Source organism: Bacteroides sp. 1001302B_160321_D4, from assembly GCF_015667765.1.
Classification (GTDB): domain Bacteria; phylum Bacteroidota; class Bacteroidia; order Bacteroidales; family Bacteroidaceae; genus Bacteroides; species Bacteroides xylanisolvens.
This window is the reverse complement of the sequence record NZ_JADPLO010000005.1, coordinates 115343-164337: the sequence shown is the minus strand read 5'-3', so window position 1 is coordinate 164337 and position 48995 is coordinate 115343. Positions and strand designations below refer to the sequence as shown.

The 48995-nt window shown below is 39.7% G+C and carries 48 protein-coding genes, 1 tRNA gene and 2 pseudogenes (1 of these 51 cut by a window edge); 28 read left to right on the top strand and 23 right to left on the bottom strand.

Annotation, left to right across the window (positions count from 1 at the left end; all coding sequences use genetic code 11):
* Window positions 1-1493, top strand: a 1493-nt coding sequence (locus tag KFO40_RS03675; RefSeq protein WP_211146077.1) for an ATP-binding protein, incomplete at its 5' end; no start/stop codon positions are given.
* Between the two features lie 43 nt (window positions 1494-1536).
* Here the strand turns inward: KFO40_RS03675 and bioD are convergent.
* From bioD to KFO40_RS03645, 6 genes are all read right to left on the bottom strand, one after another.
* The gene (gene bioD, locus KFO40_RS03670; protein WP_004316902.1) at window positions 1537-2184 is read right to left on the bottom strand and encodes a dethiobiotin synthase; all 648 of its coding nucleotides are present in this window, start codon (window positions 2182-2184) and stop codon (window positions 1537-1539) included.
* A complete protein-coding gene (gene bioC, locus KFO40_RS03665; RefSeq protein WP_087318331.1) occupies window positions 2181-2948 on the bottom strand; it encodes a malonyl-ACP O-methyltransferase BioC in 768 nt (255 codons plus the stop codon). Before bioC ends, bioD begins: the two co-directional genes overlap by 4 nt.
* A gap of 10 nt (window positions 2949-2958) precedes the next feature.
* Window positions 2959-3618, bottom strand: a complete 660-nt coding sequence (locus KFO40_RS03660; protein WP_004316904.1) for a DUF452 family protein — start codon at window positions 3616-3618, stop codon at window positions 2959-2961.
* On the bottom strand, window positions 3615-4769 hold the full coding sequence (locus tag KFO40_RS03655) for an 8-amino-7-oxononanoate synthase (RefSeq protein ID WP_117684171.1): 1155 nt from the start codon (window positions 4767-4769) through the stop codon (window positions 3615-3617). Before KFO40_RS03655 ends, KFO40_RS03660 begins: the two co-directional genes overlap by 4 nt.
* A gap of 221 nt (window positions 4770-4990) precedes the next feature.
* A complete protein-coding gene (gene bioA, locus KFO40_RS03650; RefSeq protein WP_211146076.1) occupies window positions 4991-7405 on the bottom strand; it encodes an adenosylmethionine--8-amino-7-oxononanoate transaminase in 2415 nt (804 codons plus the stop codon).
* 91 nt (window positions 7406-7496) lie between these two features.
* On the bottom strand, window positions 7497-8606 hold the full coding sequence (locus KFO40_RS03645; RefSeq protein WP_049702473.1) for a DUF4421 domain-containing protein: 1110 nt from the start codon (window positions 8604-8606) through the stop codon (window positions 7497-7499).
* 157 nt (window positions 8607-8763) lie between these two features.
* On the opposite strand from KFO40_RS03645, the gene KFO40_RS03640 reads away from it, so the two are divergent.
* Complete coding sequence (locus KFO40_RS03640; protein WP_211146075.1) at window positions 8764-11892, top strand: SusC/RagA family TonB-linked outer membrane protein; 3129 nt, start codon at window positions 8764-8766, stop codon at window positions 11890-11892.
* Between the two features lie 14 nt (window positions 11893-11906).
* Window positions 11907-13388, top strand: coding sequence for a RagB/SusD family nutrient uptake outer membrane protein (locus KFO40_RS03635; protein ID WP_211146074.1), 1482 nt, complete (start codon window positions 11907-11909; stop codon window positions 13386-13388).
* 132 nt (window positions 13389-13520) lie between these two features.
* On the opposite strand, the gene KFO40_RS03630 is transcribed toward KFO40_RS03635, so the two are convergent.
* Window positions 13521-14726 (bottom strand): MFS transporter, encoded by a 1206-nt coding sequence (locus KFO40_RS03630; RefSeq protein ID WP_008025617.1) that lies wholly within the window; start codon window positions 14724-14726, stop codon window positions 13521-13523.
* A 161-nt stretch (window positions 14727-14887) separates the two neighbouring features.
* Here KFO40_RS03630 and KFO40_RS03625 point away from each other — a divergent pair, with 161 nt between their 5' ends.
* The 5 genes from KFO40_RS03625 (at window position 14888) to uxuA (ending at window position 19057) form a co-directional block, all read left to right on the top strand.
* Complete coding sequence (locus KFO40_RS03625; protein ID WP_004313353.1) at window positions 14888-15133, top strand: GlsB/YeaQ/YmgE family stress response membrane protein; 246 nt, start codon at window positions 14888-14890, stop codon at window positions 15131-15133.
* Between the two features lie 44 nt (window positions 15134-15177).
* Window positions 15178-15465, top strand: a complete 288-nt coding sequence (locus KFO40_RS03620; RefSeq protein WP_015532932.1) for a YtxH domain-containing protein — start codon at window positions 15178-15180, stop codon at window positions 15463-15465.
* A 388-nt stretch (window positions 15466-15853) separates the two neighbouring features.
* Complete coding sequence (locus tag KFO40_RS03615; protein WP_008025616.1) at window positions 15854-16927, top strand: substrate-binding domain-containing protein; 1074 nt, start codon at window positions 15854-15856, stop codon at window positions 16925-16927.
* A 21-nt stretch (window positions 16928-16948) separates the two neighbouring features.
* Window positions 16949-17761: an SDR family oxidoreductase gene (locus KFO40_RS03610; protein WP_004304110.1), complete on the top strand. Its 813-nt coding sequence runs from the start codon at window positions 16949-16951 to the stop codon at window positions 17759-17761.
* 126 nt (window positions 17762-17887) lie between these two features.
* On the top strand, window positions 17888-19057 hold the full coding sequence (uxuA, locus tag KFO40_RS03605; RefSeq protein WP_049702477.1) for a mannonate dehydratase: 1170 nt from the start codon (window positions 17888-17890) through the stop codon (window positions 19055-19057).
* Window positions 19058-19133: 76 nt separating this feature from the next.
* Here uxuA and KFO40_RS03600 read toward each other — a convergent pair whose 3' ends face one another.
* A complete protein-coding gene (locus tag KFO40_RS03600) occupies window positions 19134-19730 on the bottom strand; it encodes a 3'-5' exonuclease (RefSeq protein WP_004313349.1) in 597 nt (198 codons plus the stop codon).
* A 117-nt stretch (window positions 19731-19847) separates the two neighbouring features.
* Here KFO40_RS03600 and KFO40_RS03595 point away from each other — a divergent pair, with 117 nt between their 5' ends.
* From KFO40_RS03595 to KFO40_RS03585, 3 genes are read left to right on the top strand one after another with little or no spacing between them, the layout of a single operon-like run.
* Window positions 19848-22277: a sensor histidine kinase gene (locus KFO40_RS03595; protein WP_211146073.1), complete on the top strand. Its 2430-nt coding sequence runs from the start codon at window positions 19848-19850 to the stop codon at window positions 22275-22277.
* 39 nt (window positions 22278-22316) lie between these two features.
* On the top strand, window positions 22317-23795 hold the full coding sequence (gene nrfA, locus KFO40_RS03590; RefSeq protein ID WP_211146072.1) for an ammonia-forming cytochrome c nitrite reductase: 1479 nt from the start codon (window positions 22317-22319) through the stop codon (window positions 23793-23795).
* A 46-nt stretch (window positions 23796-23841) separates the two neighbouring features.
* A complete protein-coding gene (locus KFO40_RS03585; protein ID WP_211146071.1) occupies window positions 23842-24258 on the top strand; it encodes a pyridoxamine 5'-phosphate oxidase family protein in 417 nt (138 codons plus the stop codon).
* Between the two features lie 134 nt (window positions 24259-24392).
* Here KFO40_RS03585 and KFO40_RS03580 read toward each other — a convergent pair whose 3' ends face one another.
* Window positions 24393-24668, bottom strand: a complete 276-nt coding sequence (locus tag KFO40_RS03580; protein WP_004313343.1) for a putative quinol monooxygenase — start codon at window positions 24666-24668, stop codon at window positions 24393-24395.
* A gap of 331 nt (window positions 24669-24999) precedes the next feature.
* On the opposite strand from KFO40_RS03580, the gene KFO40_RS03575 reads away from it, so the two are divergent.
* The 4 genes from KFO40_RS03575 to rsgA all read left to right on the top strand — a co-directional run bounded on the left by KFO40_RS03575 (window position 25000) and on the right by rsgA (window position 28642).
* Window positions 25000-25839, top strand: a complete 840-nt coding sequence (locus tag KFO40_RS03575; RefSeq protein WP_049702480.1) for an RteC domain-containing protein — start codon at window positions 25000-25002, stop codon at window positions 25837-25839.
* A 108-nt stretch (window positions 25840-25947) separates the two neighbouring features.
* Window positions 25948-26550 carry a DUF1062 domain-containing protein gene (locus KFO40_RS03570; protein ID WP_120145233.1) on the top strand — a complete coding sequence of 201 codons (603 nt, stop codon included), beginning with the start codon at window positions 25948-25950 and terminating at the stop codon, window positions 26548-26550.
* Between the two features lie 84 nt (window positions 26551-26634).
* Window positions 26635-27336 (top strand): SIMPL domain-containing protein, encoded by a 702-nt coding sequence (locus KFO40_RS03565; RefSeq protein ID WP_117684183.1) that lies wholly within the window; start codon window positions 26635-26637, stop codon window positions 27334-27336.
* Between the two features lie 217 nt (window positions 27337-27553).
* Complete coding sequence (gene rsgA, locus KFO40_RS03560; RefSeq protein ID WP_015532927.1) at window positions 27554-28642, top strand: ribosome small subunit-dependent GTPase A; 1089 nt, start codon at window positions 27554-27556, stop codon at window positions 28640-28642.
* Window positions 28643-28743: 101 nt separating this feature from the next.
* Here the strand turns inward: rsgA and KFO40_RS03555 are convergent, their stop codons facing one another.
* The 4 genes from KFO40_RS03555 to KFO40_RS03540 all read right to left on the bottom strand — a co-directional run bounded on the left by KFO40_RS03555 (window position 28744) and on the right by KFO40_RS03540 (window position 31489).
* Window positions 28744-29316, bottom strand: a complete 573-nt coding sequence (locus KFO40_RS03555; protein WP_009039877.1) for a GrpB family protein — start codon at window positions 29314-29316, stop codon at window positions 28744-28746.
* A gap of 179 nt (window positions 29317-29495) precedes the next feature.
* Window positions 29496-29963, bottom strand: coding sequence for a macro domain-containing protein (locus tag KFO40_RS03550; RefSeq protein ID WP_008025599.1), 468 nt, complete (start codon window positions 29961-29963; stop codon window positions 29496-29498).
* A 106-nt stretch (window positions 29964-30069) separates the two neighbouring features.
* Window positions 30070-30660, bottom strand: coding sequence for a hypothetical protein (locus tag KFO40_RS03545; protein WP_008025597.1), 591 nt, complete (start codon window positions 30658-30660; stop codon window positions 30070-30072).
* A 109-nt stretch (window positions 30661-30769) separates the two neighbouring features.
* Window positions 30770-31489, bottom strand: a complete 720-nt coding sequence (locus KFO40_RS03540; RefSeq protein ID WP_211146070.1) for a WGR domain-containing protein — start codon at window positions 31487-31489, stop codon at window positions 30770-30772.
* 307 nt (window positions 31490-31796) lie between these two features.
* Here KFO40_RS03540 and KFO40_RS03535 point away from each other — a divergent pair.
* From KFO40_RS03535 to KFO40_RS03525, 3 genes are all read left to right on the top strand, one after another.
* Window positions 31797-31853 (top strand) — tRNA-OTHER (locus KFO40_RS03535).
* A 572-nt stretch (window positions 31854-32425) separates the two neighbouring features.
* Window positions 32426-33004, top strand: a complete 579-nt coding sequence (locus KFO40_RS03530) for a hypothetical protein (RefSeq protein WP_248005555.1) — start codon at window positions 32426-32428, stop codon at window positions 33002-33004.
* On the top strand, window positions 32886-33365 hold the full coding sequence (locus KFO40_RS03525; protein WP_410489897.1) for a hypothetical protein: 480 nt from the start codon (window positions 32886-32888) through the stop codon (window positions 33363-33365). Before KFO40_RS03530 ends, KFO40_RS03525 begins: the two co-directional genes overlap by 119 nt.
* Here KFO40_RS03525 and KFO40_RS03520 read toward each other — a convergent pair.
* The 5 genes from KFO40_RS03520 to KFO40_RS03500 are packed head-to-tail and all read right to left on the bottom strand — an operon-like array spanning window position 33348 to window position 35864.
* Window positions 33348-33836 carry a hypothetical protein gene (locus KFO40_RS03520; RefSeq protein ID WP_049703321.1) on the bottom strand — a complete coding sequence of 163 codons (489 nt, stop codon included), beginning with the start codon at window positions 33834-33836 and terminating at the stop codon, window positions 33348-33350. The genes KFO40_RS03525 and KFO40_RS03520 overlap by 18 nt on opposite strands.
* Window positions 33837-33874: 38 nt before the next feature.
* Entirely contained in the window at window positions 33875-34408 is a 534-nt protein-coding gene (gene lepB, locus KFO40_RS03515; protein ID WP_049703322.1) for a signal peptidase I, read from the bottom strand.
* A 10-nt stretch (window positions 34409-34418) separates the two neighbouring features.
* Window positions 34419-34757 (bottom strand): hypothetical protein, encoded by a 339-nt coding sequence (locus KFO40_RS03510; RefSeq protein WP_004313330.1) that lies wholly within the window; start codon window positions 34755-34757, stop codon window positions 34419-34421.
* Between the two features lie 19 nt (window positions 34758-34776).
* On the bottom strand, window positions 34777-35316 hold the full coding sequence (locus tag KFO40_RS03505) for a hypothetical protein (RefSeq protein WP_015532915.1): 540 nt from the start codon (window positions 35314-35316) through the stop codon (window positions 34777-34779).
* Between the two features lie 35 nt (window positions 35317-35351).
* Window positions 35352-35864, bottom strand: coding sequence for a hypothetical protein (locus tag KFO40_RS03500; protein WP_049702483.1), 513 nt, complete (start codon window positions 35862-35864; stop codon window positions 35352-35354).
* Window positions 35865-36041: 177 nt separating this feature from the next.
* On the opposite strand from KFO40_RS03500, the gene KFO40_RS03495 reads away from it, so the two are divergent.
* Complete coding sequence (locus KFO40_RS03495) at window positions 36042-36263, top strand: hypothetical protein (protein WP_008643522.1); 222 nt, start codon at window positions 36042-36044, stop codon at window positions 36261-36263.
* A gap of 180 nt (window positions 36264-36443) precedes the next feature.
* Here KFO40_RS03495 and KFO40_RS03490 read toward each other — a convergent pair whose 3' ends face one another.
* The 5 genes from KFO40_RS03490 to KFO40_RS03470 all read right to left on the bottom strand — a co-directional run bounded on the left by KFO40_RS03490 (window position 36444) and on the right by KFO40_RS03470 (window position 39443).
* The gene (locus tag KFO40_RS03490) at window positions 36444-36875 is read right to left on the bottom strand and encodes a hypothetical protein (RefSeq protein ID WP_211146069.1); all 432 of its coding nucleotides are present in this window, start codon (window positions 36873-36875) and stop codon (window positions 36444-36446) included.
* A gap of 59 nt (window positions 36876-36934) precedes the next feature.
* Window positions 36935-37831 (bottom strand): WD40 repeat domain-containing protein, encoded by an 897-nt coding sequence (locus KFO40_RS03485; RefSeq protein WP_211146068.1) that lies wholly within the window; start codon window positions 37829-37831, stop codon window positions 36935-36937.
* 77 nt (window positions 37832-37908) lie between these two features.
* Window positions 37909-38415, bottom strand: a complete 507-nt coding sequence (locus KFO40_RS03480; RefSeq protein ID WP_120046604.1) for a hypothetical protein — start codon at window positions 38413-38415, stop codon at window positions 37909-37911.
* 89 nt (window positions 38416-38504) lie between these two features.
* Window positions 38505-38807 (bottom strand): hypothetical protein, encoded by a 303-nt coding sequence (locus tag KFO40_RS03475; RefSeq protein WP_211146067.1) that lies wholly within the window; start codon window positions 38805-38807, stop codon window positions 38505-38507.
* A 126-nt stretch (window positions 38808-38933) separates the two neighbouring features.
* The gene (locus KFO40_RS03470) at window positions 38934-39443 is read right to left on the bottom strand and encodes a CPCC family cysteine-rich protein (protein ID WP_008643510.1); all 510 of its coding nucleotides are present in this window, start codon (window positions 39441-39443) and stop codon (window positions 38934-38936) included.
* A gap of 435 nt (window positions 39444-39878) precedes the next feature.
* Between KFO40_RS03470 and KFO40_RS03465 the strand changes: the two are divergent.
* The 9 genes and pseudogenes from KFO40_RS03465 to nrfA (KFO40_RS03430) form a co-directional block, all read left to right on the top strand.
* Window positions 39879-40112 (top strand): annotated as a pseudogene (locus tag KFO40_RS03465) (hypothetical protein); the annotation flags it as partial.
* Window positions 40113-40482: 370 nt separating this feature from the next.
* Window positions 40483-42729 (top strand): hypothetical protein, encoded by a 2247-nt coding sequence (locus KFO40_RS03460; RefSeq protein WP_151922915.1) that lies wholly within the window; start codon window positions 40483-40485, stop codon window positions 42727-42729.
* A 269-nt stretch (window positions 42730-42998) separates the two neighbouring features.
* Entirely contained in the window at window positions 42999-43616 is a 618-nt protein-coding gene (locus KFO40_RS03455; protein ID WP_004313318.1) for a DsbA family protein, read from the top strand.
* Window positions 43617-43693: 77 nt separating this feature from the next.
* Window positions 43694-44905 (top strand): annotated as a pseudogene (locus KFO40_RS03450) (AAA family ATPase); the annotation flags it as partial.
* A 173-nt stretch (window positions 44906-45078) separates the two neighbouring features.
* Window positions 45079-45393, top strand: a complete 315-nt coding sequence (locus KFO40_RS25865; protein ID WP_032842109.1) for a hypothetical protein — start codon at window positions 45079-45081, stop codon at window positions 45391-45393.
* A gap of 87 nt (window positions 45394-45480) precedes the next feature.
* A complete protein-coding gene (locus tag KFO40_RS03445) occupies window positions 45481-47640 on the top strand; it encodes a TonB-dependent receptor (protein ID WP_211146066.1) in 2160 nt (719 codons plus the stop codon).
* Entirely contained in the window at window positions 47637-48128 is a 492-nt protein-coding gene (locus KFO40_RS03440; RefSeq protein WP_004313310.1) for a DUF4625 domain-containing protein, read from the top strand. The genes KFO40_RS03445 and KFO40_RS03440 overlap by 4 nt, the downstream gene beginning before the upstream one ends.
* A 153-nt stretch (window positions 48129-48281) precedes the next feature.
* Window positions 48282-48881: a cytochrome c nitrite reductase small subunit gene (nrfH, locus tag KFO40_RS03435; protein WP_008019659.1), complete on the top strand. Its 600-nt coding sequence runs from the start codon at window positions 48282-48284 to the stop codon at window positions 48879-48881.
* Window positions 48882-48920: 39 nt separating this feature from the next.
* Window positions 48921-48995, top strand: the 5' end (the start) of a protein-coding gene (gene nrfA / locus KFO40_RS03430; RefSeq protein WP_008025542.1) for an ammonia-forming cytochrome c nitrite reductase. The gene runs 1407 nt beyond the window's last position; only the first 75 of its 1482 coding nucleotides appear in the window; it begins with the start codon at window positions 48921-48923; its stop codon lies off the right edge, out of view.

The following is a 48995-nucleotide window of genomic DNA, read 5'->3' as shown; positions in this document are numbered from 1 at the left end:
ATATTGATAAAACGGCATTGATGTATCAAATGGTAAAGACCGGGCGTTATTACTTTTTGAGTCGTCCGCGCCGTTTCGGAAAGAGTCTGCTCATTTCTACTTTAGAGGCTTACTTTCAAGGAAAAAAAGAACTGTTTACCGGCTTGGCAGTAGAAAAGTTGGAAAAGGATTGGATTAAATATCCTATATTGCATCTCGACCTGAATATCGAGAAGTATGACACTCCGGAAAGTCTGGATAAGATATTGAATGATAATCTGGAATATTGGGAAAGCCAATACGGCACCCGTCCATCCGAGACATCTTTTTCCCTGCGTTTTGCAGGTATCATTCAGCGTGCTTGTGAGAAGACCGGACAACGTGTAGTTATTCTGGTAGATGAGTATGACAAACCTATGCTGCAAGCTATCGGTAATGAGGAACTGCAAAAGCAATTCCGAAATACTCTGAAGCCATTTTATGGCGCTTTGAAAACGAAGGACGGGTATATAAAGTTCGCTCTGCTCACCGGCGTGACAAAGTTTGGCAAAGTCAGTGTATTCAGTGATTTGAATAATCTGGATGATATTTCAATGTGGAATGAGTATGTCGAAATTTGTGGTGTCAGCGAGCGTGAAATCCATGAAAATCTGGAAGCGGAACTACATGAATTTGCAGCAGCACGTGGAATAACGTATGACAAACTCTGTGAAGATTTGAGAGAGTGTTATGACGGTTATCATTTTACGCACAATTCAATCGGCATGTACAACCCGTTCAGTCTGCTGAACGCTTTCAAGCGTAAGGAGTTTGGTAGTTATTGGTTTGAAACGGGTACGCCTACCTATTTGGTGAAATTGCTAAAAAAACATCATTATGACCTGGAGCGGATGGCACATGAAGAGACCGATGTCCAAGTGTTGAACAGTATAGATTCTGAATCCACCAATCCCATCCCGGTAATTTATCAGAGTGGATACCTAACCATTAAGGGGTATGATGAAGAATTTGGAATGTATCGCTTGGGTTTCCCCAATCGCGAAGTGGAAGAAGGTTTTATCCGCTTCCTGCTTCCTTTTTATGCGAACGTAAATAAGGTCGAGTCGCCTTTTGAGATTCAGAAGTTTGTTCGTGAAGTGCGTTCCGGTGATTATAACTCTTTCTTCCGCCGTCTGCAAAGTTTCTTTGCAGACACTACTTACGAAGTGATTCGGGACCAGGAGCTACATTACGAAAATGTTCTTTTTATCGTTTTTAAACTGCTAGGTTTCTACACCAAGGTAGAGTATCATACGAGTGAAGGGCGCATCGACCTTGTCTTGCAGACCGATAAATTTATTTATATCATGGAATTTAAGTTGAACGGTACGGCAGAAGATGCTTTACAGCAGATTAACGACAAGAATTATGCTCTTCCTTTCGAAATGGACGGACGTAAACTCTTTAAAATAGGAGTAAATTTCAGTGCGGAAACCCGTAATATTGAAAAGTGGATTGTAGAAACAAAAAACTAGCCCGGCAAATAGTGAGGCTAGTCTTTTGAAGTCATAAGTCTTTTTATTCTTTTATTTCCGGAACTAATATAAATTTCGTATCCGGGAAATACTTCTTCAGCCAGTTTTGAATGAAGTTCATCGTATCATTCTGAATCGTTTTATCTTTTACGGTAGGATACATATTATAAAGTACTGTATCCAGTACAATACCGTGTTTTTGTATGGCTTCAAGGCTAAGCAAAGTATGATTGATGCTTCCCAATTTACCGGAAGTAACAAAGATAAGCGGATAATTCTCTTGGGCAATGTAGTCTATTGTCAGAAGCTCTGTTGTTAGCGGAACCATTAAGCCACCTGCGCCTTCGAGCAGAACAAAATCATAGCGTTCGCTCAACTCTTCCGTAGCACGTTTGATTTTGCCGAAGTCAATGGGACGGTTATCCAGTTGGGAAGCTAGATGCGGAGAGGCGGGATAAGAGAAAATTTCCGGCATAGTCAGTCCTTTTTTGTCTTCTTCTGTAAAGGAGATTCCCATGATACGACGATGCAAATCAATATCCTCGGAGTGACCAATGTTTCCTGTTTGGATAAACTTTTGAGTGATGGTACGCTGTCCGTTCTTGTTCCATTCACGAGCTAGAAATCCGGTGGCGTAGCTCTTGCCGGCATCGGTGTCGATACCGCTTACGAAATATACATTCTGTTTCATACTTTTTTCTTTTTTGCGATGATATAAATAGGGTGATAGGTCAGGGACACTGAAGTGCCCTGGGTAAATTCTTGTGTGTAACGTTCACTGAATAACTGCAAGTCACGACGTGTCCGCAGTTGTTGGGAAGAGGTGCCGGATATTCCGGTTACTCCTGTCTGCTTCAAATGATAAAGTACTTTTAGTGGGTTATCAAACGAAAGAGAAATAAGTTCTTCTTCCGAATGGAGTATGTCAAAGTGGGATGACAAGGCTTTAACAAGCTCTTCCCGTGAACGATAAGGGAGCCCGTTTCCTGTTAACTCTCGTATCTCTTTCATATTCTCTTTACCGAAAGTGCTGAAAGCGAAATAGCCTTGATTATTAAGCAGGGTGTTGCACCTTTTGAAAAAGTTTTCAGGAGATTCGAACCATTGCAGAGCCGAGCAGGAAGTAATTAATGTACTTTCAGCGGGGAAAGGAACTGTTTCTGCATCTCCCGGAAGAAAGGAAACCTGTTCTTTTCTTAATATATCCTCGCAACAGTACTTCATTTCCGGGCAAAGGTCGTTTAGCAATAATTCTTTCGGCCGAAGGGCCTGAAGTAGCATACGGGAATAAATACCTGTACCGCATCCGAACTCAATCACTTTTGAACAGGGAAAAGAGATGTGTTCTGTAAGCAGGTGAATCATTTTATCTGCTATTTGCCGTTGTACGTTTGCTTCCTGGGGATAAGTAGCAATGGCTTTAGAGAAACGTTCGGCGATTAGTTGTTTATCCATAAATCGATCATTAGTTGATTTGCATGATTACATTATCAAAAAGGTCTTGTTGATAATGAGCGGCTTCTGTATATTCAAGGGAATCCACTTTGTTTCTCCATGCCAACCATTGGCTATCCGGCAGGAAGATACGGTCGCTCTTTCCTATGATGGCTCTTTGCCATGCAAAATCCGACGGTGGCAATGATAAGTATTGCTTTTGTATGGCAGCAAGCTCTTCTTTGAGCTCTTCAACGGGACGTTGGGGAGCTACTGTCTGAAAAGCCTTGTAATCGGCTGCTGAACCGCACATTCTTCTTTGAAACTTTTGCAGGGATTGTTCATTCAGTCCTTGCAGGGTTCCTTCAAAAATGGTAGGAGTAATCCCTTTCGTTTCATGTATAGGAGAAAGAGTCCCATTGATAGCGATACTTTGGGAAAGGGGCAGGGATGGATATTGTTTCATTATCTGTGAGGCTGCCCATACTCCCATTGACCAGGCAATGAGGGTGATTTCGGAATATTCTTGCAAAATGTCGGCATCGAACTCTAATGAACGATAATCATAGCAAATCATCCAGTCCTTATCGGTCGGGTGAATTTGCAGGAATGGAGTTTCATCCATTCCCCAGCCTGCGAAGAAAAGCAATAGATGCTTTTGATTATTCTTTATGATAAAATACTGTTTCATCCGTTTATCAGTTTGATGAGTTGGTCGATTTCATGTTCGGTGATGTCCGCTGTCAGTGAGAAGCGGATGCGTGAAGTCCCTTCGGGAACCGTAGGCGGACGTACCGGCAATGCGTAAAATCCTTTGCGTTGGAGTTCTTCTGCTTTCAATATGGTATCTTCACTTGCTCCGACAATCATAGGGACAATATGGCTTACCGAGGGGCAATTGTATCCTTTGGTTGTAAGGGCTTCCTTTAGCTTTTCACTGATTTGTAGCAGGTGAGTTCTCTTATGTTGTAAAGCTGGAAGACGTTCTAACACCCATGAAGTCCATTGAATATTAATGGGCGGAAGTGCAGTGGTGAATATAAACGTGCGCATTTTATTGATTAGATATTCCCGAATGAGTTGTCGACAGACAATATAAGCTCCTGCCGAGGCAATGGCTTTCCCGAATGTACCTACCAGAAAGTCTATATCGTTGATACATTCTTGTTCTTCAGCACATCCTAATCCTTTTTTCCCTCGTACACCAAAAGCATGAGCCTCATCTATATAAAGAAGAATATTGGAATAGCTCTTTTTGAGTTGAATGAGAGCGGGAAGATCAGCTTCATCGCCATCCATGCTGAAGATACTTTCGGTAACAATAATAATCTGCTCATAAGCGTTATGATTTTCAGCAATCAGTCGCTGCAACTGGGAAATATCATTGTGACGATACCGTATACATTTAGCTGATGATAATTTAATCCCGTCTATCAGGCTTGCATGCACCAGCTTGTCAGCAAGAATCAGGGTGTGAGTATTGCAAATGGCAGGAAGTATTCCTGTATTGGCATGATAACCACTATTGAATATGAGTGCACTTTCGGTTCCGAACATGGTGGCTAGCTGTTGCTCCAACTTCTGATAGTCACTAAAATTACCGGTCAATAACCGGGAAGAAGAGGAGGTGGGCAGGAAAGTTTCGGGAGTGAGCGTCCTTAAGAATTCTTCCCTCAATGAAATGTCATTAGCCAGTCCGAGATAATCATTAGAAGATAGGTTCAACATTCGTTGTCCGTTCAGCAGAACATCTCGCCCTTTGTGGATTAGCGGTGGGAGAGAACGGTAATTCTTTTTCTCTTTCAAGGTCTGGAGTTCCTGGTTTATATACTCTAATGTCATGAATTGTTATTTTAAGTAATCAGTATTCGATAGATGAATGATTGAAAGTGTAATCTGTTGTTTATAAGATGTTTATCGTCAGAAGGACTATCCCGGAAGTTTCTCACCGACCAAGGCATCCTTCCTCGGTGAGGAAAGGTCCGTTCCTCACCGAGGAACACCCTTTTGCTCACCGAGGAACAGATCTTTGGGTGAAAATCCGGTAATATTCTTTTTATCTGTCATCTTTTTTGAATAACTTTAAGTAACCCGGAAGTCAGTTTGCTTAATTGTTCCGAAGTAATGATGAAAGGCGGCATCAGATATACCAGTTTGCCAAAGGGACGTACCCAGATTCTTTCTTCCACAAATCGTCGTTGCATATAGGCCATATTTACCGGACGCTTCATCTCAATGACTCCGATAGCTCCGAGTATTCGTACATCAGCTACTTCCGGAAATTCCCGTGCAGGTGCCAGTTCTTCTTTCAGTTGAGTTTCAATTCGCTTCACATTCTCTTGCCAACCGGATTCGAGTAATAGGCGAACGGAAGCGCAAGCCACTGCACACGCAAGTGGATTACCCATAAATGTAGGCCCGTGCATAAAAGCTCCCGGTACATGGTTGGAGATGGTATCTGCTATCCGGTTACTGGCTAATACAGCAGAAAGTGTCATATATCCTCCGGTCAGTGCTTTGCCGATGCACATGATATCCGGTTCTACTCTGGCGTGTTCCCACGCAAAAAGTTTGCCGGTACGTCCGAATCCCGTTGCTATTTCGTCGAAGATTAGAAGAATATTGTGCTTCCGGCAAAGCTTTTCTGCTTCACGCAGATACTGCGGATGATAAAACCACATGCCACCTGCTCCCTGTACCACCGGTTCCAGGATAAGCGCTGCCAACTCTTTTGAATGTTTTTCAATCATCTCTTGCAGAGGTAGTATATCTTCCGGATTCCATTCTCCGTCGAACCGGGAAGTGGGGGACGGGACAAAATAACGTACAGGCAATGCTGAACCGAAAAGACTGTGCATACCCGTCACCGGATCACATACAGACATGGCATTCCACGTATCACCGTGATAGCCGGAACGGATAGTCACGAAATTATTCTTTTCCGGTTTTCCTGCTGCATACCAATATTGTACAGCCATTTTCAGTGCCACTTCTACGGCTACCGAACCGGAGTCTGCATAGAATATTTTCTGCATGGAAGAAGGAACCAAAGGCAATAATAGTTTCCCCAATTCAATGGCCGGATCATGCGTCAGTCCTCCGAACATGACATGAGACATTTTATCTAATTGTTCTTTTGCCGCCTGATTCAATACCGGATGATTATATCCATGCACTGCACACCACCAAGAAGACATTCCGTCAATGAGCGTTTGTCCGTCTTCGAGGGTAATGGTGGCTCCCTCTGCCCGTTTCACTTTGTAGACAGGAAGCGGATCGGTAGTCGAAGTGTACGGATGCCAGATATGTTCGCGGTCAAACTGGGAACCGGCGAAATGATAACCTTCTTCCTGAATCATCTTTTTGTCTTCCGATACTTTGGAACCGAGAGTTGTCAGCAGGTCGCCTACGATAGCCGAGTTAATACCGATATATAATGCTTTGTGCATCGCCTCGGAAGAAAGTTGTGAACGTCCTCCGGCAAATCTTAGAAAAGCTGTCGGATTAATAAAACGAAAGATAGCGATGGTTTTAAGTATTTCTTCTTCGCTTAAAGGCTGCTCGTTTTCCAGTGGAGTTCCCGGAATCGGACTAAGCAGGTTGATAGGTATGGACTGAACATTCAGTTCTTTTAGAGTGAAAGCAAATTCAATCCGTTGCTCCATCGTTTCTCCCATACCGATGATACCTCCGCAGCAGATATCCATGCCTACACGACGGGCTGCATCAAGAGTAGCTCGTTTTTGTTCTTGTGTATGCGTAGAGCAGAGTTTGGAAAAATAAGACGGAGCCGTTTCCAGGTTACAGTGATAACGGGTGATTCCGGCTTCGTATAGGGAACGTAGCTCTTCTTCGTTAAGTAACCCCAGAGAAGCGCAGAGCTGAATGGACGAGTGACGTCGCATTTGGCGAACGGTATCGCAAAGTTGGGTGATCTGTTTGGGAGATGGTTTTCGTCCGCTGGTAACGAGAGAGAAACGGTTGACGTCCTGGGCTTCATTGTATTTCGCCTGTCGGAGACATTCTTCAGCGGGAAGGAGATTGTAAATCTCGGCTTTAGTCTTGTAGTGAGAGGATTGTGCACACCATTTGCAGTTTTCCGGGCATCGGCCGGACTTGGCGTTGATGATGGAACACATGTCGAATTCGTGCGAAGCACGTGCGACGGTAATCTCATGCGCGGCGGCATACAGCGCCTCGCTGTCAGCCATGTTGGCTAGCCAAGCGGCTTGGTCGGGCGAAATATCAATGCCTGCCAACACTTGGTCTTTTATTTCCTGAAGTGTCATAAATGTATGATAAGGGATAGTAATTTTTGCATTCTGCTTACGAAGGGCAACGTCGACAACATTGATGTGCAGATGACCGATTTGGAATTCACGTCCCATACTCGCAAAAGCGGCATAGTTCTTTCTGCCCCAATAACGGAAGCGGGAAAGAAGGGTACGTGTGGTCTGTATGTGGCGTTGTTGCTTCATTGATTTTTTACTTTTGTTCGTTAGAACGTGGCAAATGTACAAAGATTCTTTGGATAAGCAAGCAAGTTTACGATTTCTGATATCCGTACTTTTATTTCTTTTTCCTGTATTCTTTGCGTAAGTTGAAATTGAATCCGGCATATATCTGAAGAGTGCCGAAACCATTGTCTACAGAGAAATTATTCCGGTGGTAATTATAGTTTTTCCCAACGAAAGAAGTACCTACAAAGTATTTTCCGTTATTATAAACAACCCCTGCACGGAGTAGAAAATCCAGATTAAATTTGCCGTACCATGCTTTTCCTTCGTGAGTTTCCGCATCTACATCAGAGGCTTTATAGGCAATGGCAGGGGTGAGAGACAAACATGCCAGGCAGTTGCGGGCAAAGACCCAGTTGTAGGCATATCCGAAACTGATATTGGCATTGGTATATTTTATATCCTTGACTTTCATACCGGGATTCATTGTCTGCTGTAGAAAAACAGGAAGTTCTGTGTAGTCGAAGTCGAGATGATGCTTTGAAATAGAAAAACCGGCAATAAATGTTCCCGCGTTGCGTCGTTGGTTGGTGGACTGGCTGAAGGCGGCCGGATAAGAGAATTTTCTGTTATTGAAGATATAATATAAGTTCAGTCCTTTTATATCCACTTTTATTCCACTGAAATCCTCGGAATAGTTGGAGGGAATATCTTCAGAAAATCCTCTGATCTTATGTATCTTGTAATTGTTTCCGGTACGGCGGTAGAATATATCTACACCAAGTTTGGAACTATATAAGCTAAGGTCAAACTCTGTACCTCTATTCTTCCGGTTGGTTTTCCGATAGATATCATCCACATCTACGGACCATCCCAGGAAAATCCATCGCCAGCCGAAATACAATCCTATTTTATTATGCGGGTTAGGAGAGAAACTAAGTTTTTGTGGTTGAGGCTGTTCGCTGGTGACAGAGTAATATTCGAAGTTGCTGAAATGAGTAGCCATCAACGCATAATTATAACGGTTCGGGCTGATATAGAGCGTATCGAAATCACTGAAATTCATAAATTTCTTGATTGCTCTTTTGAAAGGACTGGGCTGGGTGACCGTTGTGGAATCTATTCTTGTACTATCATTTGTAGAAAGGGCTTTCTTTTCACTTTGCGCCTGTAAGGACAGTGAAAATAACAGAAAAAGATATAGAATAACCCGTTTCCCCATGTGGTTCTTTGTTGTTTTAGCTATTTTTCGTTTCACGAATGTACTACCTTTCGTTGATTTATGCTAGCAATCTTCTAAAAAATGTTTCGTTTCCTAAACAAAAAAGTTCAATATACTGTTAGTTACAACAAGCAAATAAATCTTAAGCCACAAAATTATGAGAATCTATTTACGTTTATTAGTCGTGTCTCTTCTGCTTTTTGCAGGAAATATAGTATATGCGGAAGCACAGCAGGAGAAACGCGTGACGGGTACGGTGACTTCTGAAGGGGAGCCCTTGCCTGGTGTCTCTGTACAATTGAAAGGAGCATCCTCCGGCACCATCACCGATATTGATGGAAATTATTCAATTGAAGTTCCTGCTACCGGCACTTTAGTGTTCCGTTTTGTAGGAATGAGATCGGTAGAACAACCGGTGAATAACCGAAGTGTGATTAATGTCACGTTGGAATCGGAAAGTAAAGAACTGGAAGAAGTAATGGTAGTAGCTTATGCTACCGCTAAGAAGTATAGTTTTACCGGAGCAGCTTCGACGATGAAAGCGGGTGAGATTGAAAAGCTACAGACTTCGAGTGTATCGCGCGTATTAGAAGGGACGGTGTCCGGAGTACAGGCTAGTGCGGCAAGCGGGCAGCCGGGTACGGATGCGGAAATCCGTATTCGTGGTATCGGATCTATCAATGCATCCAGCGCTCCGCTTTATGTGGTGGATGGTGTTCCGTTCGATGGTAGTGTGAACTCTATCAATCCTGATGATATATCTTCGATGACAGTATTGAAAGATGCGGCTTCTGCTGCTTTATACGGTTCACGTGGCGCAAATGGGGTGATTATTATCACAACCAAGCAAGGAGATCAAAATACCAAAGCGACCGTAAAGGTAAAAGCCTCTTTAGGAGGTTCCAATCGTGCCGTGCGTGATTATGATCGTGTCAGTACCGATCAATACTTTGAATTGTATTGGGAAGCACTTCGCAATCAGTACGCCAAGAGCGCGGATTATACTCCGGCAACTGCTGCGGCACAAGCATCCAAAGACCTGGTTACGAAATTGATGGGAGGTGGACCGAATCCATACGGTCCCCAATATGTGCAACCGGTCGGTACAGATGGAAAATTGGTGGCAGGTGCCCGTCCATTATGGAATTCAGACTGGAGTGATGCCATGGAACAACAGGCACTTCGCACAGAGTTGAATCTAAGTGTTTCCGGAGGCGGAAAAGCAAATCAGTATTTCTTTTCAGCCGGCTACCTGAATGATAAAGGTATTGCGCTTGAATCCGGTTATCAGCGTTTCAATCTTCGTTCCAATATCACCAGCGAAATGACTTCCTGGTTGAAGGGAGGAGTCAATTTGAGTTTTGCACATTCTATGCAGAACTATCCGGTTTCTTCCGACTCCAAAACCAGTAATGTGATTACCGCAGGACGTACCATGCCGGGATTTTATCCGATTTATGAAATGAATACCGACGGTAGTTACAAATTGGATGAGAATGGAGACCGCATTTATGACTTCGGCTCTTATCGTCCTTCCGGTTCGATGGCAAACTGGAATCTGCCGGCTACTTTGCCTTTGGATAAATCAGAACGAATGAAAGATGAAGTTTCCGGTCGTACTTTCCTGGAAGCTACGATTATTGAGGGATTGAAATTCAAGACAAGTTTCAATTTTGACTTGATTAATTATAATACGTTGGATTATACGAACCCTAAATTAGGTCCGGCTAAAGAAAACGGTGGCGGTGTCAGCCGAATGAATACCCGTACTTTCTCTTGGACATGGAATAATATTGCTACGTATGACAAGACAATCGGTGAACATCATTTTAATGTCCTTGCCGGTGTGGAAGCCTATTCTTACCGTTATGATGAACTGACAGCATCACGTTCCAAAATGGCGCAGCCTGATATGCCGGAGTTGGTAGTCGGTTCACAGTTGACCGGAGGTTCGGGATATCGCATTGATTATGCGTTGGTGGGTTATCTGACTCAAGCATTATACGATTATCAAAATAAATATTTCTTCTCGGCATCCTATCGTCGCGACGGTTCTTCACGTTTTGCGCCGGAGACCCGCTGGGGAAATTTCTGGTCGTTGGGTACTTCCTGGCGTATCGACCGGGAAGAGTTTATGGCAAGTACTTCCGACTGGTTGTCTGCCTTGACTCTGAAAATGAGCTATGGTGCGCAGGGAAATGACAACTTGGGTACTTATTATGCAAGTAAAGGACTTTATACTATTGTTTCCAATTTGGGAGAAAATGCGTTAGTGTCCGATCGTATGGCGACTCCGAATCTGAAATGGGAAACAAATCTCAACTTTAATGTAGGTATCGACTTCTCTCTGTTCAATAACCGTTTTTCCGGTTCGTTTGATTTCTTTACACGTCGTTCGAAAGACCTGCTTTATTCACGTCCGATAGCTCCTTCCCTGGGATACGGTTCTATTGATGAAAATGTAGGAGCCTTGAAGAATACAGGTATAGAAATGGTACTTAACGGAACGATTATCAATCAGAATGGTTGGGTATGGAAACTGGGTATGAACTTGACGCATTATAAGAACAAGGTGACAGACCTCCCATTGAAAGATATGCCGCGAAGTGGTGTGAACAAGTTGCAGGTAGGTCGTTCGGTGTATGATTTCTATATGATAGAGTGGGCGGGAGTAGACCCGGAAAATGGAGATCCGCTGTGGTATAAGGATGAGGTGGATGCAAATAAGAATCCGACCGGAAAACGTGTCACAACAAATGATTATGGTTCGGCTGACTATTATTATGTCAACAAATCGTCTCTTCCGAAAGTATATGGCGGATTCAATACGTCTCTTTCCTGGAAAGGATTCGATCTTTCTGCCATCTTTGCTTATAGTATCGGTGGATATATCTACAATCGTGATGTCACAATGATTCTGCACAATGGAAGTTTGGAAGGTCGCGACTGGTCGACGGAGATTCTAAGAAGATGGACTCCCGACAATCGCTATACCGATGTCCCTGCTTTGAGTACTACCTCTAATAACTGGAACTCGGCTTCCACTCGCTTCTTGCAGAATAATTCGTATATGCGATTGAAAAACCTGACACTTTCCTATAACTTACCCAAACAATGGATTAGTAAGTTGTCATTGAGCAGTGTGCAGGTATATGTACAAGGAGATAATCTGTTTACCATTCACCGGAATCAGGGACTAGACCCTGAACAGGGAATTACCGGTATCACTTATTACCGTTATCCGGCTATGCGAACCATCTCCGGAGGTATCAATGTTTCTTTCTAAATTCAGACTAAATTATGAGAAAAATAAAAATTCAATCCATTCTTGCGGCAGTTGCCGGACTTTTCCTGGCAACGAGTTGCAGCAGCAGTTTTTTGGATACGGATCCCACAGATGCGGTAAGTTCGGATAAGGTATCTGTACCCGAAAATGCGGAGGCACTTGTGAATGGTGCCTGGTATAATCTGTTTGATTATTCAAGTACCTATGCCAATATCGGTTATCGGGCACTTCAGTGTCTGGATGATATGATGGCAAGTGATATTGTTTCCCGTCCGAAATATGGTTTTAACTCTTCGTATCAGTTCAATGATATAGCACAATCCTCAAATGGTAGAACAGAGTTTGCCTGGTATCTGATATATAAAACGATAGATAATTGTAACACTGCCATTTCTATCAAGGGGGATTCGGAAGAACTCCGTCAGGCACAGGGACAAGCATTGGCATTACGCGCCTTTTGTTATTTGCACTTGGTACAGCATTATCAATTCACCTACTTGAAAGATAAAGATGCTCCGTGTGTTCCTATATATACCGAACCTAGCAATAGTTCCACTGTACCGAAAGGAAAATCAACAGTGGCACAGGTTTATCAGCTTATTTTCGACGATCTCACTCTGGCGAAGGACTATTTGAAAAACTATGTCCGCAGCGGTGATAATCAAAAGTTCAAACCAAATGTAGCAGTAGTCAACGGTCTTTTGGCTCGCGCTTACTTGCTGACCGGACAATGGGAAGAAGCCGCAAAAGCTGCCGAAGCAGCACGTGCAGGATATACGTTGATGACAACTACAGCCGAGTACGAAGGTTTTAATAATATTTCCAATAAAGAATGGATATGGGGATTTCCTCAAATTCCTTCCCAATCGGATGCCAGCTATAATTTCTATTATTTGGATGCAACATACGTAGGAGCATATAGCAGCTTTATGGCTGATCCCCATCTGAAAGATACATTTACCGAAGGTGATATTCGTTTACCTTTGTTTCAGTGGATGCGTGAAGGGTATTTGGGATATAAGAAATTTCACATGCGTGCAGATGATACGGCTGATCTGGTCTTGATGCGTGCTGCTGAAATGTATTTGATAGAAGCGGAGGCGAAAGTTCGTGACGGCGTAGCGTTGGCACAGGCTGTAGCTCCATTGAATATATTGCGTAATGCCCGTGGAGTAGGGGATTATGAGGTGACAGGAAAATCACAGGAAGATGTAATCAATGAGATTCTGATGGAACGTCGTCGTGAACTTTGGGGAGAAGGATTTGGTATTACCGATATACTTCGTACACAAAAGGCAGTAGAACGTGCTGCTTTATCGGATGAGATGCAAAAGACAGAAGTCGATTGCTGGCAGGAGGGTGGTAGCTTTGAAAAACGAAATCCTCTGGGACATTGGTTCCTCAACTTCCCGAACGGGAAGCCGTTTACAGTAAATAGCACCTATTATTTATATGCTATTCCACAGAAAGAAATTAACGCTAACCCTAACCTATAAATAGCTCTCTTAATTTTTTGACTTTGACCTTAACTTGTAGACCGGTATACGTCGTGACGATGCATACCGGTCGTTTTCTTTGGAAAAGAGGGAGCGCAAAATGTGACACACCCCATTTTATTTAATCTAATCTTATTCTATTTTTTTCTTCTTCAAATTCGGTAAAAAGAATGTAACCAATCCTAGTAGCGGCATATAAGCACAGATATTATATACATATTCAATACTCGTTTTATCCGCTAAATTACCGAGTACGGCAGATGCTACACCAGCCACCCCGAATGCAAATCCAAAGAATAACCCTGATATTAATCCGAGTTTGGTAGGAAGCAATTCCTGTGCATAAAGCAATATGGCGGGAAAAGCGGAAGAAAGCATCAATCCCACACAGAAGCTAAGGATAATAGTCCACATCAAATTAGCATGTGGCATTAGTAAACTGAACGGGGCAGCTCCCAAAATAGAAGCCCAGATCACATACTTCCGACCGATACGGTCACCGACAGGTCCACCAATTAATGTTCCGATAGCAGTAGCAACAAGGAAGATAAATAAATATAGTTGCGATTCTTGCACGCTTACATTGAATTTATGGATCAAATAGAAGGTATAATAACTGGTAAGACTTGCCATATAAATGTACTTGGAGAAAATCAAGATCAGCAATATCGCGATTGAAAGGGCTGTCTTATCCATAGGCAAAGGAAGATGAACAGGTTTTCTGACACTGACGGTCTGTGCTTTCATCCGGTTTAGATATGATTTATACCATTTGCAAATTGGGTACATCACTCCGATAGCAGCTAAAGCCACAAATGCAAATACGATGAGATGTTGTCTGCCATAAGGAGCCACCAACAAAGCAACCAGTAAAGGACCTAATGAACCTCCGAAGTTACCACCTACCTGAAAGAGTGATTGTGCCAGTCCACGTTTCCCGCCGGAGGCAAGGAATGTGATACGGGAGGCTTCCGGATGCAGTACGGAAGAGCCAATTCCGATTAAGAATACGGAGGCTAATATCCAGTATAGATTATCAGAGAATGCTAAGTTTATCAAACCAATCAGTGTAAAGCTCATTCCGATAGGCAACGACCATGCAACGGGATATTTATCAAAAATGATTCCGGTAATCGGTTGAAAGACCGAAGCCGAAAGCTGATAAACCAGTGTGATAAGGCCGATTTGCGCAAAACTTAATCCTAAATCATCTTTGAATAGCGGATAAGCTGCTGAAACAACGGACTGTAAAAGATCATTGAGACAGTGTGAAAGACTTAATGCGATTAAGATGGAAAATGTAATTTTTCCTACGGGTTGTTCCTGATTTTGTACCATGATACCTATTGCTTTAGAAGTGTTCCTGAAAAATTGGCTGCAAAGGTACGCAAACTTTCCCGTTTCTCTAAGACTAAGGATTCTAAATTGTCGTTAATTCAGTTTTGACTAACCGAACTATTCTCCGTACCTGCTGTTGTTAAATAAAAAAGGAGGATTATATGGGCTTTATTTGGTATATCATTATTGGTATTGTGGCTGGATTCCTCGCAGGTAAAGTAATGCGCGGCGGAGGTTTTGGTCTTATTATAAATTTATTACTTGGTATTCTTGGAGGTGTACTGGGCGGTTGGGTATTTGCCCTTTTCGGACTGTCAGCTTCAGGATTGATCGGAAGTTTGATAACTTCCACTGTAGGGGCTATCCTTGTATTATGGATTGCTTCCTTATTCTCGAAATCTAAATAGATATTTATATAATTTATTTTTAATCCTAAAAACAGAACTTAATTATGGAATGTAGACATGGAAATTTCTGGATTGGACTCGGAATTGGGTCAATCCTCGGCGCAGTAGCTTATCGTCTTTCACGTACAGCAAAAGCAAAACAGTTGGAAAGCGAAATTTATAATGCTATCCATCGTATAGGTCGCGATGCTGAAATAGCAGCTGCTCATGCTGAAAGAAAAGCAATGGATCTTGGACTTAAAGCAGTAGAAACCGGTGCGGAAATTGCTGATAAAGTAGCGGCAGAAGCCGACAAAATGGCCGGAAAAGCAAAAGATAAGTGGGAAAAGTAAGAATCCCAAAACGGGTAATCGATTTAAATATAATTGGTTACCTGTTTTATTTTTTGTATATTTAATCTTTTATCCCTAGCTTTATTTAGTCATCGTATCAATGTGTGTGCGAACACATTTAGGCTAATCTTCTTTATTATTATCGTTTCCTTCAAGAATTGGGAGTTACTTTCTCTCTAACTTTTCATCTGAAAAGAGTCTTTTTCTCTATACTATCTTTACTTTTTCTTATGTTTAACAACATGTATATTTTCTGTTTGTTGGAGTTAATTATTTGATTATTAATTGTATATGTTTGTTTTGATATAATGTGTGTGCGCACACACTATTGCTTAATTCAATAATTCATTTTACTTTTGCCGATGAAAAACAAGATGCTTATCAATATATGGATAAAGAGTTTTCAAATATTCGGATTGTAGACATTGCCAAGATGGCAGGTGTCTCTGTTGGCACGGTAGACCGTGTAATCCATAATCGTGGAAGAGTATCTGAAGAAAACAGGAAAAAAGTACAGGCTATCCTGGAAATGGTACATTACCAACCAAATCTGATGGCACGTTCATTAGCAGCCTCCAAAAAACAATATCATATCCTTGCAATAACTCCTTCTTTTGTGCAGGGGGAGTATTGGGAAGCTATTTCGGAAGGGATAGATAAAGCTGCGGCGGAAATGGAATCATATAATATCACCATTACCAAACTCTTTTTCGATCAATATAATAACAAGACTTTTGATGATATTATCCGAAATCTGCTGAATGAGAAAGTGGATGGGGTATTGATTGCGACTTTGTTTACAGATTCTGTTATCCGGCTTTCGCAGGAGCTTGACAGGAATGAAATACCATACGTGTATGTTGACTCCAACATTGGAGGGCAGCATCAACTGGCTTATTTTGGAACGGAATCTTATGATGCCGGAGTGATTGCTGCCAGATTATTGATGGACAGGCTTCCTTCTTCTTCCGATATATTAATGGCACGGATTATTCATAGTGGGAAGAATGATTCTAACCAGGGAAAGAACAGGCGCGAAGGTTTCTGTCATTATCTCACTGAAACAGCGTTTAATGGAAATCTGCATGAAGTAGAACTGAAAATAAATGATTCAGTGTATAACTTCATGAAACTGGATGAAATCTTTGAAGCTAATCCGAATATTAAAGGCGCTATTATCTTTAATTCAACTTGCTATATTTTAGGAAATTACCTGAAAGCAAGAGGAATGCAGGCTGTCAAACTGGTTGGTTATGACCTTATCGGCAGAAATACGCAATTACTTTCCGAAGGTGTGATAACCGCATTGATTGCGCAGCGCCCCGAGCGTCAGGGGTACGATGGCGTTAAATCATTGTGTAATCATTTGCTGTTCAAGCAGAATAGTGAGAAAGTGAATTTGATGCCTATCGATATTCTCCTTAAAGAGAATCTGAAATATTATCTGAACAATAAATTATAAACATATAAATTTATAAGAACCATGAATGAATTATTTAACGTAAAAGGCAAAGTAGTTGTTATCACCGGCGGAGCTGGTATTTTAGGTAAAGGTATTGCTGCGTATCTCGCAAAGGAAGGCGCAAAAGTGGTTGTGCTCGACAGAAGTGAAGAAGCTGGAAAAGCATTGGTAGACAGTATCAAAGCAGAAGGAAATGAAGCAATGTTCCTTTACACTGATGTGATGGATAAGGAAGTGCTGGAAGGCAACAAAGTGGAAATTATGAAGGCTTATGGCCGTATTGATGTTTTGTTGAACGCTGCTGGAGGTAACATGGCAGGTGCAACTATCGCTCCGGACAAAACGTTCTTCGATTTACAGATTGACGCATTTAAGAAAGTGGTGGATTTGAACCTTTTCGGTACCGTATTGCCTACAATGGTATTTGCTGAAATTATGGTAGAACAGAAGAAAGGTTCTATTGTAAACTTCTGCTCTGAATCAGCTCTTCGTCCATTGACTCGTGTCGTTGGTTATGGTGCAGCTAAAGCAGCTATTGCTAACTTTACTAAATACATGGCTGGCGAACTGGCATTGAAATTCGGTAACGGTCTGCGTGTAAATGCGATTGCTCCGGGATTCTTCCTGACCGATCAGAACCGTGCGTTATTGACTAATCCGGATGGCTCTCTGACTGATCGTTCAAAAACAATTCTCGCTCATACTCCATTCAACCGTTTCGGTGAACCGGAAGATCTTTATGGAACCATCCATTATTTGATTAGCGATGCTTCTAACTTCGTAACAGGTACAGTAGCTGTAATCGATGGTGGATTTGATGCATTCTCAATTTAATAAATGGAGAATTGAGAATTAAAAATTGAGAATTGGCTGCGTAGCATCCGTATGCCGACTCTCAACTTTTAATTTTCAACTTTGATTTCTTAATTCTCAATTTTCAATTCTTAATTTAATAACAATATGTATTTATGTGAACAAACTTGGCGCTGGTATGGTCCTAACGACCCCGTTAGCTTGTGGGATATTAAGCAGGCAGGCGCTACCGGTATAGTAAATGCTCTTCATCACATTCCGAATGGTGAAGTGTGGACAGTAGAAGAGATCATGAAACGTAAACAAATGATTGAAGAAGTAGGTCTGACATGGTCTGTGGTAGAAAGTGTACCTGTACACGAACATATCAAGACACAGACTGGTGACTTCATGAAATACATTGAAAACTATAAGGAAAGTATCCGTAATCTGGCGAAGTGTGGCGTAATGGTAGTTACTTATAACTTTATGCCCGTACTGGACTGGACACGTACTGACCTTGCCTATACAATGCCTGATGGCTCTAAAGCTCTTCGTTTCGAAAAGGCGGCTTTTGTAGCCTTTGACCTTTTCATCCTGAAACGTCCGAACGCAGAAAAAGATTACACTCCTGAAGAAATAGCTAAAGCAAAAGCTCGTTTCGAACAAATGAGTGAAGATGATAAGAAACTGTTGGTTCGCAATATGATTGCCGGACTTCCAGGTTCGGAAGAAAGTTTCACAGTAGAGCAATTCCAGCAGGCATTAGACCGTTATAACGATATTGACGCTGAAAAGCTCCGTTCCAACTTGATTTTCTTCTTGAAAGAAATTGCGCCTGTTGCCGATGAAGTAGGCGTGAAGCTGGTGATTCACCCGGATGATCCTCCTTACACTATTTTAGGTTTGCCACGTATTTTGAGTACGGAAGAAGATTTCAAAAAACTGATTGAAGCCGTGCCTAACGAATCCAATGGCCTTTGCTTGTGTACAGGTTCTTTCGGAGTACGTGCCGACAATGACCTTGCAGGCATGATGGAACGTTTCGGTGATCGTGTAAACTTTGTTCACTTGCGCAGCACACAACGTGACGAAGAAGGAAACTTCTATGAAGCGAATCATCTGGAAGGGAATGTAGACATGTACAATGTGATGAAGAGCCTGATTCTTCTGCAACAACGTCGTAAATGCTCTATCGCTATGCGTCCCGACCATGGTCATCAGATGATTGATGATTTGAAGAAAAAGACAAATCCGGGATATTCTTGTCTGGGACGTCTTCGCGGATTGGCAGAACTTCGTGGCTTGGAAATGGGTATCGCTAAATCTATTCTTTAGTTGAAGTTTTAATTAGCACTTTATTATAAAAACACTATGACTATTATTGAACGTGATAATAGTTGTGGTGTTTTTTTTATTTATTCTTTTTCACTTGTTGAGGGATAAGTGAGGCGAATAAGTCTCCAACATGCGTATCTTTATCGGCTTTTTTTGCTTTCTTCGGTTTGGGAGGATCGGGGATAATAAGCAAAGCTATTTGTGCACAAGCTTCTGCGTCAGCAAGTGCGTGGTGGTGATTCTCTAAATTATATCCGCACCGTTCTGCTACCGTATGCAATTGATGATTGGGCAGATCTTTTCCGAAAACTTTTCTGGAAGTACGGCAGGTACAATAAAATTTGTAATTAGGATAAGTCATGTCATACAATTCGTGAACTGCCCGAAGACAACCTTCATCAAAAGGACTATTGTGTGCAACAAGTGGCAATCCATCTATCAATGGTTTGATTTCAGCCCATACATCGGGAAAATCTTCGGCTTCCATCGTATCGTCGTAAGTTAATCCGTGGATAGCCGTTGTCCATTGCGTATAATAATTAGGAGCAGGACGAATGAGGCGATAGATTTTGTTCACGATCTTACCGTCTTTTACAATGACAACACCTACACTACAAACACTTGTACGTTTACCATTGGCCGTTTCAAAGTCGATGGCTGCAAAGTTCCTCATTTATTTCCTTGTTTTAGAGAAACAAAGATAATACAAAAAAGGGTCATGCAAAATATAGAAATAGGATTGATAACCAGGAAATTTATTGATTTTAATAAAAATGAATGTTTTTAATGGATGTTTTCAGTGAAATACCTTTCTTGTTGTGAAAATTATGCTATTTTTGCCAAACATAAACAAAAAAGCATGAACAAAACCTACTTCAAATATAAATACGTTTTAATATTCATTCTTTCATTGCTTGTTTTTATAGGTGGACTAAATTACAAACACTGGTATGTTACTGACAATTTGATAGTAAAGCATATTTCTCTGATTTATTCCATATTTAAAGATGACATTGGCAACAGAAATATAGAAAAGTTGTTGTATCAGGAGTTTCAGAAACAAGGGATAGAGGTAACGTTTGATAAGTTTTATCTTGATTGTAGCAAATTTGATGAAAAAGAGGAGAAAGAACATGTAAGGGAATATCTTGAACTTCTTGAAAGTAAATCGACAGACCTTATTCTGACCGTTGGTGACCAGGCAACTAATTCTTTATTATCTACCCGTCACCGGTTATTATCTTCTATTCCCGTGGTAGCTTGTAATGTGCATTTTCCTAATGAAGAACTGATAGAAGAATACGATTCGCAGAAAGTTTATGTATTGCGTGATAGTCCCGATCTGAAACGTAATATAGACTTTATAAAAACATTGTATCCCCAGAATGATATGGAGATTATTTATAATATAGATCTGACCTTTCTTGGACATAAATCTTTCGATAGCCTTTCCCGAGTGGTTGACAGGAAGAATGTGAGAGTTCTGGGCTATCAAAAAGCATTTGTGCAAGAGTGTGATTATAAGCATTTGACGGAGATGATTGAATATTTTAATCTGACCCCCGGCTTGATAAATGATAGTGCTAAAAGAAATGGTCTGACAATAAGTCTCTGCCCCTTTCGTTATATAAAAGGATCTTCTTTGCTGGTAATGTTGAAACAATCAAAGAGAAGACAACAAAATCAAGCGTTCTTACTGGATAAATTAGATATGCTGGCAATCCCGATAGTAACAGCTTTAAATATTCCTTCTTTTAGTTGTATTCGTGAAGGTTTCGGTGAAAATGCTAAGATTGTCGGTGGTTATATGGCTACAGAGGGTATTACGGCGAAGGCTGCCGCTAGTCTTGCTACACGCTTGTTAAAGAAAGAAAAAACAGGAATGCCTAAAATAAGAGATTTGGAAAAAGAGTATGTACTGGACTGGACATATTTTTCTGAATATGCGGGTGATATTAGTAATGTTCCGCAAAATGTTCGTATGATTAACTATCCCTTTTACGATCGTTATCGAAAAGAACTTTATTTGTTGGGTGGGTTGTTTGTTTTCTCTTTTATTTTGGTAACCATTAGTCTGTTACGTACACATCGCCGTTCGTTGATGGAGCGTAAGAATCTTCAAATGCTGGAAGAAGCGCACAAACGATTGACTCTTTCTATGAATGGCGGGAAAATTTCACTTTGGAATATTCAGGAAGGTGTTCTTGAATTTGATGATAATTATGTACGATTGGTTGGCATGGAACAACGGAGATTTACAAAAGAGGATATTATGAGATATACCCATCCTGATGATGTACAATTGCTTAGCTCATTCTACGAAACATTATATCAGTCTCCCAGTATGCAAATACAACGAATACGTTTTTGCTTTGGAGGGAAAGAGGCAGATTATCAATGGTATGAACTTCGATGCAGTACTTTGAAAGATGCCCAGGGGGAGATTATGTTGGCAGGCATTATGCAGAATATTCAAAACTTGGTAGAGCATGAACAACAGTTGATTCTAGCGAAACAGATAGCAGAAAAAGCAGAGCTGAAACAGTCGTTTCTAAATAATATGAGTCATGAAATCCGTACACCGCTCAATGCTATTGTAGGTTTCACAAATTTATTAATAGGTGAGGGGGCTGATGAAATAGAACCGGAAGAGAAAGCTGCTATGATTGAAATAGTCAATAATAATAATGAGTTGCTTTTGAAACTGGTGAATGACGTATTAGAAATATCTCGTTTAGATTCAGGCAACTTATCCTTTGATATAAAGGAACATAACATTACGAAAATAATAAAGGAGATTTATGTCACTTACCAAACATTGATTCAGCCTTCATTATGCTTTATCCTTGAACTTGATGAAACAGTTTCCTTACCCGTTAACATCGATTGCTTCCGTTTTACTCAAGTCATCTCTAATTTTCTGAATAATGCAAATAAATTTACCAAAGACGGAACTATTACTTTGGGGTGCAAAATATATAAAGAGCATCAGGAAGTTTGCGTTTACGTTAAAGATACTGGCAAAGGGATTGATGATAAAGAACTAATGATGATTTTTGATCGCTTTTACAAGACTGATGAATTTGAGCAGGGGAGTGGTTTGGGACTTTCCATTTGTAAAGTGATTATTGAACGACTGGCTGGACGTATAGAAGTGCATTCAGAAGTAGGAAAAGGAAGTTGTTTCTCCGTTATTTTGTCTTTGGCAAATATAATTTAGTACAATAAACAGAAGGTATTTAAAAGAAAAAAGCAAATAATGAAAGATAAGTTCAAACCCTGGCAGAGGTGGGTACTATTCGCTCTTGCAATGGCTGTTATTTTTGCATCGGGAGTAATTATTTCATTCCTGATGGAACACAGCGCAGAGGTTGTAAATGTAGACTATAAGAAAAAGATAAAAATAAACGGAATAGAAGCACGCAGCATTATTTTTGCTGAAAACTATCCACGTGAATATAAGACGTGGGTGGATACGACATCGACCGATTTGCACAGTAGATTAAATGGAAGAACCTCTATCGATGTTTTAGAGCAACGTCCTGAAATGGTCATATTATGGGCTGGATATACTTTTTCTAAGGATTATTCAACACCGCGCGGGCATATGTACGCTTTACAGGATATTGTTCATTCACTTCGTACTGGTGCGCCTATGGGGGTTGCTGACGGTCCTCAATTTGCAAGTTGCTGGGTGTGTAAAAGTTCTGATGTTCCCCGTATGATAGAAGCTATTGGGGTAGATTCCTTTTATAATAATAAGTGGGCTGCATGGGGAGCCGAAATTGTAAACCCTATAGGATGTGCCGATTGTCATGAACCTAAAAATATGGATTTGCATATCAGCCGTCCGTCGCTCACTGAAGCTTTTAGCCGTCAAGGTAGAGATATCACTCATGCTACTCCACAGGAAATGCGTTCATTGGTCTGTGCACAGTGTCATTCGGAGTATTATTTCAAGGGGAATATAAAATATCCTACTTTTCCTTGGGATAAGGGCTTCACTGTTGAAGATTTGGAAAAGTATTATGATGAAATCGGATTTACTGATTATATTCATAAATTGAGCCGTGCCCCTATATTAAAGGCTCAACATCCTGATTATGAAATTTTCAAGATGGGCATACACGCCCAGCGTGGTGTGTCGTGCGCTGACTGTCACATGCCTTACAATGATGAAGGAGGGATAAAATATAGCGATCACCATATTCAGAATCCGTTAGCAGTGACTGAACGCACTTGTCAGACTTGTCATCGTGATAATAAAGAGACGCTCTGTAAAAATGTATACGAACGTCAGCAAAAGGCAAATGAGTTGCGTACACTTTTAGAAAAGGAGTTGGCAAAAGCACATATCGAAGCGAAGTTTACTTGGGATATAGGAGCTACAGAAAATGAAATGCAAGAAGCCTTGCTGTTAATTCGTCAGGCACAGTGGAGATGGGATTTCGGCGTATCTTCTCATGGCGGTTCTTTTCATGCCCCGCAGGAAACCATGCGTATTTTGGGGCATGGCTTAAATAAAGTATTCCAAGCTCGTATGCTTATCAGCAAAGTGCTTGTAGCGCATGGGTATACAGATAATGTACCACTTCCGGATATTACAACGAAAGAAAAAGCACAGCAATATATTGGTTTGGATATGGCTGTTGAAAAGGCGGACAAAGATAAATTTCTCAAAGAAATTGTCCCTGAATGGCTTCAAAAGGCTAAGGCAAACGGGCGTATTGTGAATTAGAATTTATTTTCACTATATTTGCCTACAATATAAATCCAATAAGATTATGTCAACAAAAACAATGAAAGAGAAAGCAACCGAGTTGTTGCAGAGGTGTGAAGTGGTAGTGCTTGCTTCTGTAAATAAAGAGGGATATCCCCGTCTTGTGCCGATGAGTAAGATTGCAACAGACGGAATTTCTACTATTTGGATGTCTACCGGAGCGGACTCATTAAAGACTATTGACTTTCTGGCAAACCCGAAAGCCGGATTATGCTTTCAGGATAAGGGAGACAGCGTAGCCTTAACGGGAACGGTGGAAGTGGTAACCGACGAGAAGATGAAACAAGAACTTTGGCAGGACTGGTTTATCGAACATTTTCCTGGAGGTCCTACCGATCCGGGCTATGTGCTGCTGAAATTTGAATCGAATCACGCAACTTATTGGATTGAAGGGACATTTATTCATAAGAAGCTGGACTAATCACTTCATACAGTTCTATTCCCGTGAGATCTGGAAATAAGAAGAGAGAAACATTCTTTCCTTTCGAAGAAGAATGTCTCTCTCTTTTTTTGATGATAGTTGGATAGATAGTATATCTATTCTTCGTGTTTCATTTAGAATTCGAACTTTTCTAGTTTCATTTCAGCTAATTCCTGAATGATACCTACGTACTTGCTGAAATGAGAAGATTTCTCGTGAGCTGCCAATACTTCAGCATTCTGCCATGTTTCACAAATCATGAAAACGTCGTGACGGGTACTGCTTTCGAAAGTATCATAAGCAATGCATCCTTCTTCCTTCAAAGAACAAGCAGTCAGTTCTTTAGCTGCCTCAATCGCTTTTTCGCGGTTTGTCTCGCTTACGCGGACGAAAACATTTAATCTAATCATAGTCTTTATTATTAAATGATTAAAAATAGCTTTATCACATCTTTGGTAATAAATCGCAGGCAAAGATACTATTTTTGTGCTTTTTCGGATACCTTGTTCTTTAAATTTCACCAAAACGTCATATAATCATAAAAAACGATTATATTTGCCCTTGAAATCAAAAAGTAACTATTTTGGGCGCAACTCTTAAATTTGTTCTGGCTTAATATTAGCCTCACGAACCACAGGCTAATTTCTTTCGTTTGAGTAATTCCACTCGAACCGGTTTTTCATTTTGTTATTTTTATTATTTACTGCATGGTTTCTCGAAACGTATGCGATATGAAAACGAATGGAAAATTTCGTAAGAAATAGTAAGCAGAACATAGAAAAAGAGATTGAAAGAATTGAGCGACAGCCGATTGCCCCACTAGATAAGATTAAGCAGATTATTGATGTCATACAGATGTCTCTTATTCTGTTGAAATCCGCCGTTGCCGAATACCAATTCCCGAATCCGAAAGAAGAAATTCTTTTCTTTAAGACCTGGAAACCACAGATTTCCGGGCTGTTGATGTTTTATGTCCGCTTGTATCAGATTGAAAAGAAGCGTATCGGCGAATCTCCGTCTTCCCAATGCAAATATCTGAAGTCGGAACTGGAGAACTTGAAAAAATACTTCCTGAATAATTCTTTCTATGATTATTACCGTACCGGCAGGACGGAACTCGACGAACAATATTTTGTCAGAAGAAACTATGATATTCTGGCAGACACCCGTTTCGGGTTGCTGGACAGGGATTCTTCTTTCACTACCCTGCATGATTCAAGTGTGGCTGAAATCATAGCCAACAATCGTTTAGCGGAATACCTGTCTGCTCAAATAGAGATATTATCAGAGGAACTTCATTTGAAATTCACTTCAATGGTAGAAAACCGGCTATTGCAGTGGACGGACAGCAAGGTCGCTTTGGTTGAGTTTATCTATGCCCTGTATGCGGGCAAATGCTTCAACAATGGAAATACCAGTTTAAAAGACATAGCCTTCTGCTGCGAGACTCTTTTCAATATTGAGATTGGAGACTTTTATCGCATATTCCTGGAAATCAGAAACCGGAAGAAGAGTCGGACGCAGTTTCTTGATAAGTTGAAAGATAAAATTATAAAGATGATGGATGAGCTGGACAAATAAATTTCATGTCGTCTTGTGACATCTTGTGAATTATACAAATGGCTAATATCCAACTTTGCGGAGAAAAAGATTTGATTCACAAAGAAAGATAATAGCTTTTGTATAATTATGGAAACAACATTTACATGGGAGATAAAGGTGAAGAATACTCCTTTATTGATTAAAAAATGCAGCCACTGTGAGAGTGACCGCTTTTATTGCAGTGATAAGTTCAGAATGAATGCACAGAAAAAGAACATTGATGTCTGGCTGATTTACAGGTGCGTGAAGTGCGATAACACTTGTAATATGACTTTGCTGTCACGTACCAAACCGGACTTGATTAATAAAAAACTGTTTCATAGCTTTTCTATGAATGATAGAGAAGTGGCCTGGCAGTATGCTTTTTCAGCCGGAATGGCAAGTAAGAACAAGCTTCAAATAGACTACGATAGCGTTGAATATGAGGTGATAAGTAATATCTCCTTCGAAGATATTATGAATATGAACAACGCGATAATAAGTATTCGGATCGAATGTGATTTTGAATTGAACCTGAAATTATTATCATTGATAAAAAGGTGTTTTTCTCTTTCCACTACCCGGTTGAAGCATTTGTTTGAAGAAGGAAATATTTCTTTGCTTTCCGGTAAGACGTCTCCAAAGTGTAAGGTAAAGAATGGAGATATAATTTTGATAGATCGAAAAAGCTTGATTGATATTTTGGGATAAGATCGATTTTACAGTTTTTTTTAATAGCTTTGTGATATAATCATTCGGATGCTGTAAATGAGGTTGTATTATAAAATCAAAGATATGAAAAAGGTATTTTTATTAGCTTTTGTTTTGTTTGCATGGAGTATGGTTGTCAATGCTCAAGAAAGTGATGGGAAATATATTGAAGTGACTGGTTCTTCGGAGATTGAAGTCGTTCCGGATGAAATACATTTTCTGATTCAGATTAAGGAGTATTGGCAGGAAGAGTACACAGGTAAATCTAATAAAGAAGAAGATTTTCGGACAAAAGTGCCATTGGCTATGATTGAAAAGGATTTGCGTCGGAGTTTGCGCAAAATCGGAATAGCGGATGATGCTATCCGTACACAGGAAATAGGGGATTATTGGCGCCAGAGAGGAAAGGAATTTCTGATAGGTAAGCAATTGGATATCCGGTTGACCGATTTTGAGCAGATCAATTCCATTATCCGTTCTGTCAACACATGGGGAATTGAGTCCATGCGCATCGGAGAATTGAAGCATAAGGATTTGCCAATGTATCGGAAGCAAGGTAAGATTGAAGCATTGAAAGCTGCCCGTGAAAAAGCATCTTACTTGGTGGAAGCGATGGGGCAGGAATTGGGTGAAGTGATCCGTATTATAGAACCTGTTGATAATAATATAAGCCGTTATCTTCCTTTTCAGGCACAGAGCAATGTCAGCATGGGGACGGCTGCTACCGAACAGTACCGTGTCATCAAGTTGAGATATGAAATGACTGCCCGTTTTGCCATCAAATAAAAAATGCCTATCTTTGTGGCATGACTAAAAATAATAAATCGGATTTGGTTTGATAAACAATCTGTGTTTCTGACACAGGTTGTCCTTTCGTTTGCTCTCGGATGATTCCATTCGAGGGTGTTTTCTATATTTTTATAAATTCAATTTTTAACTTGCGTACAATGGTGTGAAAAGCATTGTTATGCTTTTCAACGTGTGCGCTCTATATATTAAGATCATGAATAACGAAAATCAAACAATTCACAAATCCGACGATAACCTAACTATTTATGGTTGGAATGAGAAACTCAATCAGCTAAAACAAGAATCAATATATAGTACCCTTGCTCATGGGCGTGTCTCTATTGTACATCGTACTTGCTACGAGGTAATTTCCGGAAACGGATTGTTTCAGTGTGAACTCACGGGAAATATGATGTATGGAAAATCGGATGATGAATTACCTTGTACAGGTGATTGGGTCATTTTTCAACCGTTCGATGAACATAAAGGGATTATAGTTGATAGGCTGCCTCGTGAGCGGACATTGTATCGCAAGAAAAGTGGCACGGTTGCTGATAAGCAGGCCATTGCCTCTTATGTCGATAAGGCATTTATTGTGCAGAGCCTTGACGATAATTTCAATGTTCGCAGGGTAGAACGCTTTATGGTTCAGATAATGGAGGAAAATATCAGCTCTGTATTGGTTCTTAATAAAGCCGATTTAGATTTTGACAGACAGAGTGTTGAGGAACAAATAAAACATATCTCCAGTCAGATACCCGTATTTTTCACGAGTATTCATCAGCTCGAAACAATTGTCCGGTTACGGAAGTCCATATCGGAAGGCGAAACGGTTGTGTTTGTCGGTTCTTCGGGTGTCGGGAAAAGCTCTTTGGTGAATGCTCTTTGTGAAAAGCCGGTATTGCTCACATCTGATATAAGCCTGTCCACAGGAAAAGGCCGTCATACTTCGACCCGTCGTGAAATGGTATTGATGGACAGTTCGGGTGTTTTAATCGACACTCCGGGCGTCCGTGAATTTGGCTTGGCCATTGACAATCCCGATTCTCTTGCCGAAGTGTTGGAAATCTCTGACTATGCTGAATTGTGTCGCTTTAAAGATTGCAAACATATCAACGAACCGGGCTGTGCTGTTTTAGAAGCAGTCAACAGTGGTGTATTAGATTATAAAGTTTATGCGAGCTATCTGAAACTTCGCCGGGAAGCGTGGCACTTTTCTGCTTCCGAACATGAGAAACGCAAAAAAGAAAAATCATTTACCAAACTCGTGGAAGAAGTGAAGAACCGCAAGGCAAATCGTTGATCTCTATTGAGACGATGCAGGTATCTCCGGATGCCTGCATCGTGTTATACTAACTTAAGCTTATATCTATTGGGGATTTACATTTATGAAGAGTTTTTTTATTACTTATTGTCGTATCTGCCTGTAAAAAGCAGTTTCCCTTTCTGTGTATATTGTTTTACGAAATCACCTTTGTGGGAAGTGTACATATTTCTGTCATGTTCATATTGTTTCCATAAATCAAGTTTAAGCCGTTCATATTCTTTCGCAATAGCTGTATTTGCTTGAAGATAATCTCTGAAATACAATTCATCATTATCTCCCTCATAACATAAGTGTAGATGAAATACCCGTTCAGCAAATCCTTGTAATGTATAACCTTTATTGAAATCAATGCGACTGTCGTTCTCTGCCATGCAGATATAGCCGCATCTTTCAATTGTACCTTTCAAATTGACGACTTTTTCTTCTCTTGGGATTTCCACAAGTATATCTATGGTAGGCTTTGCCCAAATTTCTTTAATTGCTGTGCTACCTATATGGCTAATACGTTCAATACAGGGAAGTCTCTCTTTCAGCAACTCCGCTTCTTCCTTATACCAATCTGTCCAATAGTCTTGGTGTGCAGTCAGGGTTATGGGGAATAATTGCCAAAGCTCGTCTAATGATAATTCAGTTAATTTCTTTTGTTCCATATCATGTGGCAATTGTTATTAATAATAGGTGACATAGCTATATAGATAAATTACAGCCAAAAATCAATTAATTCTTTTATTTCCTATTTCATTATCAACATTCTTTTTTGTATTAATGTTTTATGCTGATAATGGTTTGCAGCTTGCCGCCGTTAGGCAGGACAGGTGTATGTTGTAAGCTAAATTTCGTATTCAATCTTGTAATCTTCATATACATTGAATACCGTTTCACAATCTGATAAAATACTTTCAAGCAAAGGTTTGACCTCACTATTCCAATCTAACTTACCCAGCCCTGCACCTATTTTCGGTAGCGACACGGTTTTGATACCTCTGCTTTCGCACACTTTTTTCAAGCGTTTCAAACCTTTATTCAGATATGTGAGTTCCGCATGATACATATCGGGTTGTGTAGCGATGTAGATTATACCCGGAGAGAAACCTTTGATTTCTCCTATAAACACATTGCCAGCCTGGAACTTAGTGTTTCGTGTGTACTTCTTAAAGAGTTTTTGGATTTCAGGGAATTGACTTGACAGCTTAAAGGCAAGCCCAGTTCCTAATCCTTCTTGTGAGCCAACAGCTACACCTTGTGCTATGTACTCATCTTTACTCTGTAATATATCTCCCGAAATGTATTTTATCATATTGTTTCCGTTTTTCTATTGCTTATAATGGTTAGAAAGGAGCATCGTCAGATGCTATCTTTCGTTGTTAGCAACCTATTTGAAATAATTAATCAATTTATCGTTATTAGGAATATTCCCAGTATGCCACAAATGGATTTGTGACTTTATTACCTTCAATTTTTCCATAAACATATATACAGCCAGCCATGAAAACAGAAATATCTTTTATGCAAATTTCGTTGATTTGAAAAATGAAGCTATTTCCATCTTTAACCACTTTACCATCATTATCTAATCCCCATTGAATAGGCATTACATTACCCCCAAATTTGATTGCACAATTTTTTTCAGGCATATCTTTTTCTGTACTCATTTCGTATATTGAATAAATTTCATCTATTTCGGGGTGTTTATATCTATCACTTTTGCTTTGACTACTTAATTCATGTTCAACCAACAACAATTTACAATCGGGATATGTGTTATATTCCAATGCAACATCAAATTCCGGAGTGAAAATAGATATTTGCTTGTTGGGATTTAAAGGGTTTTGAAATGTTAGATAAAAATAGAGATTATCTTTGTCCGATAAATACTTATCATCAAAACAAGCTGGAGCATTTCCACCAACCCAACCAAAGCAGTCTTTTTGGTATTCACCAATGCCGTAGTATATTGCATTTTCTCTTGTTTTAAGTATTCTTTCTATATCCATAATAACGATAATGATTTGATTGTTGCTAATGCGTTAATAACCACACCTCATAGTGTAGTTCCTAATCTCTATTATTCTCATATATTTACTACCTATTAGTTTCATATTATCAGTCCTTATCAATAGGAAATGAAAGTAAGTCATCAATCATTCTGCTTTGAATCTCGGTCACCCCATTTCCCCAAAGTAAAGCTAATCTTTTGATAGCTTTAACTCCCTGTTCTTGTAATTTGGGTGAGAGACGCCCAGTGATTTTTATTTGTCCAAAGGCAGTAGCGTAAGTCACCATGTCGCTTTGTGTCATATCCATTTCTTTCTTTGAAGCTAGTTTTTTAACCACTTCGGGGTCAAGACTTTCAACAGGAATATATTCCATGCCCCAGTCGTGTTCTATCAGATACTTGGGAAAATCAAGAAAGTTGAGTTTGGGATTTTTTCTGATCGTTTCTTCAAGAGAATCTAACGTATCACTTACCTCATCGCTACCAAAAGGTGCTTCTTCGTCTACGCAATCATAATAGAGTTCTTCCGTGAAGTGTTCGGTAAATCGGGGATGAGAAGTTTTGGGGTGCAAACCATATTCTTCGGAATCAATATAAAATCTGTGCATGAAGTCGAAGTTGGCGTCTTCTACATATCCTTTTTTCTTTTTCGAGTGAATAAGTTTCTCTGCTTGTTTCAGGCATTCTTCTTCTGTATCGAAGTCTTTGATTTCAAATTTACCGATACTGTCGAACTTACCATAATTTACAGCAAAATCACAGCCACTATAATCAATCCACCAAAATTTATGAGATTTCTCATCTTTATAAATAAATGCTCTTTTCATAATATTGTGTGTTTATTGTTGGGAGAGAGTAATGTCTCTACTATACACAAAAGTAGGAAAACTGTTGAGTTATCACCTATATGTCTTCGTATTTCTTCTGTATTTTTACAAAATAAGTCTTGTTTATTCATTTTTTACTGTTTTTTCGAGAAAACAGCAAAAAAGTTTGAGTTACGCAAAAAGGTTGCGCACCACTACGCCTATCTTTGTCGAAGAAATAAGAAAACAGGTCAAGTACGGGTTACTTCAACACACTCTTTAAGGTAGAACATTACCAGTACGATTATCTGTTTTCCTGTTTCGTAAAGAGGCAGTAGCTCAGTGGGTAGAGACGGTCGTCGGTTCGACTCCGGCCTGCTCCCCAAAAAACAAATATAGAGGTAGGACAGTAGCTTCGGGATTATCTGAAATGAGGTCAACCGGGGCTTACTTCTTAACGGTGGCTATCGCTGGTTCGAATCCGGCCTGTTCTACCTCTTTTTATCAGCTTAAGGTCAAGGAAGACTTACTTCAACACTGCAGGAATGCTCCATTGATTCACAGTCTTCCGATTACCTTACTTAAAACACAATGTATGAAAAAAGATTAGTTGAAAGTACCTATCAGGCTAATTGTTGATCTCTATTGAAACGATACAGGTATCTCCGGATGCTTGCTTTGCAGATTGAAGTGCTGTTTGTTATTGTTATCAATATCGTATATCCGCGTGTTTATTATCTTTTCTTGATTTAAATTTGCCTTTCTCCTGTCATATCCGTAACTTTGTAAACTAAAGAATCCGATATGAATCAGGAGTTATTAGTAACAAAGCCGATACAATTCTATTCTTCGTAGATGCGCTTTCGGTGGTAAGAATTAAGATAGCCGGGAAACGAATTGTCAGGCTATTGAGAAAGAATATACGATTAAGAATACAAACTAAAAATAGTGGCATAAATGATAACTTCCTGTATAGCAATAATATTCGGTTTTCGCTTTTTCGGCAGAGGATTGCATGAAATCTCCGGGGAAGAAATGGCGATTATTGCATTTTTCATGTTGTTTCTGTTTGTTCCGTGCCTGTGGCTTGTCAGGTATTTAAAAGATGACGAAATAGATTCAAACAGACAGGATAAGCTGGTGGAGATACATATTGCCCTGACCATCGTTCTGACTGTTGCGGGTGGTGTCTTTTCCCGGATGTCCGTACTTGTCAATAAGTGGATAGACGAACAACCGTTCATTGTTGCAGCTTACATAGCGTTGGCACTTAGTGTTTTTGGTGTCGTTATCGGCAAAGCTATTGATTTTTTGGGTATATTATTTGAAGAAAAGAATATTCTAAAACAGTATGATAGAGTACATGAATATTCCGGTTTTGGTTTGTGTCTCCCTGTTAGGGGTGGGGGCTTTTGTTATGATAGTAGGCTCGCTATTGAAAAAGCAGTGGGCTACGGATGGGAAAAAGACTTCGTTATCCATTTACCTTTTATATCTTCTCGCAATGTCAGGTTCCGGCTGGACATGGTACAATAGCATACATAAAGCCCGTGCGTTGGCAGAAGGCAATCGATACACTTTAGCCACTTATGAAAAAGTGTCGGGTGTCATTAAAGGGGGACATAAGGTACGCCAGTTCGGTTTTTATGTGGATGGAGTGAAATATAATACTACAACGACATATCCCAAATTTTTGGGTGTCAGCAATCCTTTGCGTATTATAGTGAGGTATGCCGTCAGCAACCCTGAATACAATAAGGCTTTGGGGGACGAGTTTGTCCCCACATGGGTACTGTCCCCACCGGAAAGAGGTTGGAAACAATACCCGCCTGCTATTCATTGGGAAGGTGCTGTGCTGGATTCTGTTTATATGCAATCATTACAGGGTAATAATTAAACCGATGACGGTAAGTGCCGTATATACGCAGTTGATATAAAATGCAGCCATCAACAGCCAGGGGATATATTCCGACTTTTTGAATAAAGATGCAGGCTGGATGATTAGCAAAGTAAGAAAAAGAACAATGCTAAAACCGACCTGACTCATCAGCAACCATTGCGGATATTCCGTAATGACAGCCGCAGACCATGCTTGGAGCAAGGGAGTTATATTTTGCAGAAATACGTGAGCCGCAAAATATCCTAGAGAAGAAATGGCTTCTTTCCTCTGCCGTAGGAGCACATTGATAGTATAAACGCCTATTCCGGCTTGTCCCAGCAGTATGGATAACTGAAAAAAGTCGAAAATCCAATAGATGGGATTGCTGGTAGTGCCATCGTTGGCAAAATAATCATAGAAACAGAGTGAGGACACGCAACTTGCTGCGACCAATCCTGCACAGATAAATGAAATGATTCTTATATTCATTGTATTCAGCATAATAAATCGGAACTAAAGCCCTGTACTTACTTTCTTTTTACACCTTTCCCGATAATTGAATCCGCAGCTACGCATCCTTGCGAACGGCTGTCAATCGAGCCGCCCCTGTAATCCCCCGCAACGAAGTAGCTGCCCGCCGGGACGACAACCGCAGTCGTGGTAGCCGTTGCCGAATCTATGGGTACAACGCTTTTACAGATGTTCACCTTCATGCCATTGGGCAGACTTTCGCAATACTCTTCACATTCATCTTCTTCATAGAAAAGTTTCCGTATGAATACCCATTCACACTTTTTGCCGTTCACGATACATTGCTGATCCTGAAAGCGGACAGTATCGCCCGGTAGTCCGACAATTCGTTTAAATGCCCTTTCCTGAAAGCCGGGAATGTATGAATGATATGCGATTACGTCCCCATAAGTCAGAGAATCCACCGGAATAAGATTTACTATTTCACCCACTTGATAGTTCGGGTACATTCCGGCACTGGTCAATTCAACTTTTGGGTTACATGCCGCCAATATCAATAGCATGACAAGCAAATACAATAACTTTTTCATAAGATTGATTTCATTCATCCAGAAAATCATCATTACTTAGATAATACTCAATAGCCTTTATACAATCTTTGTATAATGTTTTGGGATTCAATTTATATTGAAAGCTCAATATATCCTTAAATGTTTCAACATCGACCAACGAACTCATGCCCAAATCGTATGCTTGTTTGGGGACTTCACCATCTTCTGTTTCCACATATCCATCCTCTTCTTCCGATTCAATGACTAAATATTTGCCATTCTCCAAGTTCTCTGTTTCAATAACACTTTTTGAGCAATAGATATAAGCGTCACATGGTATTGCTTTATAAGCATTGATTAAATCTCCGATAGTTCCAAATTCTTTCATATATACTAATATTAATACATTATTTTTTTTCTTTCAGATACTTTTCCAATGCAATATACACTTCTTTCCGATAACTGACAAAAATAGTTTTATCTGTTTGGGACGAATTTTTCTTTTTCCCGTCATAGTGCGGAATATTGGATAAAAACAGGCTATACGAGAAAATCATGTTCTCCTCTATTTTACGGGAAGGTTTGAATGACTTGGCAGGTATGTAAGAATAAATACCCTCTTTACAACGGTAGGGCTTATACATTTGCACAACTCCCCACGAGTTTATCTCATCCACCTGGATGCTTCTTTTCCCGAACAGGCTTCGTGCTTCTATTCTATCTTCGCAAAGCAAAATCTTACTGGGTAGTGCCCAACAGATTAACAGGATAGACAAAGATATGGGCAACAGGAAAATAAAGAGGACTTTATTCTCACTTAAATTGGCTACACATAAAAAGTAGATCATAAATGCACAGAATATACTACATATGACAACTCCTGCCCAAACAAACTTATTTGTAGGGTAAATCCAGAATATCTTTTTCCCGGAATCCTTATCTCTCATTTTATCATTATTCTTTTATATTCTCCTTATACCCTCTAAGGCACTATATCGTAAATGGTCTGATCGTTATTCTTGAAAATGGTTTGTTCAATCAATTTTCCAACATGAACGATGCTGTCAATATCCGCATTGACTTTCAGGCTTAGAACCGGAGCAAATTTCACATGATCGTAATCTATGGGCGTGTTGTTATAGGTCGTTTCGATAATTGGGTAATTATGCTCTTTGGCAAACTGCTTCAATGTATCCAGATAGGGAAGTTGGTCTTTGCTCATGGCTTCAAAATCAATGTAGAACTTTCCGTTATCTAGCATGAAATAGATACAATTCACACCATTGGCACAGATACCCGTAAAATCATATTCCGTTCGTCCTGCCTGTACGTTTTTCAGCACGCCCGACAACTTATCCATTGTAATCTGTGCGGCTACCGGAATATAAGGATTTATACTCTCACTCTGCGTAGCTCGCTTGTTTCCATATCCACATCCCAGTAAACTCAGAATAGAGGCAAGTATTCCCATCGTTATTATTTTAAAGTGTTTCATATTCAAATTACTTTTATGATTTCATCTATTTCATTGAAATAGACTGCAAATATACGTTATGTGCTTCAATCCTATACTCTGATTTTTATCATATATATTCTGATAACGTCTGGTGGCTAATCGACCATCAGGGCGATTCATCCGCTTGTTTTCTGTATTATTTTATTTCTAAACAATATGTATGACGCCAATAAACAAAGTAAAAATGGTATTGTAGTATCATACAAGCACATTGTTCCAGAAAATAAAATCATCAAAATAGGAATAAGAAAAAATGATAGGAAACTATACAGTATGCTGTTTCTAACTCTTGCAAAGCAGTTCAAGAACAAAGTGATTGCTCCGGTAGATAATGCCAAAATTCCCAAAATTGACCAAGCCAATGCCATACCTCTATAAGAAACATCCATATCTGGTACAGGTTTTATATTTTGAGTCCTTAGCCAAAGAATACCCGTGGTACACAATAGACTAATACATAATATTCCAAACCATATTTTCAATAAGAGTTTGATTATATAGTATTTCTGTTTCATTTTTCGTTTATTTATTATCAAGTTAATGTCCGGTGGCAGCATTTTAATTCAAGCTATCTTTCATCATTATTCGTAGTTGTTTTTGTGTAGGTAATGTTTTCCATCCTTTATCTGGTGCTTTTAGAGTAAACCAAGATGGTACGCTGTCTAATATAAGATGTCGGTCGGGGGCTTTGGCTAAGAATGTTACAAAGTAACGGGTTCCGGTTGGAGTGTTTTTACTCTCGGCAAATGATATAAAAAAACTTCCTTCATATAAAGTCTTATTATATATAAATTCATATTTTGCACTTTGCCCTCTATAAGCAGAACCGTATTTGACAAGAGTTACGATAGAATATATGCCATCTTTTCTTACATTGTTATTTCTAATTGTTGAGACAGCATACAATAGAATGAATACTACAATAGGGATTATAAATTTTAAAATCTTGGTTTGCTTAATCATATTTATTGCTATTCTATATACTTTCATTTTTTTACTCTGTTGGTAATGTTATGCGGCTTGCCGCCGTTAGGTGGCACAGGTGCTTGTTAGCTGCACTTTTCCAATTTATAAATAAGCCCTTTTATTGTACTTGCAATTAATATTTCTTTATCATCAGGAGAGAAGGAAATATTACCATAGCCGATATTCGATAATTCAGCCAATATTTCCATATTAGGGAACGTACAAAGTTTTAGATTATTATCTTGATATAAGGCAATCATCTTGTTGTTATGCGAAAGTTGTATATCCAAACAGCCTTGTTGGTGTTTAATCGGCAGTTCTATATTCAAGGGCAAAATGCGAAAAGCAAGATTGCCCTCTTCTGTAAAGTATAACACTTGCTCTAAATGTTCACTATACAGAAAATTTGCATCGTCCAAATCATAGAATGTTTGTTCAAATGTTCTGTTGTCCATATCAAACCAAAGATAGAAGTACCTATTCTTTTCACTTGTCCCTTCGTTCGGTTTGCGAAACCCATCAATGAAGTATAATTGGCGTGAAGGGATATAACGTATTTGGTTATACACTTCTCTCATATCTTCACGAAATCTTGTTTCCTTTCCGTTTTCAATATCATAAACCGATATATAGCCGTATGGAAAATCATACCCCAAATTAATGATATACTTATTATCATGTGAAATACAAGCGTCACCATCACCATTTGAACTGCCTACTTTCGGTTTGAGTTTGCAACGGATTGACATAGTTGCCAAATCATACACAACAAGTTTACGATCATTATCTTTTGCCAAGAGCAAGTTGCTGTCATTTGAAAAGAAAACAGAAGCATTGCCTACTTCTTTGAATTGTGCTAAATGCTTATATGTTTCATTTTCAAAGATGTTTATCTGACTACTGTTAACTTGTGCAATCAAATGTTTATCGTTCGACATCTTTAGAAAATATGACTTCTTAAAAGTTTGTATCAGTTCCATATTCATTATTTTTTTAATTGGCAGCTAATGTTTGACAGCGTTCCGCTTATTCAGTCGGTTTGCTGTTTGTTATCGGTCTATTTCATTACACCTAAAATTTTTTCAAGTACTTCTTCCGGCTTATACCGCAAACTGTCAAATACAGTTTTTTGATATAGCATTTCACGAATAAGCGAAGGTTCTGATAATTCCATGTTTTTTTCCAATAACGGAACATAATAATCGTGTGACAGAACCCACCAAAGTTCATCTTCAGGAAAAGCCTTAACTTTATATTCGACATAATTCTTAGAATGTATTCTTTGTATGATTTCAAGAAGTTCGTCACACGATAATGGAATATGGAGTAATGGTGGAGTCCCTATTGAAAGCCTAAGAGCAACCATACAAATAGAGTCATCTTCCATATATTCAGAAAGAATATCTTTAGTAATAACTTTGTGAGTTAATTCAGAAATTTTCTTTATTATATTCAAACATTTATTGTCCTTTTCACTATCATACCCACGTAGTAACCTCGATATTTGCGGACATATTTTTTCTATTTGAATAATTTTAGGTTCTATTTCTTCTCGTAGTTTCATAAACTTTTTCTTTTTATTGTTTGACCGATAATGGCTTGCAGCTTGCCGCCGTTAGGCGGAACAGGTGCTTGTTAGCAATGTTTTTTGTTTCACCACGGTCTTTGATTTGGAATAGACTCCACTTCACCAGTATATATATGGACATAGTAGAAGACGCCCTCCCAGTTATATGCCTCTATCTTTTTCTCATCATAAAGTATTATGTTCATAAAGGGGGAGTCGACGTTTGGTCTCACTTCTTCTATCTGCCAAAGAATCTCTCCATCAATATTTTCGCCTGTGATGTTCCTGTTGTACCTTTGTTTAACAGGTGGCGTGTATAGCTTGATGATAATATCTCCGCATGCGATCTCTTTTCGCACCTCTAAATCTTTTATGTTTATATCTTCCATTTTATTATTGATTTATTGCTAATGTCTATCGGCTAACTAACTTTTCGGAAGTTAAGCCGTTTGTTAGCATTTATTTTTACTTTATCATGATGTTTTTATTGTTGATTTTGATATATTGTTTCCCAATTAAATACTCCCTAATTCATACTGTATATATTTAAGATTATTAGGCTCTAACTTTTGATTATTTAAAAACGCTTGTCGATACTCTTTTAATGTAGAACGATTAGGGGCACTATATTGATCTTCTCCAGTATTTGTATTTTCCCACATACAAACAGGGCAAATATCAAATATTTCCATTTTTCTATATACTTTATAGTTACAACATGGACAACAATATCCTAATAATGACACCGGCTTATCAATTAACTCAATATGAATATTATATAAAGCAAAGAAAATCTCTTCAATGTATTCATTAGTAACTAAATCATTATATGAAAATCGATCAAGTATATACTTATTATTACTATATTTTTGAATCTCTTTAAAATCCAAACTGTTGCTTTTGTCATATACTTTTATTTTGGAATTATAATCAGATATTATATCTGCCTTTTCTTCATTTGATAAATGGAGAAGATGGTGGTATTTTATTAACCTAATAGCTTCTTTTCTTTTTAATTGGATCATTTTCTCAGTTTATTTTCAATGCTAACGTTATGCTAACAGCGGTCATTTAATGTTTCGCTGTTGTTTTTTCTAAGTATTTAATTAAATCTCTTCTTCTAAAATATCGTCCAACAGGCTTTTAATTTTGCTTTTGTAAGTGTTTGCTATATGGACGTACATCGCTGTTGTTTTTATATTCTTTATTTCATCAGTCATATTATCTATATTATATGACTACCTATAAGTTGTCTCCTTGTCTATCCAATTACAATATTTGATAAATTTACACTATATGCTATAATTTCTTATTCTGACTTTTAATGTTTTGTTTATCAGTAAATTATATTCATATTGTTTTGCTGTATATAATTATGCCTCTAAAGATACGGTTTTGTCTAATTATTCACAAAGGAATCTGTTAGTTTTTTCCTTTATCCTATACAATTTCATCCTTTGGCAGCCAATAACTTGCTTTACACTTATGAAAGCCAGTTCGGTGTAGTAGAGACAATGGCGCGTATCGAACAAACATTGAAAAATATGGGAATCCCAGTATTTGCGAAATTCGACCACGGCAAGAATGCTCAAGATGTGATGGCGACAGAATATGGGCTTGATAAAGAATCGGTGATTGGAAAGATGCAGAAGTTGCTGGAAAAGATTGTTATTCAATCGGCCAGCGTTTATTAACAAGAAATATAAAACAAGATACTTTATATTTTAAATCATATAGAGAGTGTCCCCTTTTCCGAAAAAAAAGTTTGAGTTACGCAAAAAGATTGCGCATCACTGCATCTATCTTTGTCGAAGAAACAAGAAAACAGGTCAAGTACGGGTTACTTCAACACACTTTTTTAGGTAGAACATACCAGTACGATTATCCGTTTTTCCAGTTTCGCAAAGGGGCAGTAGCTCAGTGGGTAGTTACGGTCGTCGGTTCGACTCCGGCCTGTTCTACCTCTTTTTTATAAACTAAGGTCAAGGAAGACTTACTTCAAAACCGCAGGAATGCACCATTTATTCACACTCTTCCGATTACCTTACTTAAAAAACACAACGTATGAAAAAAGATTTGTTGAAAGTATCTATCAGGCAACATGCAATTTATTTGCCAGCGATAGAAGGAACTGAAAAGCGCGAAGCATTGACTTCGACTACTGTAACATTGGTTGCTCAACTTCGAAAAGTGGGATATAGCTTATCCGAAGAGTTGCTGCATGCTGTCAATCAGTTGTATCCGGCACAACAGGTGGAGATTCTCCAGGTGATGAAAGAAGTATTGGGTGTGTCACTCAACTGGGCTCCATTGGTGAAAGGCTGGGATACACCTACCGGAGAAACACGTTTGGATCATTGGATTACATGGCTTGCTAATATGTTCAATAGTAAGAAAGGTGTGAAACTATCTTGCGGACACGTGATTCCGGATAATACATTCCCCTTGGAACGATACAACGGTTGTCCGTTCTGCGGAACTCCGTTTGAAACGGCATCTACAGAATATTTCGGACAAGCCAGTAAACTGAAAATGTTGGAACTTTGGCAGGAAAAAGAGCTGAATGTTTTCTTTGGTGACTTGCTGGAATCACGTACGGCCCTTGATGCAACACAAGCGGACAGCTTGAAAATCTTGTTGGCTGAACTTCCGTTGCCGGCAGTCGGAATCAAGATGAAAGAAACTCTAATGCTGGTGATCGACACACTGGTAGAGCAGGATAGGGCACAGGAAGCGCAGATTTATTTCTCTGCTCCGAATGATATATTGCGTTATTTGTGGTATAAGAAAACCGGATTCTTGCAAATCATAGAGCCAAAGACCCTCATTCGTAAAGCGGGTAGAAACAATGCACATCTGTGCAATGCTTTGGATAAAAGCCGTTCGGCTGCCCAGGCAAAGCGGGAAGAATTAAAACTGAAATATACCCGTCGCGAGTGTAAAATGGTGGCTCTTTGGTTGAACAATTTGGCGATGACACCGGAGAAGTCTTGTGAAATGATGCATTCGAAAAGGGAAATGTGGGTACGTATGATACGTGCATTGCGTTTGGCGGAATATGCTCGTAAACCGGGATTCGAAAATTTGAAAGAGTTGATGGACGTATTCTACTGTCAGGCATATACAGTTTGGCAGGGAGAAGTGGAACGTAGCCGTTTGAAAGCAGATGCGGCACAGACATTCGCTTTGTTGAAGCAACGTCCGGGTATGTTTGCACGTTCCTTGTTTGCCAATATGCTTTGGTTCGGTCCGGAAGAGACGTTGGCGGCATTTAAAGAAGTCGTTCATTTGTTGCCGGCTCGTTTGGTGGTCACTTTGGGTATGTATGCGGAGAGTTACTTTGAGCAAGGACATAAGAGAATGGTGAAACCTTTAGGTGGTAATGCGCTTTTGATAGAGCCTCACTATTTGGTGAGTCTTTATATGGAAGACCAGCTTAAAGAAATGGTGAAAGAGGTACAGGATTTGTGTAAAGAGGTTGTTGCTACCCGCTTTGCCAATGCGGGTGCCGGAAGTGGAAGCGCAAGTATGTATATTGATCCTATGTTGTTTCATATTCCATTGTCTATCGGTGATCGTAGCGAAGCGGTTCAGGATACTTCCTGTGCCTTGCAGGGTACACGTTTCCCGGTGGAAGGAGATAAGGTTCGATTGTTTATGCAATGGGGAAAGGGACTTCCGGCACAGCATTTGGATATGGACTTGAGTTGTCATATCACTTTGCCTTCAACGACAGAAGTGTGTTCCTACTTCAATCTGAAAGCTATTGGTGCTAAACATAGCGGAGATATCCGAAGCATCCCCGACAAGAAAGGTACTGCCGAGTATATCGAATTGGATTTGAATGAGTTGGATCGTGTAGGTGCGCAATATGTTGCTTTCACCTGCAATGCGTATAGTAATGGGGCTATCTCTCCTAATCTGGTGGTAGGTTGGATGAACTCCGCTTACCCGATGAAAATATCGGAGAGAAACGGAGTGGCTTATGACCCTTCTTGTGTTCAGCATCAGGTGCGAGTTTCTCAAAGCGTGCAGAAAGGACTTGTTTTCGGAGTCCTGAAAGTGAAGGAACGGGAAGTGGTATGGTTGGAAATTCCTTTCGGCGGACAGACGGTTCTTTCTTTGGATACACAGACTATTGAAAAGTATCTGGATAAACTGGAAGCCAAAACCACTGTGGGCGAACTGTTGGCAATCAAAGCACAAGCACAGGGTTTGAAGTTGGCTGATACACCGGAAGCCGATGAAGTATATACCCGTGAATGGGCATTGAATACGGCTGCTGTGACTAAGTTGCTGTTAGGTGATTAATTTCTAGCGGTTAACTGAATCTTTTCTTCCTAATATTTATAAGTTGTATTGCGATAAAGTATATCTTTGTATGCAATAAACTAATCGTCTGACTATAGTTGCTTTTTCGTCTAACTATAGTCAGACGAAAGAATAACTATAGTCAGATGCAAATTATACTATAGTCAGACGAATAAATATATGCTAGTCAAGAACTAATGATTGGTATAAGAGAGATTAAATATCAGGCAAGAAAATGATAAATGATAATCAATAAAATATAGCTGCTTATGAGTGCGTATTATGATTTGTATGAGACACCGGACGTTCAGAATACCGGCGAGAAGCAACCCCTTCATGCGCGGATAGTTCCGAGCGGGACTTATTCCCAAAAAGAGTTTATAGAACGTGTGTCACGTTATCAACATTTTCCCCAGAATATGGTTGACGGGGTGTTGGGGGCTGTAATAGATGAACTTGGTAGTCTCTTGGCGCGTGGCTATATTGTGGAGCTTGGAGAGCTGGGACATCTTAGTGTCTCTTTGAAATGCACTCAAAAGGTAATGACTAAAAAAGAAATCCGTTCCGAATCTATCTGTTTTGACAATGTACACCTGCGTACTTCCAAAAATTTTAAATTGAAGGTAAGACGGGAAATGAGACTTGAACGTGTTCCCAAATCGGGACGTACTGTCAGTAAAACGGAGATACCTATTGAACAACGTCTTCAAATGTTACAGGAGTTTTTGAAGAAGAATGGAGGAATCACCCGCATAGAATACAGCAGACTGACAGGAGTAGCCCGGCTGAAAGCTGTTGATGATTTGAATACTTTTATTCAGGAGGGAAAACTGCGTAAGAGAGGGGCGGGAAGGAATGTGTTTTATGTATGGAAACAGGAAGAATAATATTATAATAAGTAATTGTCCTTCTTTTTGCTAACAATTTTGTACCTTTGTTTGTATATAGAGAAAATAGTAAGATTATGGCAAGAATAACTATTCCTTATGCAGTAGCGGATTTCATAGATTTGCGTGAACGTGGTTTTTATTATGTTGATAAGACTGATTATATTCCTAAATTAGAGGATTATAATGCTCCTGTATTTCTCCGTCCCCGTCGTTTTGGAAAAAGTTTGTTGGTTTCTACATTAGCTTGCTATTATGACCGTACAAAAGCGCATCGGTTTGAAGAACTGTTTGGGGGAACCTGGATAGGTAACCATCCGACAAAAGAGCATAACAGTTATATGATTATTCGCTACGATTTTTCGAAAATGGTAATGGCGGATACTATTGAAGGATTGGCTCAAAACTTTAATGATTTGAACTGTGGCCCGGTAGATGTGATGGTAGAGCATAACAGAGATTTGTTCGGTGATTTTCAGTTTACTACTCGGGGAGACGCTTCCAAAATGTTGGAAGAAGTTCTTAATTATGCCCGTTCTCATGAATTTCCAAAAGTTTATCTATTGATTGATGAATATGATAACTTCACTAATCAGTTGCTTACAGCATACAACGATCCGCTTTATGAGGAAGTGACGACGAATGACAGTTTTTTGCGTACTTTCTTTAAAGTGATAAAAGCCGGAATAGGTGAGGGGAGTATCCGTACCTGTTTCTGTACAGGTGTATTACCTGTTACGATGGATGATTTGACCAGTGGATATAATATAGCAGAGATATTGACTCTTGAACCTAATTTTCTGAATATGCTCGGGTTTACATACGAAGAGACAGAAACATATCTGCGTTATGTACTTGATAAATACTCCACAGGACAAGAACGTTTTGATGAAATCTGGCAGCTAATTGTAAGTAACTATGATGGTTATCGTTTCCGTCCCAATGGTGACCGGTTGTTCAATGCTACTATCTTGACTTATTTCTTCAAGAAGTTTGCGGCCAATGCCGGTAGTATTCCCGACGAACTGGTGGATGAAAATCTACGTACCGATATTAATTGGATTCGTCGGCTTACCCTTTCACTGGATAACGCGAAAGCGATGTTGGATGCATTGATTATTGATGATGAGTTGCCTTATAATTTCTCTGACCTCTCAAAGAAGCTTGATAAACAGAGAGTTTTTGATATAAGATTTTATCCTATTATTTTATTCTTTTATGGAGTGATAACTTTAAAAGATAAATATTATATGGCTTTTCCTGATAAAATAATGCGTAATATTCTATTGGCATAGTTGTGTATATCTCCATTTTGGCATTGAAAGAGATTAAAATCGAATAGGGTGTGTTATTGATTCTTTTTGATCGTTCACGATAACACATATTAAGCCTGATAATTTGCACCTTCTCTTTCATACATCTATATTTGTCCTCGCTATTCTATATTATCAATAGAGGGAGAATGTATCAAAAGAGAAACATAAAGGTATATATAGCGTGGGTGTTGTTGATGACATTCATTCCCTTCTTTGTGGTGAAAACCTTTCACTATCATGGAAGTGAAGATGAGACATCATGTTCCCATGCAAAACATTCCCATAATCCTTCTGATGATTGTGCGATATGTAAATACTCCCTTTCTCTTTTTACGGAACCTCAACCGGTAGAATTTCATTGTACATTGACGCTCGTCCCATACGAGCCGGTTATTTATCAGGATAAGGTTGTTTGCAAACGAACTTATTCGCATCATTTACGCGGACCTCCCGTTGCTTGATTACATAATCATATTTTCAAAGGAGATAGATTGACCTTCAATCTGTCCTCCTATTCATTTTGCACATTATATAAAAGATTGTAATTGATGCGTATCGGAATTATTTCGGGCGTAATAGGGGTATTTATAACCTTATCCGTCCATGCACAGAAATCCGATTCAATCAAGAGTATGCTTTTGCCTGATGTTGTGGTGACCGAAACGTACCAGCAGCGTCAAGTGAAAAAGTCTGCCCTTACGGTTGATATAGCAGATCAGGATTTTCTGCGCAAACATTTTACAGGAAACTTCATGCAAGCGATGGAGAACATTCCCGGAGTGCAGGCAATGGATATCGGTTCGGGATTTTCCAAACCGATGATTCGCGGAATGGGATTCAACCGGATTGCTGTATTGGAAAACGGAATCAAGCAGGAAGGACAACAATGGGGAGCCGATCACGGTTTAGAATTGGATGCCTTCAATATAGGAGCGGTCAATGTTTTGAAAGGCCCTTCCTCATTGCTTTATGGTAGTGATGCGATGGGAGGAGTGATAGATGTCGTTCCACCGGCCGTGCCTATGGATAATCGGGTGTTTGGAGATGTCACACTGCTTGGTAAATCAGTCAATGGAACCGTCGGAGGATCACTGATGCTGGGAATCAAAAAAAATGCCTGGTACTCTCACATTCGTTATTCGGAACAGCACTTCGGCGACTATCATATTCCTACGGATTCTATTGTCTACCTGACACAGAGAATCCCCATCTATGGGCGTAAACTGAAGAATACAGCAGGCATTGAACGCAATATCGGACTCTTTACCCAATATCAGCGAAGGGCATATAGAGCGAATTTCTCCGTGAGTAATGTCTATCAAAAGACAGGTTTCTTCCCCGGAGCGCATGGTATACCCGATGCGTCCCGTGTGGAAGATGATGGAGACAGCCGTAATATCGAATTGCCTTATAGCAAAGTGAATCACCTGAAAGTGACCACCCATCAGCAATATGCATGGGAGAAACTGATCTTGTCAGGTGATTTGGGTTTCCAGAACAATCATCGTGAAGAGTGGAGTGCTTTCCATACTCACTATGGCTCGCAACCCGCACAGGAGAAAGACCCCGACAAAGAACTCGCATTTAATCTGAACACCTTCAGTGCTTCAGTGAAAGCTCGTTTTATCGGATCTTCTTCATGGGAACATACATTGGGGTGGGATGGACAGCATCAACGGAATGACATTGCCGGCTATTCGTTTTTATTACCTGAATATCACCGTTCCACTACCGGAATGCTCTGGCTTACAACGTACAGACCTAACAATGTGCTCTCCGTCAGCGGAGGAGCTCGGTATGACTACGGATACATAAATATTTCTTCGCATGAAGATATTTACCTTGCCGATTATCTTCAAAAACAGGGATATACCCAGGAACAGATAGACCTTTATAAGTGGAACAGTCACCAGGTGAAAAAACACTATGGTGATTATTCTCTTTCCCTAGGATTGGTATGGACTCCCTCCGACAAGCATCTGGTAAAGGTGAATATCGGGCGTAGTTTCCGCCTGCCCGGTGCGAATGAGTTGGCTGCCAACGGAGTACATCACGGCACTTTCCGCCATGAACAGGGAGATGCCAATTTAAAATCGGAACAGGGCTGGCAACTGGACGCTTCTTATCATCTGAAGTACCGGAGAATTTCTTTCTCCGTCTCTCCATTTGTCAGTTGGTTCAGCAATTACATCTTTCTGCGTCCTACCGGAGAGTGGTCTGTATTGCCTCATGCCGGACAAATCTATCGCTATACCGGAGCGGAAGCACTGTTCGCAGGAACTGAAGCTACCGTAGATGTTGATTTTCTGCGTAACTTCAATTATCGGATTTCCGCTGAATACGTTTACACCTATAATTGTGATGAACATATTCCATTGAGTTTCTCGCCGCCACCTGTTATGCGCAATACATTAACCTGGCAAAAGAACCGGTATATGTTGTATGCAGAATGGCAGAGCATTGCTCGGCAAAATAGAGTGGACCGTAACGAAGACCGTACAGCCGGAGCAAATCTCTTCCATTTGGGCGGATCTTTAAACATTCCGATAGGTGGAAATAATGAAATTGAAATTACCCTGACCGCCCGGAATATATTCAATACCCGATATTACAATCATCTTAGTTTTTACAGGAAAGTTGAGATTCCCGAACCGGGACGTAACTTCCAGATATTAATCAAAGTTCCATTTAAAAAATTACTGAAATGAAAAATAAATTTTATCTCCCAATGGTTAGCCTTTTGGCAACAGTTACTTTCATGTTTTCCTCTTGTGATAATGATGACTCCAGCGATACGATCAAACCTTTGATTGAACTTCATGAACCGGAAGAAGGTCAGGCATTGGAGATCGGAAACGAACATGGAGTTCATTTTGAAATGGATTTGTCGGATGATGTTATGCTGAAATCCTATAAGATCGAAATTCATAGCAATTTCGACCATCATTCACACGGCGGTAATAGTAGGGCTGTGCAGGAAACAGTAGATTTTAGTTTTAACAGATCGTATGATGTGTCAGGACAGAAAACAGCACATATTCATCATCACGATATTGTAATACCAGCCAATGCGACTGCAGGGGATTATCATTTGATGGTTTATTGCACAGATGCCGCAGGCAACGAATCTTATATCGCGCGCAATATTAAATTGAGCAATGAGGTGGAAGATGAAGACCACCATCATAATGAATAGACAACTATATAAAGGAACTGGAATATCTGTTGGCTACAGGACGATAGATAGGCTGTTTTTTGTATAAAGAGTATTTTTTCTTTCGAAAGGTGTAATAGATATTACACCTTTTTTGTTTCCAATCCTTTACTTTTGTGAAAAATTCTATTTCGTATGATGAAGTTTCCAATAATAAATCGATTCTTTCCTTCTTTTAAATGGAAAGTAGCGGCTGTCATCATTGGCGGTGTTATTGTGGGTGGAGGGGCATTGTTTATGTACATGCTCCGGGCGCATACCTATCTTGGAGATGACCCAGCTGCCTGTGTGAACTGTCACATTATGACTCCTTACTATGCAACTTGGTTTCATAGCTCACATGCCCGGAATGCCACCTGCAATGATTGTCATGTGCCGCATGAAAATGCTGTGAAAAAATGGACCTTTAAAGGGATGGACGGAATGAAACACGTAGCTGCATTTCTTACCAAAAGCGAGCCGCAGGTGATTCAGGCTCATGAAGCCAGTTCCGAAGTGATAATGAATAATTGTATTCGCTGTCATACGCAACTCAATACGGAATTTGTGAAGACGGGGAAGATTGATTATATGATGTCACAAGTAGGAGAGGGGAAGGCTTGCTGGGATTGCCATCGTGATGTTCCTCATGGTGGAAAAAACTCTCTGTCCGGCACTCCGGGAGCTATTGTTCCTCTTCCGGAATCGCCCGTTCCCGAATGGCTCCGGAAGATGGTGAATCAGAAAGATAAATAGGAAATGAAATACGTAATAAAATAATAAAACCGATATACAATGGAAAAGAAATTAAAATCATGGCAAGGATGGCTGTTGTTCGGAGGTTCAATGGTCGTTGTATTTGTTTTGGGA

Bases quoted from the DNA above. Each gene is read 5' to 3' on its own strand.
- KFO40_RS03615 (WP_008025616.1), top strand. From the start codon at position 15,854: ATGGATAAAGAGTTTTCAAATATTCGGATTGTAGACATTGCCAAGATG.
- KFO40_RS03600 (WP_004313349.1), bottom strand. From the start codon at position 19,730: ATGAGGAACTTTGCAGCCATCGACTTTGAAACGGCCAATGGTAAACGT.
- KFO40_RS03645 (WP_049702473.1), bottom strand. From the start codon at position 8,606: ATGGGGAAACGGGTTATTCTATATCTTTTTCTGTTATTTTCACTGTCC.
- KFO40_RS03455 (WP_004313318.1), top strand. From the start codon at position 42,999: ATGAGTGCGTATTATGATTTGTATGAGACACCGGACGTTCAGAATACC.
- KFO40_RS03555 (WP_009039877.1), bottom strand. From the start codon at position 29,316: ATGGAACAAAAGAAATTAACTGAATTATCATTAGACGAGCTTTGGCAA.
- KFO40_RS03580 (WP_004313343.1), bottom strand. From the start codon at position 24,668: ATGATTAGATTAAATGTTTTCGTCCGCGTAAGCGAGACAAACCGCGAA.
- KFO40_RS03520 (WP_049703321.1), bottom strand. From the start codon at position 33,836: ATGAATATAAGAATCATTTCATTTATCTGTGCAGGATTGGTCGCAGCA.
- KFO40_RS03610 (WP_004304110.1), top strand. From the start codon at position 16,949: ATGAATGAATTATTTAACGTAAAAGGCAAAGTAGTTGTTATCACCGGC.
- lepB (WP_049703322.1), bottom strand. From the start codon at position 34,408: ATGAAAAAGTTATTGTATTTGCTTGTCATGCTATTGATATTGGCGGCA.
- KFO40_RS03660 (WP_004316904.1), bottom strand. From the start codon at position 3,618: ATGAAACAGTATTTTATCATAAAGAATAATCAAAAGCATCTATTGCTT.
- KFO40_RS03485 (WP_211146068.1), bottom strand. From the start codon at position 37,831: ATGGAACTGATACAAACTTTTAAGAAGTCATATTTTCTAAAGATGTCG.
- KFO40_RS03570 (WP_120145233.1), top strand. From the start codon at position 25,948: ATGGAAACAACATTTACATGGGAGATAAAGGTGAAGAATACTCCTTTA.
- nrfA (WP_211146072.1), top strand. From the start codon at position 22,317: ATGAAAGATAAGTTCAAACCCTGGCAGAGGTGGGTACTATTCGCTCTT.
- KFO40_RS03445 (WP_211146066.1), top strand. From the start codon at position 45,481: ATGCGTATCGGAATTATTTCGGGCGTAATAGGGGTATTTATAACCTTA.
- KFO40_RS03470 (WP_008643510.1), bottom strand. From the start codon at position 39,443: ATGATCCAATTAAAAAGAAAAGAAGCTATTAGGTTAATAAAATACCAC.
- KFO40_RS03460 (WP_151922915.1), top strand. From the start codon at position 40,483: ATGAAAAAAGATTTGTTGAAAGTATCTATCAGGCAACATGCAATTTAT.
- uxuA (WP_049702477.1), top strand. From the start codon at position 17,888: ATGTATTTATGTGAACAAACTTGGCGCTGGTATGGTCCTAACGACCCC.
- KFO40_RS03655 (WP_117684171.1), bottom strand. From the start codon at position 4,769: ATGACATTAGAGTATATAAACCAGGAACTCCAGACCTTGAAAGAGAAA.
- KFO40_RS03490 (WP_211146069.1), bottom strand. From the start codon at position 36,875: ATGAAAGTATATAGAATAGCAATAAATATGATTAAGCAAACCAAGATT.
- KFO40_RS03540 (WP_211146070.1), bottom strand. From the start codon at position 31,489: ATGAAAAGAGCATTTATTTATAAAGATGAGAAATCTCATAAATTTTGG.
- KFO40_RS03500 (WP_049702483.1), bottom strand. From the start codon at position 35,864: ATGAAACACTTTAAAATAATAACGATGGGAATACTTGCCTCTATTCTG.
- KFO40_RS03475 (WP_211146067.1), bottom strand. From the start codon at position 38,807: ATGGAAGATATAAACATAAAAGATTTAGAGGTGCGAAAAGAGATCGCA.
- bioD (WP_004316902.1), bottom strand. From the start codon at position 2,184: ATGAAACAGAATGTATATTTCGTAAGCGGTATCGACACCGATGCCGGC.
- KFO40_RS03480 (WP_120046604.1), bottom strand. From the start codon at position 38,415: ATGAAACTACGAGAAGAAATAGAACCTAAAATTATTCAAATAGAAAAA.
- KFO40_RS03630 (WP_008025617.1), bottom strand. From the start codon at position 14,726: ATGGTACAAAATCAGGAACAACCCGTAGGAAAAATTACATTTTCCATC.
- bioA (WP_211146076.1), bottom strand. From the start codon at position 7,405: ATGAAGCAACAACGCCACATACAGACCACACGTACCCTTCTTTCCCGC.
- KFO40_RS03510 (WP_004313330.1), bottom strand. From the start codon at position 34,757: ATGAAAGAATTTGGAACTATCGGAGATTTAATCAATGCTTATAAAGCA.
- bioC (WP_087318331.1), bottom strand. From the start codon at position 2,948: ATGGATAAACAACTAATCGCCGAACGTTTCTCTAAAGCCATTGCTACT.
- KFO40_RS03565 (WP_117684183.1), top strand. From the start codon at position 26,635: ATGAAAAAGGTATTTTTATTAGCTTTTGTTTTGTTTGCATGGAGTATG.
- KFO40_RS03595 (WP_211146073.1), top strand. From the start codon at position 19,848: ATGTTTTCAGTGAAATACCTTTCTTGTTGTGAAAATTATGCTATTTTT.
- KFO40_RS03550 (WP_008025599.1), bottom strand. From the start codon at position 29,963: ATGATAAAATACATTTCGGGAGATATATTACAGAGTAAAGATGAGTAC.
- KFO40_RS03635 (WP_211146074.1), top strand. From the start codon at position 11,907: ATGAGAAAAATAAAAATTCAATCCATTCTTGCGGCAGTTGCCGGACTT.
- KFO40_RS03575 (WP_049702480.1), top strand. From the start codon at position 25,000: ATGGAAAATTTCGTAAGAAATAGTAAGCAGAACATAGAAAAAGAGATT.
- rsgA (WP_015532927.1), top strand. From the start codon at position 27,554: ATGAATAACGAAAATCAAACAATTCACAAATCCGACGATAACCTAACT.
- KFO40_RS03585 (WP_211146071.1), top strand. From the start codon at position 23,842: ATGTCAACAAAAACAATGAAAGAGAAAGCAACCGAGTTGTTGCAGAGG.
- nrfH (WP_008019659.1), top strand. From the start codon at position 48,282: ATGATGAAGTTTCCAATAATAAATCGATTCTTTCCTTCTTTTAAATGG.
- KFO40_RS03640 (WP_211146075.1), top strand. From the start codon at position 8,764: ATGAGAATCTATTTACGTTTATTAGTCGTGTCTCTTCTGCTTTTTGCA.
- KFO40_RS03620 (WP_015532932.1), top strand. From the start codon at position 15,178: ATGGAATGTAGACATGGAAATTTCTGGATTGGACTCGGAATTGGGTCA.
- KFO40_RS03495 (WP_008643522.1), top strand. From the start codon at position 36,042: ATGTATGACGCCAATAAACAAAGTAAAAATGGTATTGTAGTATCATAC.
- KFO40_RS03545 (WP_008025597.1), bottom strand. From the start codon at position 30,660: ATGGATATAGAAAGAATACTTAAAACAAGAGAAAATGCAATATACTAC.
- KFO40_RS03625 (WP_004313353.1), top strand. From the start codon at position 14,888: ATGGGCTTTATTTGGTATATCATTATTGGTATTGTGGCTGGATTCCTC.
- KFO40_RS03530 (WP_248005555.1), top strand. From the start codon at position 32,426: ATGATAACTTCCTGTATAGCAATAATATTCGGTTTTCGCTTTTTCGGC.
- KFO40_RS03525 (WP_410489897.1), top strand. From the start codon at position 32,886: ATGATAGTAGGCTCGCTATTGAAAAAGCAGTGGGCTACGGATGGGAAA.
- KFO40_RS03440 (WP_004313310.1), top strand. From the start codon at position 47,637: ATGAAAAATAAATTTTATCTCCCAATGGTTAGCCTTTTGGCAACAGTT.
- KFO40_RS03505 (WP_015532915.1), bottom strand. From the start codon at position 35,316: ATGAGAGATAAGGATTCCGGGAAAAAGATATTCTGGATTTACCCTACA.
- KFO40_RS25865 (WP_032842109.1), top strand. From the start codon at position 45,079: ATGTATCAAAAGAGAAACATAAAGGTATATATAGCGTGGGTGTTGTTG.